The 53,973-nt window shown below is 66.3% G+C and carries 56 protein-coding genes and 1 riboswitch (1 of these 57 cut by a window edge); of the genes, 26 read left to right on the top strand and 30 right to left on the bottom strand.

What is annotated here, in order from left to right; genetic code table 11:
- From LCH97_RS12960 to LCH97_RS12990, 7 genes are all read right to left on the bottom strand, one after another.
- Positions 1–1,085 carry the 5' portion of a TonB family protein gene (locus LCH97_RS12960; protein ID WP_227302053.1) on the bottom strand. It extends 19 nt beyond the left edge of the window, so 1,085 of the gene's 1,104 nt are visible here — the first part of the coding sequence; its start codon is at positions 1,083–1,085; the stop codon falls past the left edge of the window.
- Complete coding sequence (locus LCH97_RS12965; RefSeq protein WP_227302054.1) at positions 1,076–1,669, bottom strand: biliverdin-producing heme oxygenase; 594 nt, start codon at positions 1,667–1,669, stop codon at positions 1,076–1,078. Before LCH97_RS12965 ends, LCH97_RS12960 begins: the two co-directional genes overlap by 10 nt.
- 67 nt (positions 1,670–1,736) lie before the next feature.
- Complete coding sequence (locus LCH97_RS12970; RefSeq protein WP_227302055.1) at positions 1,737–4,709, bottom strand: TonB-dependent receptor; 2,973 nt, start codon at positions 4,707–4,709, stop codon at positions 1,737–1,739.
- Positions 4,710–4,809: 100 nt separating this feature from the next.
- Complete coding sequence (locus tag LCH97_RS12975; RefSeq protein WP_227302056.1) at positions 4,810–5,853, bottom strand: FecR domain-containing protein; 1,044 nt, start codon at positions 5,851–5,853, stop codon at positions 4,810–4,812.
- Positions 5,850–6,329, bottom strand: coding sequence for a sigma-70 family RNA polymerase sigma factor (locus tag LCH97_RS12980; RefSeq protein ID WP_227302057.1), 480 nt, complete (start codon positions 6,327–6,329; stop codon positions 5,850–5,852). Before LCH97_RS12980 ends, LCH97_RS12975 begins: the two co-directional genes overlap by 4 nt.
- Positions 6,330–6,391: 62 nt before the next feature.
- Positions 6,392–7,945 carry a diguanylate cyclase gene (locus LCH97_RS12985; protein WP_227302058.1) on the bottom strand — a complete coding sequence of 518 codons (1,554 nt, stop codon included), beginning with the start codon at positions 7,943–7,945 and terminating at the stop codon, positions 6,392–6,394.
- Positions 7,946–8,148: 203 nt separating this feature from the next.
- The gene (locus LCH97_RS12990) at positions 8,149–9,156 is read right to left on the bottom strand and encodes a class I SAM-dependent rRNA methyltransferase (protein WP_227302059.1); all 1,008 of its coding nucleotides are present in this window, start codon (positions 9,154–9,156) and stop codon (positions 8,149–8,151) included.
- A 158-nt stretch (positions 9,157–9,314) separates the two neighbouring features.
- On the opposite strand from LCH97_RS12990, the gene LCH97_RS12995 reads away from it, so the two are divergent.
- Positions 9,315–10,193 (top strand): HD-GYP domain-containing protein, encoded by an 879-nt coding sequence (locus LCH97_RS12995; RefSeq protein ID WP_227302060.1) that lies wholly within the window; start codon positions 9,315–9,317, stop codon positions 10,191–10,193.
- Between the two features lie 10 nt (positions 10,194–10,203).
- On the opposite strand, the gene LCH97_RS13000 is transcribed toward LCH97_RS12995, so the two are convergent.
- From LCH97_RS13000 to LCH97_RS13010, 3 genes are all read right to left on the bottom strand, one after another.
- Complete coding sequence (locus tag LCH97_RS13000; RefSeq protein WP_227302061.1) at positions 10,204–10,944, bottom strand: sporulation protein; 741 nt, start codon at positions 10,942–10,944, stop codon at positions 10,204–10,206.
- 163 nt (positions 10,945–11,107) lie between these two features.
- Positions 11,108–13,171: a tetratricopeptide repeat protein gene (locus tag LCH97_RS13005; RefSeq protein WP_227302062.1), complete on the bottom strand. Its 2,064-nt coding sequence runs from the start codon at positions 13,169–13,171 to the stop codon at positions 11,108–11,110.
- A gap of 191 nt (positions 13,172–13,362) precedes the next feature.
- Positions 13,363–14,202 carry a tetratricopeptide repeat protein gene (locus LCH97_RS13010; protein WP_227302063.1) on the bottom strand — a complete coding sequence of 280 codons (840 nt, stop codon included), beginning with the start codon at positions 14,200–14,202 and terminating at the stop codon, positions 13,363–13,365.
- A gap of 216 nt (positions 14,203–14,418) precedes the next feature.
- Between LCH97_RS13010 and LCH97_RS13015 the strand changes: the two genes are divergently transcribed.
- The gene (locus LCH97_RS13015) at positions 14,419–15,693 is read left to right on the top strand and encodes a hypothetical protein (protein ID WP_227302064.1); all 1,275 of its coding nucleotides are present in this window, start codon (positions 14,419–14,421) and stop codon (positions 15,691–15,693) included.
- 81 nt (positions 15,694–15,774) lie between these two features.
- On the opposite strand, the gene thiC is transcribed toward LCH97_RS13015, so the two are convergent.
- Entirely contained in the window at positions 15,775–17,679 is a 1,905-nt protein-coding gene (gene thiC, locus LCH97_RS13020; protein WP_227302065.1) for a phosphomethylpyrimidine synthase ThiC, read from the bottom strand.
- 103 nt (positions 17,680–17,782) lie between these two features.
- Positions 17,783–17,917: riboswitch (TPP riboswitch) on the bottom strand.
- A 129-nt stretch (positions 17,918–18,046) separates the two neighbouring features.
- Between thiC and LCH97_RS13025 the strand changes: the two genes are divergently transcribed.
- From LCH97_RS13025 to ung, 3 genes are all read left to right on the top strand, one after another.
- A complete protein-coding gene (locus LCH97_RS13025; RefSeq protein ID WP_017507729.1) occupies positions 18,047–18,706 on the top strand; it encodes a protein-L-isoaspartate O-methyltransferase in 660 nt (219 codons plus the stop codon).
- The gene (locus LCH97_RS13030; RefSeq protein WP_227302066.1) at positions 18,706–19,032 is read left to right on the top strand and encodes a rhodanese-like domain-containing protein; all 327 of its coding nucleotides are present in this window, start codon (positions 18,706–18,708) and stop codon (positions 19,030–19,032) included. The genes LCH97_RS13025 and LCH97_RS13030 overlap by 1 nt, the downstream gene beginning before the upstream one ends.
- A 75-nt stretch (positions 19,033–19,107) precedes the next feature.
- Positions 19,108–19,821, top strand: coding sequence for a uracil-DNA glycosylase (gene ung / locus LCH97_RS13035; RefSeq protein ID WP_227302067.1), 714 nt, complete (start codon positions 19,108–19,110; stop codon positions 19,819–19,821).
- Between the two features lie 4 nt (positions 19,822–19,825).
- Here ung and LCH97_RS13040 read toward each other — a convergent pair whose 3' ends face one another.
- From LCH97_RS13040 to LCH97_RS13065, 6 genes are all read right to left on the bottom strand, one after another.
- Positions 19,826–20,368 carry a cysteine hydrolase family protein gene (locus LCH97_RS13040; protein WP_227302068.1) on the bottom strand — a complete coding sequence of 181 codons (543 nt, stop codon included), beginning with the start codon at positions 20,366–20,368 and terminating at the stop codon, positions 19,826–19,828.
- 286 nt (positions 20,369–20,654) lie between these two features.
- A complete protein-coding gene (speD, locus tag LCH97_RS13045; RefSeq protein ID WP_227302069.1) occupies positions 20,655–21,020 on the bottom strand; it encodes an adenosylmethionine decarboxylase in 366 nt (121 codons plus the stop codon).
- Complete coding sequence (locus tag LCH97_RS13050; RefSeq protein WP_227302070.1) at positions 21,017–21,172, bottom strand: hypothetical protein; 156 nt, start codon at positions 21,170–21,172, stop codon at positions 21,017–21,019. Before LCH97_RS13050 ends, speD begins: the two co-directional genes overlap by 4 nt.
- 1 nt (position 21,173) lies before the next feature.
- The gene (locus LCH97_RS13055; protein ID WP_227302071.1) at positions 21,174–22,640 is read right to left on the bottom strand and encodes a DUF4178 domain-containing protein; all 1,467 of its coding nucleotides are present in this window, start codon (positions 22,638–22,640) and stop codon (positions 21,174–21,176) included.
- 31 nt (positions 22,641–22,671) lie between these two features.
- Positions 22,672–23,691 carry an SPFH domain-containing protein gene (locus LCH97_RS13060; RefSeq protein WP_227305357.1) on the bottom strand — a complete coding sequence of 340 codons (1,020 nt, stop codon included), beginning with the start codon at positions 23,689–23,691 and terminating at the stop codon, positions 22,672–22,674.
- Positions 23,692–23,779: 88 nt separating this feature from the next.
- Complete coding sequence (locus tag LCH97_RS13065) at positions 23,780–24,181, bottom strand: DUF350 domain-containing protein (RefSeq protein WP_227302072.1); 402 nt, start codon at positions 24,179–24,181, stop codon at positions 23,780–23,782.
- A 67-nt stretch (positions 24,182–24,248) separates the two neighbouring features.
- Here LCH97_RS13065 and LCH97_RS13070 point away from each other — a divergent pair, with 67 nt between their 5' ends.
- The 3 genes from LCH97_RS13070 (at position 24,249) to LCH97_RS13080 (ending at position 29,497) form a co-directional block, all read left to right on the top strand.
- On the top strand, positions 24,249–25,760 hold the full coding sequence (locus tag LCH97_RS13070; protein ID WP_227302073.1) for a polyamine aminopropyltransferase: 1,512 nt from the start codon (positions 24,249–24,251) through the stop codon (positions 25,758–25,760).
- Positions 25,760–27,358: an NAD(P)/FAD-dependent oxidoreductase gene (locus LCH97_RS13075; RefSeq protein ID WP_227302074.1), complete on the top strand. Its 1,599-nt coding sequence runs from the start codon at positions 25,760–25,762 to the stop codon at positions 27,356–27,358. The genes LCH97_RS13070 and LCH97_RS13075 overlap by 1 nt, the downstream gene beginning before the upstream one ends.
- 105 nt (positions 27,359–27,463) lie before the next feature.
- Positions 27,464–29,497 (top strand): M3 family metallopeptidase, encoded by a 2,034-nt coding sequence (locus tag LCH97_RS13080; RefSeq protein ID WP_227302075.1) that lies wholly within the window; start codon positions 27,464–27,466, stop codon positions 29,495–29,497.
- 62 nt (positions 29,498–29,559) lie between these two features.
- Here LCH97_RS13080 and LCH97_RS13085 read toward each other — a convergent pair whose 3' ends face one another.
- Positions 29,560–30,324 carry a response regulator gene (locus LCH97_RS13085; RefSeq protein WP_227302076.1) on the bottom strand — a complete coding sequence of 255 codons (765 nt, stop codon included), beginning with the start codon at positions 30,322–30,324 and terminating at the stop codon, positions 29,560–29,562.
- A 241-nt stretch (positions 30,325–30,565) separates the two neighbouring features.
- On the opposite strand from LCH97_RS13085, the gene LCH97_RS13090 reads away from it, so the two are divergent.
- Positions 30,566–31,093: a hypothetical protein gene (locus LCH97_RS13090; RefSeq protein WP_017507743.1), complete on the top strand. Its 528-nt coding sequence runs from the start codon at positions 30,566–30,568 to the stop codon at positions 31,091–31,093.
- A gap of 6 nt (positions 31,094–31,099) precedes the next feature.
- On the opposite strand, the gene LCH97_RS13095 is transcribed toward LCH97_RS13090, so the two are convergent.
- The gene (locus LCH97_RS13095; protein ID WP_227302077.1) at positions 31,100–31,768 is read right to left on the bottom strand and encodes a flagellar basal body L-ring protein FlgH; all 669 of its coding nucleotides are present in this window, start codon (positions 31,766–31,768) and stop codon (positions 31,100–31,102) included.
- Positions 31,769–31,958: 190 nt separating this feature from the next.
- On the opposite strand from LCH97_RS13095, the gene purT reads away from it, so the two are divergent.
- Entirely contained in the window at positions 31,959–33,161 is a 1,203-nt protein-coding gene (gene purT, locus LCH97_RS13100) for a formate-dependent phosphoribosylglycinamide formyltransferase (RefSeq protein WP_227302078.1), read from the top strand.
- Positions 33,162–33,251: 90 nt separating this feature from the next.
- Here purT and LCH97_RS13105 read toward each other — a convergent pair whose 3' ends face one another.
- The 6 genes from LCH97_RS13105 to LCH97_RS13125 are packed head-to-tail and all read right to left on the bottom strand — an operon-like array spanning position 33,252 to position 37,629.
- Positions 33,252–34,001 carry a proteasome-type protease gene (locus tag LCH97_RS13105; RefSeq protein ID WP_227302079.1) on the bottom strand — a complete coding sequence of 250 codons (750 nt, stop codon included), beginning with the start codon at positions 33,999–34,001 and terminating at the stop codon, positions 33,252–33,254.
- Positions 33,998–34,792 carry a transglutaminase family protein gene (locus LCH97_RS13110; RefSeq protein WP_227302080.1) on the bottom strand — a complete coding sequence of 265 codons (795 nt, stop codon included), beginning with the start codon at positions 34,790–34,792 and terminating at the stop codon, positions 33,998–34,000. Before LCH97_RS13110 ends, LCH97_RS13105 begins: the two co-directional genes overlap by 4 nt.
- The gene (locus LCH97_RS18875; RefSeq protein WP_370630694.1) at positions 34,783–35,043 is read right to left on the bottom strand and encodes an N-acetyltransferase family protein; all 261 of its coding nucleotides are present in this window, start codon (positions 35,041–35,043) and stop codon (positions 34,783–34,785) included. The genes LCH97_RS13110 and LCH97_RS18875 overlap by 10 nt, the downstream gene beginning before the upstream one ends.
- Positions 35,025–35,279, bottom strand: a complete 255-nt coding sequence (locus tag LCH97_RS18880) for an N-acetyltransferase family protein (RefSeq protein ID WP_370630695.1) — start codon at positions 35,277–35,279, stop codon at positions 35,025–35,027. Before LCH97_RS18880 ends, LCH97_RS18875 begins: the two co-directional genes overlap by 19 nt.
- Positions 35,276–36,199 (bottom strand): alpha-E domain-containing protein, encoded by a 924-nt coding sequence (locus LCH97_RS13120; protein WP_227302081.1) that lies wholly within the window; start codon positions 36,197–36,199, stop codon positions 35,276–35,278. Before LCH97_RS13120 ends, LCH97_RS18880 begins: the two co-directional genes overlap by 4 nt.
- Positions 36,196–37,629, bottom strand: coding sequence for a circularly permuted type 2 ATP-grasp protein (locus tag LCH97_RS13125; RefSeq protein WP_227302082.1), 1,434 nt, complete (start codon positions 37,627–37,629; stop codon positions 36,196–36,198). Before LCH97_RS13125 ends, LCH97_RS13120 begins: the two co-directional genes overlap by 4 nt.
- A gap of 249 nt (positions 37,630–37,878) precedes the next feature.
- Between LCH97_RS13125 and LCH97_RS13130 the strand changes: the two genes are divergently transcribed.
- The 3 genes from LCH97_RS13130 (at position 37,879) to LCH97_RS13140 (ending at position 41,850) form a co-directional block, all read left to right on the top strand.
- A complete protein-coding gene (locus LCH97_RS13130; RefSeq protein WP_227302083.1) occupies positions 37,879–39,465 on the top strand; it encodes a GGDEF domain-containing protein in 1,587 nt (528 codons plus the stop codon).
- Between the two features lie 109 nt (positions 39,466–39,574).
- Positions 39,575–40,321 (top strand): SDR family NAD(P)-dependent oxidoreductase, encoded by a 747-nt coding sequence (locus LCH97_RS13135; protein ID WP_227302084.1) that lies wholly within the window; start codon positions 39,575–39,577, stop codon positions 40,319–40,321.
- Positions 40,318–41,850, top strand: coding sequence for an FAD-binding domain-containing protein (locus LCH97_RS13140; RefSeq protein WP_227302085.1), 1,533 nt, complete (start codon positions 40,318–40,320; stop codon positions 41,848–41,850). The genes LCH97_RS13135 and LCH97_RS13140 overlap by 4 nt, the downstream gene beginning before the upstream one ends.
- Positions 41,851–41,938: 88 nt before the next feature.
- Here the strand turns inward: LCH97_RS13140 and LCH97_RS13145 are convergent, their stop codons facing one another.
- The gene (locus tag LCH97_RS13145) at positions 41,939–42,541 is read right to left on the bottom strand and encodes an FMN-dependent NADH-azoreductase (RefSeq protein WP_227302086.1); all 603 of its coding nucleotides are present in this window, start codon (positions 42,539–42,541) and stop codon (positions 41,939–41,941) included.
- 121 nt (positions 42,542–42,662) lie between these two features.
- On the opposite strand from LCH97_RS13145, the gene LCH97_RS13150 reads away from it, so the two are divergent.
- The 4 genes from LCH97_RS13150 (at position 42,663) to LCH97_RS13165 (ending at position 45,975) form a co-directional block, all read left to right on the top strand.
- Positions 42,663–43,601, top strand: a complete 939-nt coding sequence (locus tag LCH97_RS13150) for a LysR substrate-binding domain-containing protein (protein ID WP_227302087.1) — start codon at positions 42,663–42,665, stop codon at positions 43,599–43,601.
- Between the two features lie 42 nt (positions 43,602–43,643).
- Positions 43,644–43,793 carry a DUF2256 domain-containing protein gene (locus LCH97_RS13155; protein WP_227302088.1) on the top strand — a complete coding sequence of 50 codons (150 nt, stop codon included), beginning with the start codon at positions 43,644–43,646 and terminating at the stop codon, positions 43,791–43,793.
- Positions 43,790–45,067 carry a DASH family cryptochrome gene (locus tag LCH97_RS13160; RefSeq protein WP_227302089.1) on the top strand — a complete coding sequence of 426 codons (1,278 nt, stop codon included), beginning with the start codon at positions 43,790–43,792 and terminating at the stop codon, positions 45,065–45,067. Before LCH97_RS13155 ends, LCH97_RS13160 begins: the two co-directional genes overlap by 4 nt.
- Positions 45,068–45,183: 116 nt before the next feature.
- Positions 45,184–45,975: a DinB family protein gene (locus tag LCH97_RS13165; RefSeq protein ID WP_227302090.1), complete on the top strand. Its 792-nt coding sequence runs from the start codon at positions 45,184–45,186 to the stop codon at positions 45,973–45,975.
- Positions 45,976–46,004: 29 nt separating this feature from the next.
- Here LCH97_RS13165 and LCH97_RS13170 read toward each other — a convergent pair whose 3' ends face one another.
- Genes LCH97_RS13170 through LCH97_RS13185 form a run of 4 tightly spaced genes read right to left on the bottom strand, consistent with a single transcriptional unit; the run spans position 46,005 to position 48,650 of the window.
- Positions 46,005–46,646, bottom strand: coding sequence for an HAD family phosphatase (locus LCH97_RS13170; protein ID WP_227302091.1), 642 nt, complete (start codon positions 46,644–46,646; stop codon positions 46,005–46,007).
- Positions 46,647–46,699: 53 nt separating this feature from the next.
- The gene (locus LCH97_RS13175; RefSeq protein ID WP_227302092.1) at positions 46,700–47,194 is read right to left on the bottom strand and encodes a GNAT family N-acetyltransferase; all 495 of its coding nucleotides are present in this window, start codon (positions 47,192–47,194) and stop codon (positions 46,700–46,702) included.
- Positions 47,191–47,799, bottom strand: a complete 609-nt coding sequence (thiE, locus tag LCH97_RS13180) for a thiamine phosphate synthase (protein ID WP_227302093.1) — start codon at positions 47,797–47,799, stop codon at positions 47,191–47,193. The genes LCH97_RS13175 and thiE overlap by 4 nt, the downstream gene beginning before the upstream one ends.
- Positions 47,796–48,650, bottom strand: coding sequence for a hydroxymethylpyrimidine/phosphomethylpyrimidine kinase (locus LCH97_RS13185; RefSeq protein ID WP_227302094.1), 855 nt, complete (start codon positions 48,648–48,650; stop codon positions 47,796–47,798). Before LCH97_RS13185 ends, thiE begins: the two co-directional genes overlap by 4 nt.
- A 112-nt stretch (positions 48,651–48,762) precedes the next feature.
- Here LCH97_RS13185 and LCH97_RS13190 point away from each other — a divergent pair, with 112 nt between their 5' ends.
- The 9 genes from LCH97_RS13190 (at position 48,763) to hemL (ending at position 53,834) form a co-directional block, all read left to right on the top strand.
- Positions 48,763–48,927: a rubredoxin gene (locus LCH97_RS13190; RefSeq protein WP_026107757.1), complete on the top strand. Its 165-nt coding sequence runs from the start codon at positions 48,763–48,765 to the stop codon at positions 48,925–48,927.
- A 29-nt stretch (positions 48,928–48,956) separates the two neighbouring features.
- Complete coding sequence (locus LCH97_RS13195; protein ID WP_227302095.1) at positions 48,957–49,766, top strand: M48 family metallopeptidase; 810 nt, start codon at positions 48,957–48,959, stop codon at positions 49,764–49,766.
- 13 nt (positions 49,767–49,779) lie between these two features.
- On the top strand, positions 49,780–50,130 hold the full coding sequence (locus LCH97_RS13200) for an MmcQ/YjbR family DNA-binding protein (protein ID WP_227302096.1): 351 nt from the start codon (positions 49,780–49,782) through the stop codon (positions 50,128–50,130).
- A gap of 2 nt (positions 50,131–50,132) precedes the next feature.
- Positions 50,133–50,549 carry a CopD family protein gene (locus LCH97_RS13205; protein WP_227302097.1) on the top strand — a complete coding sequence of 139 codons (417 nt, stop codon included), beginning with the start codon at positions 50,133–50,135 and terminating at the stop codon, positions 50,547–50,549.
- Positions 50,549–50,959 carry a DVU_2496 family lipoprotein gene (locus LCH97_RS13210; RefSeq protein WP_227302098.1) on the top strand — a complete coding sequence of 137 codons (411 nt, stop codon included), beginning with the start codon at positions 50,549–50,551 and terminating at the stop codon, positions 50,957–50,959. Before LCH97_RS13205 ends, LCH97_RS13210 begins: the two co-directional genes overlap by 1 nt.
- The gene (locus tag LCH97_RS13215) at positions 50,943–51,404 is read left to right on the top strand and encodes a CYTH domain-containing protein (RefSeq protein ID WP_227302099.1); all 462 of its coding nucleotides are present in this window, start codon (positions 50,943–50,945) and stop codon (positions 51,402–51,404) included. The genes LCH97_RS13210 and LCH97_RS13215 overlap by 17 nt, the downstream gene beginning before the upstream one ends.
- Positions 51,405–51,513: 109 nt before the next feature.
- On the top strand, positions 51,514–51,906 hold the full coding sequence (locus LCH97_RS13220) for a hypothetical protein (RefSeq protein ID WP_227302100.1): 393 nt from the start codon (positions 51,514–51,516) through the stop codon (positions 51,904–51,906).
- A 56-nt stretch (positions 51,907–51,962) separates the two neighbouring features.
- The gene (locus tag LCH97_RS13225) at positions 51,963–52,295 is read left to right on the top strand and encodes a thioredoxin family protein (RefSeq protein ID WP_227302101.1); all 333 of its coding nucleotides are present in this window, start codon (positions 51,963–51,965) and stop codon (positions 52,293–52,295) included.
- Positions 52,296–52,556: 261 nt separating this feature from the next.
- On the top strand, positions 52,557–53,834 hold the full coding sequence (gene hemL, locus LCH97_RS13230) for a glutamate-1-semialdehyde 2,1-aminomutase (protein ID WP_227302102.1): 1,278 nt from the start codon (positions 52,557–52,559) through the stop codon (positions 53,832–53,834).
- Positions 53,835–53,973: the final 139 nt, after the last annotated feature.

Consider the following 53,973-nt stretch of genomic DNA (forward strand, 5'->3'; position numbering starts at 1 on the left):
ACCGGCAGGGTGAGGCTCAGCTCGTCCGGGCGCTCAGGCGGGATGCGCGGTAGCGGCGAGGCACGCTGGACAGTGGCCAGGGCGGCGGCGTCCAGGCTGGCGTGGCCGCTGCTCTGGCTGAGCTGTACCGCCAGTACCCGGCCATCGCGGCCAACCTTCAGCAGCAGGTAGGCCACGCCTTCCGTGCCCTGCGCGCGCGCGCCTGCCGGGTACTGGCGGTAGCGTTCCAGCCGCGCCATGACCTGGGCTTCCCAGCTACGGCTGTTACCGCCACTGGCCTGACCTGCCGGAAGCGAGGGGCTGGGCGGCGCGGCGGCCACGCTGTTGGTGGCGGCCGCAGCCGGTTTGGCCGCAGGGGCTTCGGGTGCCGGCGGGCTCGTGTCGCTGGTGGTGGCGGCATGGCGCGGGGCAAGCGCGATCGGGGTGGCGGCCGGGTTGTGTGTGTGCAGCAGCGGTGTGGCCGCAGTGCTGGCACGGCGCCGTGGCGTGCTGGCCTGGCTGGCGGTCGTGACCCGGCTGGCGCTGCGCGTGGCCACCGGTGTGGGCAAGCTGGTGAGTGTCATCAGGCCGGGCTGCGCCAGGGCCAGCTGCTGTGGTGGAGGCGCAGCGTGGTGTAACAGCAGGCCAATGAGCATGGCGTGCAGGGCTAGCGTACACAGTGCTGCCCCCTGCCCTGCGCGTAGCGGCCAAGCCCCTGGTGTGTGCCCCGGGTAGCCGGGCTGGCGTAGCAGCCAGCCTGCCACCATCAGCTGTAGCAGGGCTGCCAGCCATAGTAGCCAGCCGGGTGGCTGGCTGGCGGTGAGCGCCACAAAGCCCAGTGCCATGCCGGCACAGGCGAGTGCCTTGGCGTAGGGGGGAACCACGCGGTGCTGCTGCCACTGGCGTAGTGGCGGGCCCAGGCGCGGGTGTGCCAGCAGGCGAGCCGCCCACCGCGGCGAGCTGCGGCCAAAGCAGGTTAGCGCCAGCAGCAGGAACACCGTGGTGGGCATCAGCGGCAGCATGGCACCAATGCCGGCCAGTAGCAGCATCAGGCAGCCGGCGGCGTGCCAGGCCCAGCGTGCCGGCAGCGTCTGGCTTACGCGCATCCGTACACCTGGTCCAGGTGCTGGTTCATCAGGGTGAAGGCGGCTTTGGCGCCGGCGGTCACGCGCGCTTCGGCACTGGCATCCAGCGCCAGGGCATCCAGTGTTTGCGTGAAATCACGCCAGTGGCGGGCGCGGCCGTCTGGGTGGCCGCCCAGGTGGCGGGCGCCTTTTTCGTCGGACAGGCCGAGTGCCTGCGCCATTTTCAGCAGGATGGCGGCGCCCAGCTTGCTGCCTTCTACCACGTATAGCCAGCCCATGGCGGTGGCTACGTCCAGCTGCTTGTCGATGGGGGCGGTTGCGCTGCGGCCGGGTAGCGGGCAGCCCAGGTCGTCCAGGTCGGTGGCGATCAGCGCGTGGCGGCGGCGGCTGGCCAGGTCGGCAAACAGTGCCGCCAGGCCGGGGTTGTCGTACAGCGCGTCGGCGTCGCGCAGGAACAGGTATTGCGCCTGCAGGAACTGGCGGTAGTGGCTGTGGCTGGCAAAAGGGCGATACGTCATGATGCGCTGGTCCAGCGCGTCGTGGGTGGCGTGGGTGGCGGCTTTCAGGCGCTGGGTACGGCTGAGGGTTTGTTCGGTGATGGTCATGCTGCTTGCTTTCTGGTTTGGTGAGGGTTGGCCGCACGCGGCGGCCGGCAGTGTGGGTGGGCTATCGCTAGAAACGGGCGCTGATGGCGGCGCGGTAGGTGCGGCCAGGCCCCGGCATCAGGCTGAGGGTGAGCGGGTCGAGATAGAAGCGGTTGGTCACGTTGTCTACCGCCAGCTCCAGCTTGGTGTTGCGCGCCAGCTGGTAGCTGGCAAACAGGTCTACCAGCGTGAACGGCCGGGTCAGCACCTGGTTGGCGGTGCCGTTGTAGCTTTCCCAGTCGCGGCCGCTTGAAGCCTGCTCGGCGGTGGGGCCGCTGGTGTACAGCACGCGGGTGCCGGCGCTGAGGGTGTCGTTCAGCCAGCGCCCGCCCAGCGTCAGGTTGGCGCTGAGGCGTGGCGGCACGTGGTTGCGCACGTAGGCGGTGGAAAAACCGGTGGGCGAGCAGTTGCCCAGCGTTGCGTACGGGTAGACGGTGTGGAAGGTGCCGCTGTCTTCGTCGTACACGTCGTAATGCTTGGCGCGGAAGTAGTCGGCGGTCTGGCGGTCGCAGATTTCCACCTGGCGGTGGTAGGTGGCCGACAGTTCGCCGAAGAAGCCGCCGTTGTCGTAACCGGTTTGCAGCTCCAGGCCCTTGATCTGGTAGCGGTCCATATTGGCGATGGTGAAGTTCTGCATGCCCGGCAGGCCCTTGAACGGGCGGCGTGTCAGGTAGCCGTCGCTGCGGTTGTCGAAATAGGCCAGGCGCGCGCGCAGCTTGTCGCCGGGTTTGAGCCAGTCGTCGCGCAGCAGGCTGATGCCCACTTCGCGGTTCTTGCTGCGTTCCGGTGCCAGCGGGTTGAGGTAGGGCGCGGACGAGCCGAGGGTGGATTCCATCAGGCTGGGCATGCGCAGCCCTTCGCTGTAGCGGGCGTAGGCGCTGACGCCGCCGCCCAGCTGCAAGGTAACGCCGGCCATGGGCGCAAAGCCGCTGTCCTGGCGGCGGAACGGCGGGGCGTACTCGTAGCGGGTGGACAGGATGTCGCTGTATTCGTTGTCTTCGTCTACCTCCAGCCGGCTGGCCTGGGCCGGGTCGAAGCTGGCTGGCGTGTCGGTCCATTGGTGTAACTGGGTGCCGGCCTGCAGGCGCGGGTCGGTGGCGGCGCTGTACTCGCCGTTGGCGTCCGGCAGCCATTTCAGGTAGCCGATACGTTCTTCCGCATCGCCCTCGCCCTGGTAGACGTCGATGGTGCGGTAGCGCTGTTCGGTGTGGTGCGCGGTGGCCTGCACGTTGTGATCCTGGCTGGCAAAGCGGCTGTAGCGCCCGCCCAGCTCCAGGCTCAGCCAGTCGTTGGCCGCCCAGTCCAGCTTGAAGAAGGCGCTGTGTTCGTCGCGCTGGCCGCTGCGGATAGTGCGGTTGTGGTTGATGTCGTCCAGGTCCACCAGCATGCCCTTGCCGGGGCCGGTGCGCTCGCGTTGCAGCGACACGCCGTAGTCCAGCTTGAAGGCGCCGGCGGCGGTGCGCAGCAGGCTGCTGTTGCTGATGTCGGCGCCGCTACGGGTGGCGGCGGTCTTGACGCGGTAGCGGGCATCCAGCCAGGCGGGGTCGTTTTCGTTCCAGCTTGGCTGGGGCTTGCCTTGCTGCGGGTTGCGGAACACGTCGCCGTTCATGGCGTCGCTTTGCATGTCGGTGTGCCACACATTGGCTTTCAGCCGGATCAGCGGCTGCGCCGCCGGTGCCCACTGGTAGCGCGCGCTGTAGCTGTCCAGCAGTACGTGGCTGCCCGGCCACTGCATGATGTAGCCGCTGTCGTTGCGCAGGATCTGCGACGGCATGATCTCGCCGTAGTGGCTGTCGTAACGGCGCCAGGCCAGCTCCAGCGCGCTGTCGTCGTCGGGTCGCAGCGTGCCTTTGAGCAGCAGCGAATCGCTGCGGTTGGCGGTATTGGTGACCTCTTCGCCTGGCCGGTACACGGTGGTGACGCCGGCTTCTACTTCCGGGTTGGTGCCGCCGAAGTTCATCCAGTTGTTGTACACGCGCAGCTTGTTGTAGCCGTGCTTGCCGGCAAAGTAGTTGCCCTGCTCGCGGTGGGCGTAGGCGGCCACCAGCTCGTAGCTATCCTGGCGCGTGGCCAGCGCCACGCTGCCGGCGCCGGCGCGGCCATCCAGCCCCGGCGCGTGCTGGCGCGGCGGGGTTTTGATGCTGGCCTGCGGCGTGGCGGTGTTGCTTTGCAGGCTGCCGCGCAGCCGCACGCCGACGCGCTCGCCCGGCAGCAGCACGTCGGCGGCTTTCAGGGTATCCATCTGCACCAGGCCGCCAACAGCACCGGCACCCTGGGCCGACAGGCTGGGGCCTTTTTCGATGGTGACGCTACTGATCAGGTCCGGGTCCAGGTAGCTGCGGTCGGCGGCACCGGCGTAGCCGCGGTACACGCTGATGGCCTGCTGGCTGCCATCGATCACCACCGGCACCCTGCCCTGCCCCTGCATGCCGCGCACGTTGACATCGACCGCGCCGCTATTGCGGCCATCGCCCACCTGTACGCCGGGGGTGCCCTTGAACATGTCGGCGACCGAGGTGCCGCGAAAGCGCTCGATCTGCTGCTGGTCGATCACCGCGCGCGAGCCGGCCTTGACGTAGGGGCGGTCTGCCAGCGCGATATCGTCGTCGTGCAGCAGGCTGGCCGCCTGACGTTGGCCGCGTACCTGCAGCGCAGACAGGGCGACGTCGCCCTGGGCGGTGGCCACTGGCTTTAGCGTGATGGTGTTATCGCGGATCTCGGCCCGCAGGCCGCTGCCGGCGAGCAGGCGATGCAAGGCGTCCCGCACGGTGAGCTGGCCTTGCAGTGCCGGGCTATGGCGGGTGCGGGTCAGCGCCGCGTCGACCAGTAGCACCATGCCGGCTTGGCGAGCCAGCTCGTTCAAGGCGCTGCCCAGGGGCTGAGCGGCAATATCGAAGGCCTGGGGCAGTGCCGGTGGCGGGGCACTGTAGGCGGGGCTGACAAACGCCAGGCTGAGTGCCAACAAGAGTGGGCGCAGGGATGGAGCTGGTGTGCGTGGCATGGTGGGGGCTTTTTGTTTGTATCAAAAATCATTCTCAATTGTGAAAACGATACAAACGTACAAACCCTGATGTTGCGGGCAAAAAAATCATGCAGACACGTCAGCGCTGCGGCGGCTCCGCAGCGCTTTGGGCATGAATCAGCCATTGCCCATGTTGCCGGGTGACAGCCAGTGGCAACACGCGTGGCAGCGCGTGGGCAAACTGTGCCGGCTGGTAGGCGTTGAAGGTACCGGTAAGGCGCAGCTGCCCGCTGGCAGGGTTTTGCAGCTGTAGCTGGCTGGGCCCGTAGCGGTTGAACTCGGCGATGACCTCGGCCAGTGGCGTGTTATCGAATAACAGGCGCCCGCTGCGCCAGGCGGCCACGGCGGCCGGCGGAACCGGCGTGATGTGGCTTAGCCGTGTGCTGTTGCTGGCCAGCTGCTGCCCCGCCTGCAAGGTGGCTTGCTGCAACGGCTGGCGGTCGGCGTCGGCGTCGTGGCGGTTGCTGTACTGGCGCACCCTTACCTTGCCTTCGGCCACGGCCACCTGATAGTTGCGGCCAACCTGGCGCACGCTGAAACGGGTACCCAGTACGGTGACGCGGCGGCTGTCGGCCAGCACGTGAAAGGGGCGCTGTTTGTCTGGTGCTACCTGGAAAAACGCTTGTCCGGCCAGCAGGCGGGTATCGCGTTGCTGGCGGTACAGGGTAACGTCCACCCGGGTGGCGCTATCCAGGCTAAGCCGGCTGCCATCGGGCAGGGTCACGTCGCGCTGCTCGCCCTGTGCGGTGACCAGGCTGGCCTGGTACAACGGTTGCTGCTGTTGCCATTGCTGCCAGCCCAGGCCGCCAGCGATGGCACAGCACAGGCAGGCGGCTGCGGCCAGGGGCAAGCGGTTGCGCCGTGGTGGCAGGGCTTGCAGCATAGGGGGCAGCTGTTGGCGCAGGGCATCGCGCTGTGCCGCGCTGGCGCTGCCCAGCAGGCTGTCCAGCGCGTGCAGCTGTTGCCAGGCTTGCGCGTGGGCCGGGTGGGCTGCCAGCCATTGCTGTAGCGCAGCGTGCTGCTGTGGCGATAGGCCCTGCTGCTGGCGCAGTAACCATTGTGCCGCCTGGTAGTCGATGCTGTCTGGCGCGGGCGTTGCGGGGGTGAGCGGCGTTGTGTTCATGGCGTATCCTGCCCGGCCATGCCCTTCTTGCACGCCAGCATGCCGTTGATGATGTGTTTTTCTACCATATTGACCGAAATGCCCATCTGTCTGGCAATGTCGGCGGTGCTCAGGCCATCAAACTTGTACAGCACGAAGGCTTGGCGGCAGCGTGGCGGTAGCCCGGCGACGATGTCCAGCAGCCTGGCCAGCGATTGCTGGGCCGCTACGGTACGTTCCGGCTCGCAGGCTGGCGCGGCGGGCAGCTCGGTGTCGTTCAGGGCGTGTTCCGGGTGGCGTTGCTGCTGGCGGTGCTGGTCGATGAGCAGATTGCGTGCGGTGGTGTACAGCAGTGCACGCGGCTGGGCGGGGGGGGTATTGCCATGGCTGGCCAGTACGCGGGCATAGCTTTCCTGCACCACGTCTTGCGCCTTTTCCCGGCAGCCGGTACTGCGTGCAATGAAGTTCAGAAGTTCGTGGTAATAGCGCTCGAGCACTGCAACAGCCTGTCCTGTAAAGCGCGGAGTCTAGCATGGTTGCAAATGGGAATCACTATTAATTATGGCAGGGCGAGCCAGCTACGGTTACGCCCGGCGGCCTTGGCCTGGTACATGGCGGCGTCGGCACGGGCGATAAGGTTGTCGGTGGTTTCCCCCGAGGCGTTGAGTGTAGCGACGCCGATACTGGCGGTAATGCGTAGTGTCTCGCCTTGCCACTGCAGCGGCAGGCTGGCCAGGGTATGGCACAGCCGCTGGGCCAGCTGCATGGCCTCTTGCTCCTGCTCTTGCGGCAGCATGATGCAGAATTCTTCCCCGCCCCAGCGCGCCAGGCTGTCGATTTCGCGTAGTGTGCGCCGTAGCTGGCGGCTGACTTCCTTGAGTACGTAGTCGCCAGCCGGGTGGCCCAGGCGGTCGTTCAGCGCCTTGAAGTGGTCCAGGTCCAGCATCAGCAGGCTGAAGCGCTGCTGGTAGCGGGTAAAGCGTTGCTGGTTTTGCAGGCAGCGTTCCAGAAAAGCCCGCCGGTTGAGCAAGCCGGTCAGCGGGTCCAGCGTGGCCTGGCGGGCCAGCTCGGCTTCGGCGGCCTGGCGCGCCATCTCCAGCCCGCGTACGTGCAGCAGGGTGCCGATACCGTCGGACAGCGTGGTGAGGTGCTCGACGATTTCCTGGTCAAAGCCCCCTGCCCGGTTCGCCAGCACCAGCACGCCCATCACCGACAGGTGAAAGAAGCACGGGATGACCAGCAGCGACTGGATGCCCTCTAGTGCGCCACTGTCGTCGTACAGCGCGGGCTGGTTGATGACCAGAGGCTCCCCCTCGGCAATGGCCTGCCCGTAGACATGGTCGAAGCCGTACAGGCGGTAGCCACGGCTATCGTGGCTAAGCTGTGGCATCAGCCATTGCAGTGCTCTTGCTTCCAGGTGGGCAATGCTGGGGATATCAAGGTAGCAGCTGTCGCGGTCGTCTACCTGGCAGCTGGCAATAAACGCCAGCGTAGTCTGGCTCATGGCCAGCAGCGAGTGCAGGATGGTGCTGCAGGCAGCGCCCAGGTCGCGGTCCAGCAGAAAGCTGCTTTGCGCCTGGTTGATGGTGAGCAGCAGCTTGCTCTGCCGTTCGGCCAGCTGTAGCAGCATGCGCTGGCGTATCAGCTCGCACAGGGTATCGGCCAGCTGTTGCAGGCGGGCCCGCTGGCGTGGGCCAAAGCGCCGCGGGCGGTGGTCCAGCAGGCAGAGGGTGCCGATGACGTTATGCGCGTCCAGCCGTAGGGGCGCCCCGGCATAAAAACGGATGGCCAGCTCGCCAGTGACCAGCGGGTTGTCGGCAAAGCGTTCATCCAACAGGGCATTACTGACGACCAGCATGTCGCCCTGCGACACGACGTGGTTACAAAACGAGATGGCACGCGGGGTTTCGCAGACATCCACACCGACCTTGGCCTTGAACCATTGCCGTTCGCTGTCGATCAGCGAGATCAGGGCCACGGGCACGCCAAACAGCCCGGAGGCCAGCTGTACCACGCGGTCGAAAGCTTCCTCGGCGGGGGTATCCAGCAAGGCGGTACGCGCCAGCAATGCCTGCCGGGCCTGCTCGTGCGGTGGTGGGTCGGGTGTGTGCATGCGCCTCTCCTGGGCCGGGCGGTCGGGCTGATGCTGGCGCGGCCAGCTTGCAGTATGCGGGCTGAACGCGCGGTATGGCAGTGCGGCTTAGGCGCCTGCCAGGCTGGATTGTTATATCGATACTGCATGCAACATAGCAAAAAAGCCCGGCTGCGGCCAACCTTGCGGGTGGCGGCAGCCGGGCTTTTGCACGGCGATGTGGCTTATACGTGCAGCAGCACCATTTTCAGCGGCGGGTTGCCGTCAAAGGTGGGGAAGTCGTCTTCCGGCGTGATCCACTCGGCGTCACGTACGGTGCGGCCGGCTTTCTCGGCGCTGCGCTTGAGCTGGGCCAGCCAGGCGTCGCGGTCTACCTGCGCCACGTTGTTGCAGCAGATCAGCATGCCGCCTTCGGCAGTGGCCAGCAGTGCCGGCTTGAACAGCGCCGGGTAGTCGTTGATCAGGTCTACCACGCCGAACGGGCTCTTGGCGTAGCGTGGCGGGTCCAGGAACACCAGGTCGAACTGGCGGGCTTCCAGCACCGGGAACGGGGGCATTTTCTTGCCGCGTACCATTTTGGGCTGGCCAATGCCGGACAGCTGGCGCAGCGCGGCAAAGCAGTCGCTTTCCACGCAGCGCGGGCGGGTGGCCAGGCTGTTGATCTTGGCGTTGGCGCGCGCTACCTGCAGGCTGGATTCGGCAAAGTCCACGTTCATCACAAAGCTGGCACCGGCTTTGGCGGCGGCCACACCCACACCACCGGTGTAGGCGAACAGGTTCAGCACGCTCTTGCCTTCGGCCAGCTGCATCACACGGCGGCGGCCGGCGCGCAGGTCGAGGAACAGCCACGGGTCCTGGCCCTGGTGGCGGGCCTGGAAGTGGTACTTCACGCCCAGCTCGCGGATGGTGCGCGGCGCCTGGGCGGCTTCCAGCTGGTCTTCCGGCAGGCGGTTGCCGATGCGCGAGTTGGCACCGCTGCGGTCGTTGTACACCGCAGTCAGGCCCAGCGGGGCGTAGTGCGCCAGGATGGCCTGGTGCTCTTCTTCGCTCAGCGGGGTGTGGAAGGTTTGCAGCAGCAGCACGTCGCCGTAGCGGTCGATGGTCAGGCCCGGGCGGCCTTCGGCGCTGCCGTGAAACAGGCGGTAAGTATCGGTTTCTTCGCTGGCCAGGCGGGTTAGCAGCGCGGCGCGGTGCGCGTCGGCGGCTACAAGCAGTTCGGTCAGGGTGGACATGGTGTTCTCGCAGACAAAAGAAGGCGGCCGGCAGCACAGGGCTCCGGCCGAATGGGCTAATTGTACGCGCTTGCCCGCAGCGGGCTGGTTTTTTTACGCCAGCTTGTAAGAAAACGCCGCCGTTTACGGCTAATTTCTATAGAAGCAAAGGGGGAAACATGGAGCAGGCGCAGGCATTACTCAAGTCTTTATACGTGATGGCCATGATGGTGGAGGCGCGTGATGCCTATACCGGCGGCCATTTGTGGCGGGTGTCGCAATTTGCCCGCCTGGTGGCCGAGCGCATGTCGCTGCCGCCGGACGAAGTAGCGCGCGTGGCGCTGGGCGGCTTTTTGCACGACCTGGGCAAGGTGGGCATTCCGGACGCGGTATTGAACAAGCGCGACCGGCTGACCGACGAAGAGTACGCCGTGATCAAGACCCACCCGCAGGTGGGTGCCGACCTGCTGGCCGGTCACCCGCTGGCGGCGCTGGCCATGGACGCGGTGTGGCTGCACCACGAAACGCCGGATGGCCGTGGCTACCCGCGCGGCCTGGCCGGGGCGGCTATCCCGCTGGTGGCGCGCATTGTCGGGGTGGTGGACGCGCTGGACGCCATGACCAGCTCGCGCCCCTACCGCGCCGGCATGCCGCTGGCCAAGGCGCTGCAGATCATCGAAGACAACCTGGGCGGGCAGTTTGACGCCGAGGTTGGCCGCATCGTGCTGGCACTGGGGCAGGAAGGCGCGCTGGATGCCGTCATCGGTCACAGCGCGCCGGGGCGGCCGTTGCAGCAGTGCGTGGCTTGCGGGCCTACGCTGGTGATGCATAGCGAGGTACAGGACGGCGACACCGTACATTGCCCGTCGTGTGCGATGGGCTACCACGTGCGCCACCAGGCGGGGCGCTGGCAGGTGGCGGCCACCGGTGCGGCCAACCCGGTGGCGGCGCGCCAGCCGCGGGCGGATACGCAGCTGATCGATAGCCTGGTGCAGCCGGCTTACCGCCTGCTGCCCAGGCCCAAACGCTGGCTGGGCTGGTTCGGCCCGTCGGCCTGAGCCGGCAGGCTTACAGCGGCAGCTGGCGGCGTAGCTCGTCAGCCCAGTTGCGGCTGGCAAAGTCGGCGCCCATCACCAGCGAGCGGTAGAAGTCGCCGCCAAAGCGGGAATCCACCTCGATCAGTACGTGGGTTTCGTTGCCCCACGGCAGGAAGGTGAGCTCGATTTCCTGGATGCGGAAGTTGCCGCCACGCGGTTTGAGCTCCATTTCCTGATAGCAGCCCAGGGTGCTGGCCACATTGCCGATACGCGCGGTGCCCACTTCCACGTCGGTGCTGTACAGGCCCCAGCCCAGCTGCTCGAATGCGGCCAACAGCGCGGCTACCTGCGCGGTGGGGTGCACTTCCAGCAGGTCGCGGTCGCTGGCGTCCACGGCCGAGGCAATGGCCAGGTCGGTGTGGATCCACACCGCCAGCGGGCGGCCGTAGTGTGCCAGCGCGTTGATGGGGGTTTCGGCCGGCAGCTGCAGCTGGAAAGGGAACTGGCGGGTTTCACCGGCTTTTACCGTAAAGCGCTGGCTCACCAGAATGCTGCCCAGCGGCAGCGCGCCGCGTACTTCGTGGTCGCCTGACTCCTGCTCTGCTTCCACCATCAAGACCAGCTCGATCTTTTCGATGTCCTGGTCGGCATTGCCGCCCTGTACCACCACGCGGCCGGTAAGCATGTCACCAGGGCGCAGGCGCGGGTTGTCCAGCTGGGTATCGACTTTGGCGCCACCGACGCCGATAGAGGCAAGCAGTTTCTTGAACATGATGTTTCCGTAGGTAAGTGCGGTAAGTGCGGGTGCCGTCTGCGGGCCCCAGCTGGCACAGACTCCGGGTAATGATGCGGGTTCCTGTACCTGCTGCGGTGTGGGCCGGCAAAGCAAAAAAAAACCGCAGCGCCAGGCTGCGGTGTGGGTGAGCGGTGCCGGTTTACTTTTTAACCGGTGCTGCTTCCGGTGCCACGGCAGCGTTCAGCTGTGCCGACAGTTCGGTGAATACCTGGCTGGCGGCGGCCTTCATCTTGCTGGCCTTGGCCGATGGTTTGGCGGTTTTCGCTGGGGTCGCGGCAGCTGGTGCTTCGGGGGCGGCGGCTTTGTCAGCCACTTTGGCCGATGGTTTGGCGGCTTTTACCGTGCGGCCAGCCAGTGCCGGGCGAACATAGACGACGTAGCGTTCGATCTCGGCCAGCAGCTTGCCCGGTACGTTCATGCGGCGGGACAGGTCCTGTGCACGCGCCAGCTGGGCGCGGCCCATGTCCTGTTCCAGCTGCGACAGGTTGTTGGCTGCCAGCGTGTCGCCCTGGGCGCGTGCCAGGTTATGCAACGCGTAGGACACGGTAGCGTCTTTCGGTACGCCCTGGCCGTAGTAGTACATCACGCCCAGGTTGTTCAGGCCGCCTACGTTGTACTGTGCGGCTGCCTTGCGGTACCAGGCCACAGCTTCGTCGTTGCTCTGTTTCACGCCCTGGCCGTTTTCGTACAGGCCACCCAGGCTGAACTGCGCATCGGCGTTACCGCTCTTGGCCGCTTTGCGGTACCAGTTGGCCGCTTGCTCGTAGTTCTGCTCGGTACCCTGGCCGTTGTAATACTGGGCGGCCAGCGCTACCTGTGCGGCGACGTTGTCCTGCGCGGCGGCTTGCTGGTTCAGGGCAAAGGCGCGTTTCGGGTCGAACGGTACGCCGTTGCCTTTCATGTGCAGTGCAGCCAGGCTGGCTTGCGCCTGCGCGTCGCCCTGTGCGGCTGCCTTGGCGTACCAGCTGGCGGCCTGCGCGTAATCCTGTGGCAGCTCGTTGCCCTTCTCGTACAGCTGCGCCAGGCTGGTTTGCGCGCCGGCGTGGCCCTGGTTGGCGGCCTTGTTGTACCACATGGCCGCATCGGCCAGGTCTTGTGCGGTGCCCTGGCCTTTTTCCAGCATCTGGCCCAGGCTGTACTGCGCGTTGGCATCGCCCTGCTCGGCGGCTTTCACGAACCAGCTGGCGGCCAGCTGTTCGGTAGCGCGACGGTGCCATACCGCGGCTTGTGCCGGGTCTTTCGGTACGCCCAGCCCGCTCTGGTACAGGTTACCCAGCACGGCCTGTGCATTCGGGTGGCCCTGAACGGCGGCTTTGCGGAACCAGTTGGCCGCATTCACGTAATCCTGCTCTACGCCACGGCCCTGCTGGTACATCTGCGCCAGGCTGAACTGGGCATCGGCGTCGCCTTGCTCGGCGGCCTTGGCAAACCATTCGGCGGCGGCGGTGTAGTCTTGCGGTACGCCTACGCCGTTATGGAACATGGTGGCCAGGCTGGATTGCGCTTCGACATAACCCTGCTCGGCGGCTTTGCGGAACCACTTGGCGGCTTCTACCGGGCTTTTTTCTACGCCACGGCCTTGTTGGTACTGCACACCCAGGTTGTACTGCGCCTGGGCGATGCCTTGTTCGGCGGCTTTACGGTACAGGGTGGCGGCCTGGGCGGCGTTGGACGGGATGCCGGTGCCGTTTTGTACCATGTCTGCCAGGTTGGTTTGTGCCTGGGCGTTACCGCTCTTGGCGGCTTTGCGGTACCAGTAGGCGGCACCGGTAACATCCAGCTGCTGCACGCGGCCGCTCTGGTACAGGGCGGCCAGGTTGGTTTGCGCAACGGTATTGCCCTGCTCGGCGGCCTTGCGGTACCAGCTGGCGGCGGTGGCCAGGTCTTGTGTTACGCCATTGCCTTTTTCGTACAGCTGGCCCAGGTTCAGCTGTGCATCGGCGTAGCCTTGCTCGGCGGCTTTGCGGTACCAGTTGGCCGCCTGTTCCAGGTTTACCGGTGTACCCAGGCCTTTGCGATACAGCTCGCCCAGCTGGTATTGCAGGCTGGCGTTGCCCTGCTCGGCTGCCGGCGTCCACTCGCGCAGTGCCGCGGCAAAGTCACCCTTGTTGAAGGCGGTACGGCCTTCCTTGATACCGGCAAAGGCCGGTGCGGCAAGCATCAGGCTGGTAACAATGACAGTCGTTGCGAGGCGTTTTTTCATATGCGTTTCTTTGTGAGTTGGGCGCCATGCCGGGCTGGCGTATCAAGTCTGGCCTGTCGCAGTGAGTGGTGCGGCGGCCTGCACGTTGCGGAATTCTTTAAACGTTAATCATATCGTGTTGAAGCCGCAAAGACATGACCGTTTGACGAAAAATGTCTTCCGGCTGGCTGCTTGCGCGTTTTTTGCAACCCTTATTTGCGTTGCGTGGGCGGCTTGTCGGCTTGTTGCAGCAGCTGGCGGGCGTTTTCCAGCAGCGCGCGGCCCTGGCTTTCGCGCTGGCTGCTGATGTACAGCCAGCCCAGCGCCTGCTGGGTGATGGCGTAGGCGTGGTGCTGGTTGCCCAGGTTCAGCGCCAGCAGAGTGAGGGCTTGCTGGTATAGCGCCTCGGCGCTGGGGTAGTCCTGCAGGTAGTGGTAGCAGTAAGCCAGCTCGCGCGTAATGATGGCCGCGTGCAGGCCGTCGGCGTTGCCGCGCCGCGTTTCGCCGTCCAGCGCGCTTTGCAGCAAGCCTATGGCGCGCTCGTATTGCTTTTGCTGCTGCAGTGCCGCGCCCAGGCGGGCCTGGGTGTAAAGCGTGTCGGGGTGGTCGGCGGGTAGTAGTGCCTGGCGTATGGCCAGTGCCTGCGTCAGGTAGTTGGCCGCTTTCTCCGGCTGTTGCTGCTGCTGGTAAAACAGGCCCAGCGTATGGCGCGAGTCTGCTGCCGGCAGGCTGGTTTTGCCTGCCAGGCTTTCCCGTACCTGCAAAGCCGTCTGTAGCTGCGTTTCGGCCGCTGCCGGCTGGCCTGCCTGCGCCAGCAGTCGGGCGTAGGCTTGCTGCGATTCGGCTACCAGCAGGTGGTTCGGCCCAAAAGCCTGCTGGCGCAGCGCCAGCGCCTGGCTGGCAGCTACGAGGGCGGCGGCGGTTTGCTGGCGGCTGCGCAGCACAAATTGCAGCCGGTGCAATATATCCGCCTGCAGCGCCGGCTGGCTGGCCGGTGCGCGTGCCAGCAAGGCGCGCAGCTGCTGCTCGGACTCCTCCAGCTTGCCCTGCATGGCCGGGCGGGCGCTGTTTTCCAGCAGGGCCGGTCAGTCGTCCCCGCTGCTGTCAGGCATGGCAGCTACCTGGCCCAGGGCCAGGACGGGTAGCAGTAACAGCAGGGGTAAGGTGACGCGGGGCTGGGTCATGGCGGGTGTCTGGGTGCAATGCGCCCATTTGACCCTGCCCCCCGCCGCGATGCAAGCGCCGGCGCAGGCGGCTGCGCACGGTTGATGCTGATAGAATACGGCATTGCCCGCCGGAAACCCGCCATGCCCAGCCCAGCCCGCCTCGTTCGCCCCGCCCTGCTCGCCGCCGCGCTGTGTGCGGCCAACCTTGCTGTTGCCGCCCAGCCCGCCAGCGCACCGTTTACCCCGGCGCAGCAGCAGGCCATCCGCCAGATCAGCGCCAGTGCCGCCCAGGCGCAAGTGCCGCTGGTGGCCAGTGCGGCTGCTGCCAGCGTGGCCAAAACTATCGAAGGCGAAAAGCAGGCCATCGATGTGGCCAAGGACGCGCTGGAAGTTGGCCGCAAGTCGGTGGATTGGTGGCTAACGGCTCTAGGCTTGGTTATGGCTTTGGCAGGTATCGGTCTGTCCGTCTGGTTGAGCCGTAAGCATGATGAAGTAGAGGTCAAACTGAAGGAGGCTGATGCTGCTAAGCAGAAAGCTGAGATTGCTTTGCGCCACGCAGAGCAGTTGATTGAAAATTTCAGCAAGCAAGCCAGTCTCATTCCGAATGCTGATGCAATCTCTGACAAGCTATCGGCCGATGTTCTTGAAAAACTCAAAATGGTAAAGCCACCACAGGTAGTCAAACTGATTGAGCAGGCATGGGCCGCGCACCATCAAAAAAACTGGGTTATAGCTAAACCACTATGGGAGCTACTCAGCTTGATCGAGAGTCAGGATGCCAACGTCTGGTTCAACCTGGCGTATGCCGAACAGCATGCAGGTAAAGACTTCCAGCTCATTTGTGATGGATACCAGCGTTCACATCTTTTGGAGCCGTCCGCGGAAGCCAGCAACAACTGGGGCAATGCCTTGTCGGATTGGGCTAATACCCTGACGGGCGAGGCACAGCAGCAGCGTTTTGCCGAGGCCGATCAGCGCTATGCCGAGGCAAACCGCCTGAAACCGTACTTTGCTGAGGCCTACTCTAACTGGGGCAATGCCTTGTTGGATTGGGCGCTTACCTTGCAAGGTGACGAGCGGCAAACCAAGCTTGCCAGAGCTGAAGAAGTACTACTACTAGCGAAGAATAAGGGTGCGAAGAGCAGCCACTACAACCTCGCCTGCCTGCGCGCCGTACAACAGCGCCCCGACGAAGCCTGCACATTGTTGAAAGAAACGTATGCCTTGTTGGATGAAATCCGCACCGCCGGTTTGGTGCCCGACTTTGCCCACCTGAGCACCGACCCCCATCTGGAGAATCTGCGCGGGCTGGACTGGTTCCAGGCGCTGCTGGAGCAGGTAAAGCAGCAAGAGGCGGGTAAGCAAGGTTCTACGTAAACATTGGTACTGTTTTCATCGCAAAAAGGTTGGCCGCATCGCTGCGGCCAACCTTTTTGTTTCACGTGAAGCAATCGCCGTTTAGGCCTTGTCGTACAGCTTGGCGCCGCCTTTCACGAACTCGATGGCTTTTACTTCCATGCCCTTTTGCAGCGCGTCCTGCTCGCTGATGCCTTGCTTGGCGGCGAATTCGCGCACGTCCTGGGTGATCTTCATGCTGCAGAAGTGCGGGCCGCACATGCTGCAGAAGTGCGCCACCTTGGCGCTGTCCTTGGGCAGGGTTTCGTCGTGGAATTCGCGCGCCTTGTCCGGGTCCAGGCCCAGGTTGAACTGGTCTTCCCAGCGGAACTCGAAGCGTGCCTTGGACAGCGCGTTGTCGCGGATCTGCGCGCCGGGGTGGCCTTTGGCCAGGTCGGCGGCGTGGGCGGCCAGCTTGTAGGTGATGATGCCTTCTTTCACGTCGTGCTTGTTGGGCAGGCCCAGGTGTTCTTTCTGGGTGACGTAGCACAGCATGGCGGTGCCGTACCAGCCGATCTGCGCGGCGCCGATGGCGCTGGTGATGTGGTCGTAGCCGGGGGCGATGTCGGTGGTGAGCGGGCCCAGGGTGTAGAACGGCGCTTCGTGGCACCATTCCAGCTCTTTATCCATATTCTCTTTGATGAGCTGCATCGGCACGTGGCCGGGGCCTTCGATCATCACTTGTACGTCGTGCTGCCAGGCGATTTGCGTGAGCTCGCCCAGGGTTTTGAGCTCGCCCAGCTGCGCGGCGTCGTTGGCGTCCCAGGCACTGCCGGGGCGCAGGCCGTCGCCCAGGCTGAAGGCCACGTCGTAGGCCTTCATGATGTCGCAGATCTCGGCAAAGTGCGTGTACAGGAAGTTTTCCTGGTGATGCGCCAGACACCATTTGGCCATGATGGAGCCGCCGCGCGACACGATGCCGGTCATGCGGCCGGCGGTCATCGGTACGTAGCGCAGCAGCACGCCGGCGTGGATGGTGAAGTAGTCCACGCCCTGCTCGGCTTGCTCGATCAGCGTGTCCTTGAAAATTTCCCAGGTCAGGTCTTCGGCCTTGCCGTTGACCTTTTCCAGCGCCTGGTAGATGGGTACGGTGCCGATGGGTACCGGGCTGTTGCGCAGGATCCACTCGCGGGTTTCGTGGATGTTCTTGCCGGTGGACAGGTCCATGATGGTGTCGGCGCCCCAGCGGATGCCCCAGGTCATTTTGTCCACTTCTTCGCTGATCGACGACGTTACCGCGCTATTGCCGATATTGCCGTTGATTTTTACCAGGAAGTTGCGGCCGATGATCATCGGCTCGCTTTCGGGGTGGTTGATGTTGTTGGGGATGATGGCGCGGCCGGCGGCGATTTCCTGGCGCACGAACTCGGCGGTGATGGTGTCCGGCAGCTGGGCGCCAAAGCTGTGGCCGGCGTGCTGGCGCGTCATCAGCTCTAGCAGGCGGGTGTTGCCTGTGGCCTGGAGCGACTCGATATAGGCCTGGCGGTTCAGGTTTTCGCGGATGGCGACGTATTCCATCTCGGGGGTGATGATGCCGCGGCGGGCGTAGTGCATCTGGGTCACGTTCAGGCCGGGCTTGGCGCGGCGCGGCTGGCGCGTCAGGTTAAAGCGCAGGTCGGCCAGCTTGGGGTCGGCTTCGCGGGCGCGGCCGTAGTCGCTGGACAGGCCGGGCAGCAGCTGGGTGTCGTCGCGTTCGGTAATCCAGGCGGCACGCAGCGCCGGCAGGCCGGAGCGGATGTCGATCTGCGCGTGCGGGTCGGTGTAGGGGCCGCTGGTGTCGTATACATAGATGGGCGGGTTGGCTTCGCCACCAAACTGTGTGGGCGTGTCGGCCTGGCTGATTTCGCGCATCGGCACGCGGATATCGGGGCGGCTGCCGCCAACGTAGATCTTGCGGGAATTAGGCAGTGGCTGGATGGCGGCGGAATCCACTACCATCTGGGTGTTCAGTGTTGCAGGCGCGTTCATCGGTGCGGGTTCTCCAAGGCGATGAAACGGCGCAAGGAGCGGCCCGGGCTGGCCCGGCTGCAAGGTTGGCCGCAAGCCGGGCGGAACAAGGCGCGGCGGGCGGTGTCTGCAGATTACGCTTCCCTACGCCGGTATTATCCGGGTCAGGTTCGAAGGGTAACTCTCACCCGCCGCACTTATGCCATCTGCACATTGGTGCGAATGGTACACAAGCGCCGCAGGACCCCTAGCGATGCTGTGAAGGTAAGGTAAATGTGGGATAATCGCAAGTTGCCATCTAGTGGACGATTGTGGAAGCGGGGTTGCCACAGCCCGGCTTTCAGAATCGCCCTTAGTCTATTTGTCTTGGATCCCCCGGAGTTTCCGAATGAATTTCGAACAAGCCCGTTTCAACATGGTTGAGCAGCAAATCCGTCCGTGGGATGTGCTCGACACCTCCATTCTCGACCTGCTGTTTCACGTGAAGCGCGAAGACTTCGTGCCGGTAGAAAAGCGCCAGCTGGCGTTTGTGGACATGCAGCTGCCACTGGAAAACGGCACCGCCATGCTGGAGCCGAAAGTCGAAGCCCGTCTGCTGCAAGACCTGCAAGTAAAAGCCAGCGACAAGGTACTGGAAGTGGGTACCGGTAGCGGCTACCTCACCGCCCTGCTGGCCGCTGTGAGCCAGCACGTGTACAGCGTGGACCTGGACGCCGAGCAAAGCGAACGTGCTGCGGCCAACCTGAAAACCGCCGGCATCCGCAACGTGACCCTCAGCGTGGGTAACGGTATCGAAGGCCTGCCAGGCCAGGCCCCGTTCGACGTGATCTGCGTTGGCGGCTCCACCCCGGTAGTGCCCGAAGCGCTGAAAGCCCAGCTGGCCGTAGGTGGCCGCCTGGCCGTGATCGTGGGCGATGCCCCGGTGATGATTGCCAAGGTCATTACCCGTGTGGGCGAAAACGCCTACCAGGAAGCGGTAAGCTTCGACACCAACCTGCCGCGCCTGCAGCAGCTGGACGCCATCGAGCCGTCGCGCTTCAGCTTCTGATGATCCGCGAAATCAACGCCGTAGAGCTGGCGGCCTGGCTGGCAGACAGCAGCCGCCCCCAGCCCTACCTGCTGGACGTGCGCGAAGACTGGGAAGTGGCGCTGTGCCGCATCCCCGGCTCGCAGCAGATCGTCATGCACCTGATTCCGTTGCGCCACAACGAGCTGCCGGACGACGCGCCCATTGTTACCATCTGCCACCACGGCGTGCGTAGCTTCCAGGTAGGCCTGTTCCTGCAGAACGCCGGTTTCGAGCAGGTGCTGAGCCTGCGCGGCGGCGTGGAAGCCTGGGCCAACGATGTGGACCCGAGCATGGCGCACTACTGAGCGCCCGTTGCTGTACCGCCAAGCCGCCCCTGTCGGGCGGCTTTGTTTTTGCCTTTTTTCTACTGGAAACTTGCCATGCACTACCTCGCCCCCGCCCTGGCCACCCTGCCCGCCGCCTGGCAAGCCGTGCTGCAGCAGCCGGCTATTGCAGCCAATTTGCAGCAAATTGAGGCCAAGCTCGCCGAACGTGCCGCTGGCGGTGCCGTCATCTACCCGCCGGCCGGGCAGATATTCCACGCGCTGCAGCACGTAGACCCGGCCGCCGTGCGCGTGGTGATCCTGGGGCAAGATCCCTACCACGGCGCCGGCGAGGCGATGGGGCTGAGCTTTTCGGTACCGGCCGGGGTGAAGATCCCGCCCAGCCTGCGCAATATGTACAAGGAGCTGGCCAGCGACCTTGGCATCGCGCCTGCCAGCCACGGCGACCTGACCCACTGGGCGCAACAGGGGGTGCTGCTGCTGAACACCTCGCTGACGGTGGAAGCCGACTGCGCCGGCAGCCACGGCAAGTTCGGCTGGCAGGCGGTGACCGACGCGCTGATCGACGCGGTGAACGCGCACAACCCCGGCTGCGTGTTTTTGCTGTGGGGTAACTGGGCGCAGGGCAAGGCCGAGCGCATCGACGCCAGCCGCCACGGCGTGTTCAAGGCCGTGCACCCGTCGCCACTGTCGGCCAGCCGCGGCTTTTTCGGCTCGCGCCCGTTCTCGCAGGCCAACGCCTGGTTACAGGCGCACGGCCGCGAGGCAATCGACTGGGCGCTACCGGCGCCGCAGGGCGGCTTGTTCTAACGCGCTAGGCCTGAAATACGATCTGGCCGCTGGGCACCACCTGCGCAAACGCCCCGTGCAGCGTGGCGTTGTGGTGGGCGATGATCTGGCTGGCGGCCAACTGTGGCGTATCCATGCAGCTATGGGCATCGGCCGCCAGTACGCATTGCAGCCCGTGTACGTTGGCCGCACGGCAGGTGGTATCCACGCAGTACTGGGTTTTCATGCCGGCCAGTACCAGCTGGCCGATATTGCGCGCCTGCAGCCAGCTTTGCAGCCCGGTGCCGATGAAGCAGTCTGGTCGGGTCTTGTCAAAAATATAGTCATGCACCGGGTCTAGCCCCAGCTCAGGCAGCAGCTGCCACGCGGCGCTGCCTGCTGCAATCGGCGAACCGGCCGGCCCGGTGTGGCGGGCAGCCAGCACAGGCGCGCCGGCGGTGCGTGCCTGGCTTATCAGCAGCTGGATATTGGCCAGCAAGGCTTCGCGCTGCCAGGGCGCGTCGGGCGCATGGTACAAGCCATGCTGCATATCGATGAGTAGCAGTGCGTTACGGATGGGTTGGGACATGATGGCTCCTGACGGATAAAGCCCGCGGACAGGAGCAAGTCACCCCGGCCCGGATGGGCGGGGTGGATGAGGTTCAGCGCGACAGCCGCCAACCTCCCCGACCCCGCATGGCGGTCGTGGTGGTGGTTGTGGTGGTGAACAGGCGGGCTGGTTTCATGGCTTTATCGTTTCATGCCAAAGCAATAGTGTCAACCGGTATGTCTACCTAGCCGCGCACCACACAGCGCGGTAGCCCTGGCGCTTTTCCTTTCCGTGTTTTCAGTGTGTTCCGTGGCAAAAATGAGGTTCAGACAGGCATAGCCACAGGCAGTTGGCCACGCGCCAAGCAGCGCTGTTCGATGCGGCCAACCTGCAGCGCCTGCTGCAGCACCGCCAGCGCGGCGGCGTGGGCGGCGCTGCCGCACAGAAACAGGTCTACCGCCGCGTAGCCGTGTTCCGGCCAGGTGTGGATGCTGATGTGCGATTCGGCCAGCAGCAGCACGCCGGTGACGCCCAGGCCGGCGCCGAAATGGTGGAAATGGCCGGCCAGTACGTGCGCCCCGGCGGCGCGGGCGGCGGCGTACAGCGCCTGCTCCACGCCGGCGGCGTCGGCGAGTAGGGAGGCCGGGCACTGGTACAGCTCGGCCAGCAGGTGTTCGCCCAGGTGGCTCATTTGTGGCCGCCGGAAAAACCGCCGCCGCTGCCGCCGTAGTAGCCGCTGCTGCTGCGGTAGCTGCCGCCGTCGTCGCTATTGCTGGCGTAGTTGATGGCGGTGCTCACCGCGACAATCGCCAGGCAGTACAGGATGTAAGTGAGGCGGCTCATGTCAGTCCCCCAGCGGTAGCCACAGGATGACGGTGGCAATGAAACACAGGGTAAGCGCGCCGCCGCTGTCGCCGCCCAGGATCAGCGGCGCGTTCACCAGCCACAGCAGCACGCTGGCGGCCATCGCCACGGGGCGTAGCGCCGCCTTGCTGCTGGCGGCAGCTTGTGGTTTGAATGCGGTGGCCACGGGGGCGGCTTTGCCAAACCAGCGCGCCAGCTCGGCCGGGCTTACGCTGCGGCTGCTGCTCCAGGTCAGCTCCTGCGGGCTTTGTTCGCTGGCCAGCAGGGTGTTGCCGTCGCTGCTGATGTATTCGCGGATGCTGACGCGCTCGCCCACGCGGGCGCGCCACGGAAAGGCGCCCGCGGCGTAGGCAATGTGGGCGTCGTAGGCCGGGTAGCGCGCGGCAAAGCGCTGCTTGCCCCAGCTGGCTTGCTGCGCGCCGGCCTGGTCTACCCAGATGTCCATCAGCGTGCCCAGCCACCAGCCGTTACCGGTTTCGGTGAGCCAGCGCAGGCCCAGTATCGGTTCGTATAGCAGGTACTCGTTCCAGCTGCTGTTGCGGTCTTCGCTTTCCTGCCAGCCCAGCAGGCCGATGATGGTCCACACTTTGCCGTCTATGGTGGCCTGGCTGCCGTTGGCCAGCGTAAAGCGCAGCGTGCTGGTTTGCTGCGCCTTGTGCTGGCCCAGCACGGTGGCGCGTTCGCCCTGGATGTCCACTTCGCTGCCGCACGACGGGCAGTTCAGGTGGGTGGCGCTGCCGGCGCGGTAGTCCAGGCTGGCGCCGCATTGCGGACAAGCCAGCTGCTGCACGCTGCCTTTGAGCTTGCCGGTGGCAGCGCTGATCATGCGCTCGTCGCGCAGGCGCTGCATGTTCAGCTGCTTCAGCGTCACCGCTTCGCCCAGGTACAGCTGTGGCGGGCTGCCGTCGCTGTAGTCCAGCGTGAGGAAGCGGCCACCGCAGCGGGCGTCGGCTACCGGCGCGTCGTAGCCGGGCTGCAGCTGGCGCGGCAGCTCGCCCTCGCCCGCCACGCAGCGCGCGCGGCGGATGTCGCAGAATACGAAGCTGTCTTTGCCCTGTGGCCAGAGCTGGCCGGCTTGCAGGCTGTCAAACGCGGGGGCATTGTCGCTGCGGCCTTGTGCCTGGGTCAGCACGTACTGGCCCACGCTATCGGCCAGCCAGGCGCTTTCGCCGTCGTCGAACAGGATGTGCCACTCGTTCCACACCCCGGCGTCGTACTGCAGCTGGATGCGGCCAACCACGGTGAACTGGCGGCCGCACCAGATGCCGCTGGCGGCGATTTGTAGCGGCGAGTAGTCGTCCAGCAGCGCGGCCATTTTGCCGATGTCGCGCACGCTGTCGGCGTCGCGCAGCAGTGTGCTCTGGCAATAGCTACACACCGCCAGCACCGAGCTGGTGGCGTGAAAGCGCACGTCGGCGCCGCAGGCGGGGCAGGCGACGTGGTACATCAGGCAGGGTTGGCCGCAGTGTGGATCATGCTTAGCCCACCAGCTTTTTCAGCACGTCGGCCTTGGCCGTGTCGTAGTCGGCCTGGGTGATCAGGCCGGCGTCCAGCAGCCCCTTCAGCTGCGCCAGTTTGGCCTGCGGGCTGTCGGCTGCGGGTGCTGCGGCCGGTGTCGCAGCCGGGGCGGCTGCCGGTGTAGCCAGGCTTTGCTGCAGCGCCTGGCCCATCACCTGCCCCACGCCCATGCCGGCAGACAGCGCGGCGCCCAGGCCGGCCAGGCCGCCTTCGTTCTGCGCCGCCAGCGGGATGGCTTCGGCGGCCTGGTAGCGGGTGTACTGGTTCAGGTCGCCGGCCATGCCGATGGCGATGCGCTTGTCGATGGCTTTTTGCAGCTCTTCCGGCAGCGAGATGTTTTCTACCGCAAAGCTGTCCAGCGCCAGGCCGTAGCGGGCGAAGGCGGGGGCCAATGCCTGCTGCAGCGTGCTGGCCATCAGGCCCTGGTTGGCCGCCATGTCGAGGAAGGGCACGCCGCTGCTGCCCAGCGCGCCGGCCATGCCGGCCACCACCTGGTTACGCAGCTGCTGTTCCATGTCGTCCACGGTGTAGCGTTCGCGGGTGCCGCTGACTTCGGTGTAGAACAGCTTGGGGTCGGTAATGCGGTAGCTGTAGATGCCGAAGGCGCGCAGCCGCACCATGCCAAAATCCTGGTCGCGCAGCGTTACCGGCTGCGGCGTGCCCCATTTGCGCCCCAGCTGCAGCCGGGTGCTGAAGAACACCAGGTCGGACTTGAAAGGCGATTCGAACAGCTTGTCCCAGTTTTTCAGGTAGGTCAGCACCGGCAGCGTCTGCGTGGTGAGCTTGTGCATGCCGGGGCCGAATACGTCGGCGATCTTGCCTTCGTTGATGAACACCGCCATTTGCGATTCGCGCACCGTCAGGCTGGCACCGTACTGGATTTCGTTGTCCTGCATCGGGTAGCGCCAGGCCAGGACGCCGTCGCCCTCCTCCTGCCATTCCAGGATGTCGATGAACTGCTTGGAAATGAAGGAAAACAGACTCATGGCGAAGACTCCATCAAGGTTGGCCGCAGCCGGGTCGTAAACAATTGATCGCGCCGGCTGCCCGGCGCAGCGCGCAGCCGTTTCAGGACAGGCTGCCGGCGTTCAGCACGCCTGCGGCCAGCTGCACACTGCCGGCCAGCAGGCCCATGGCGGTGTTGTTGTCCAGCAGCGCCTGTTGCAGGTCGCGCACCCAGCGCGATAGCAACATGTGGACGGCGATCTGCACCAGCAGCGCCAGTGCGCCCCACAGCAGGAATTTTTCTACCGTATTCAGGTGCCAGGCGCTGGACGCCAGTGTCAGCGAAAAGCCGATCAAGGCGCCGCCAAACGACAGTGCCGCCGCCTGGTTGTGCTGGCGGATCAGCTGCATTTCGTCCAGCGGCGTCACGCGGCAGTACAGCACGGTAAACAGCGCCAGCAGCAGCGCGCCGCTGCCCAGGTAGGACAGGTAGGCCAACAGGGCCGGCAGGAAGGCAGTCGACATATGCAGCGTCCTTGGCAAGCTTGGGCAATAATGCTGGCCATTCTACCCACGTTTCATGAAAGCCTGCATGCGCGATCGTCTGCTTATCCTGTCGGTGTTTGTGGTGGCGTCCTGCGGCCTGGCCTACGAGCTGATCGCCGGGGCGCTGGCCAGCTACCTGCTGGGCGATTCGGTGCTGCAGTTCTCGTCCATCATCGGCTGCTACCTGTTCGCCATGGGCGTGGGCTCGCACCTGTCGCAGTACGTGAAAGACGAGCGCGTGCTGGACACCTTCATCGAGATCGAGCTGTTGGTGGCGCTGCTGGGCGGCCTGTCGGCCAGCGCGCTGTTTGCGGTGTTTGCCTGGAGCGGCGAGTCGTTCCGCCTCACGCTGTACGCGCTGGTGTTCCTCACCGGTGCCATGGTGGGCATGGAGATTCCGCTGGTGATGCGTGCGCTGAACCAGCGCCAGCAACGCTTTGCCGAGCTGGTGAGCCGCGTGCTCACCTTCGACTACCTGGGGGCGCTGGCGGTATCGCTGCTGTTCCCTATCGTGCTGGCGCCGCGCTTGGGGTTGGCGCGCTCGGCGCTGCTGTTCGGCCTCAGTAACGTGGCGGTGGCGCTGTGGACCTGCCGCGTGTTCCGCGCCGAGCTGCTGCGGCCAACCGTGCAGTACCTGCGCAGCCTGCTGGTGCTGCTGGTGCTGGGTGGCAGCTTCATCGCCGCCGACGAGCTGACGCGCTGGAACGAAAAAGCCATCTACGGCGACGACGTCATCCACGCCGAAACCACGCCCTACCAGCGCCTGGTGCTGACGCGCTGGAAAGGCGACCTGCGCCTGTACATCAACGGCAACCTGCAGTTTTCCAGCCGCGACGAGCACCGCTACCACGAGGCGCTGGTGCACCCGGTGCTGGGCGCGCTGCCGTGGGCGCGGCAGGTGCTGATCCTGGGCGGCGGCGACGGCCTGGCCGCGCGCGAGGTGCTGAAGTACCCCCATGTGCAGCAGGTGACGCTGGTGGACCTGGACCCGGCGATGACCGGCCTGTTCAGCCGCAGCGCGCCGCTGCTGGCGCTGAACGGCGGCTCGCTGCGCAACCCGCGCTTGCGCGTGGTCAACGACGACGCCGCGCGCTGGCTGGAGCAGCACCCCGACGTGTTCGACGCCATCATCGTCGACTTTCCCGACCCGTCCAGCTTTGCGCTGGGCAAGCTGTACTCGGTGCCGCTGTACCGGCTGCTGTCGCGCCACCTGGCCGACAACGGCCTGGCCGTGGTGCAATCCACCTCGCCCTACCACGCGCCGCGTTCGTACTGGAGCATCAACGCCACGCTGCGCGCCGCCGGGCTGGCTACCACGCCCTACCACGCCTACGTGCCGTCGTTTGGCGAGTGGGGTTTCATCATTGCCGCCCATCGCCCCGGCTACATGCCGCCGCAGGCCTACCGCGTGCCGCTGAAATTCCTCGACCGCGAGGCCACGCGGCAGATGTTCTTCTTCCCGCCCGACATGCGGCCGTGGCGCGTCGAGCCCAACCAGCTGAACGACCAGCGCCTGGTGCATTACTTCGAGCAGGACTGGTCGCAGGTGATCCGCTGATGCAGCGCCGCGACTTTCTGCGTACCGCCGCCGCGCTGGCCGGCTTGCCGCTGCTCACCGGCTGCCAGCAGCTGCTGGGCTGGGGCTTGCCGGTGGACGTGCTGCGCCCTGGCATGGCCACCGGCCACCGCCTGCGCGACGCCGCCACGCTGCCGCCGCCACGCAGCGAGCGGCGCGTGGACACCGTGATCGTCGGCAGCGGCGTGGCCGGCCTGTTTGCCGGCTGGCGGCTGGCGCGCGAAGGTTACCGCGACTTTGTGCTGCTGAACGGGCCGGAGCCGGACGGCAACGCCGCCGCCGGTGCCTTCGACGGCTGGCGCTACCCCACCGGCGCGCATTACCTGCCGCTGCCCTCGCCCGAGTCGGCGCACGTGCGCACGCTGCTGGCCGAGATGGGCGTGATTGAAGCCGGCAGCGACAGCCTGCGGCCAACGTTTGACGAACGCGTACTGGTGCACGCGCCGGACGAGCGGCTGTGGCGCGACGGCCAGTGGCAGGATGGCCTGCTGCCGCGCGGCCTGGGCGCCGATGACGACGCGCAGCAGCAGCGCTTTTTGCTTCACGTGAAACAATTGCAGCAACAGCACGGTGCCGATGGCCGCCGCGTGTTTACCGTGCCTACCGCGCTGGCGTCGCAAGACCCGGCCTGGCGCGCGCTGGACAGGCAAAGCTTTGCCAGCTGGCTGGCGGCGCACGGTTACACCGCGCCCGGCCTGCTGTGGTACCTGGACTACTGCTGCCGCGACGATTACGGCAGCACGCTGGCGCACACCTCGGCGTGGGCCGGCCTGCACTACTTTGCCGCCCGTGGCGGCCATGCGGCCAACGCCGAGGACGGCGCGGTGCTCACCTGGCCGGACGGGCTGAACCCGCTGCTGCGCCACATGCGCGGCCGCATCGGCCACGACAGGCAGCTGGATGGCGCCGCCTGGCGCATCCGTCAGCAGGGCAAGCAGGTGCTGGTGGATTACATCGACGCTACCGGTGCGCAGCGGCTGCTTGCACGGCGCGTCATCGTGGCCACGCCGCTGCACGTGGCCTGGCACCTGCTGCCGCAGCTGCCGGCGCTGGGCTTCCAGCACGCCCACCTGCCGCCGCGGGCGCCGTGGCTGGTGGGCAATGTGCTGCTGGAGCGCTTCCCCGCCGAGCCGGTCAGCCAGCCGCTGGCGTGGGACAACGTGGTGTACGGCAGCCGCAGCCTGGGCTACGTGGTGGCCACCCATCAGCTGATCCGCGCCGCGCTGCCGGAGCGCACGGTGTTTACCACTTACCACGCCTTTGCCGATGCGCCGCCCGCCGCCACGCGGCCATGGTTGGCCGCCGCCAGCGCCGACGCGCTGTTTGAGCAGGCCACCGCCGACCTGTACGCCGTGTACGGGCCGCGCCTGCACCGCCATATGTTGGCCGCACGCCTCACCGTGCGCGCCCACGCCATGGCCAGCCCGCAGCCGGGCTTTCTGGCCAACCCTGGGCTGGCCGCACTGCGCGCTGCCGACGGCCCCATCCTGTTTGCCCACGCCGATTTGTCCGGCCTGTCGCTGTTTGAAGAAGCCGCCTGGTGGGGCGACGTGGCGGCGCAGCGGGTGCTGGCGGCCTGATGGCCGGCACCAAAGGACAGTTTGTGCCACGCCAAGGCCGCCATGGCTTTGTGATACAGTGAAATCCCGGCTTACCCGGCCATCTTCCATGACAGAAAGGCTGCCATGAGCACCAATCCGCTGCTAGCCAACTGGGATACGCCCCACCAGTTTCCCCCGTTCGACCAGATCGACGCCGCGCACTTTGTACCGGCGTTCGAGGCGCTGTTCGCCGCCCATCAGGCCGAGCTGGACACCATTGCGGCCAACCCGGCTGCCCCTGATTTTGCCAATACCGTTGCCGCACTGGCCCGGAGTGGCCTGCTGCTGGAACGCGCCAGCCTGTTGCTGGATAACCTGTCTGCCTCGGTAGGCAGCGACGCGCTGCAGGCGGTGGAGCGCGACATGGCGCCACGCCTGGCCGCCCACCACAGCAGCGTGTACCTGAACGCCGCGCTGTTTGCCCGCCTGGACGCGGTGTACCGCGAGCGCGCCGCGCTGGGGCTGGACGAAGAACAACAGCGCCTGCTGGCACGCCTGCACCGCAACTTCGTGCGTGCTGGCGCCCGGCTGGATGGCGAGGCGCGCAGCCGCTTTGCCGCCATCGTGTCGCGCCTGGCCGAGCTGCAAACCGCGTTCAGCCAGAACGTGCTGGCCGACGAGGGCGAGTACGTGCTGCCGCTGGGCGAGCAGGATATCGACGGCCTGCCCGGCTACGTGCTGGACGCCGCGCGCAACGCCGCCACCGAACGCGGGCTGGATGGCTACGCGCTGACGCTGTCGCGTTCGGCGGTCATCGGTTTTCTGACCTACTCCACCCGCCGCGACCTGCGCGAACAGCTGTGGCGCGCCTGGACCAGCCGTGGCGAAAACCCGGCGCGCGCCAACGCGCCGCTGGCGCGCGAGATTCTGGCGCTGCGTACCGAGAAAGCCGCGCTGCTGGGCTACGCCAGCTACGCCGACTACGCGCTGGAAGACCGCATGGCCGGCAAGCCGCAGGCGGTGTACGACCTGCTGGCGCAAGTGTGGGAGCCGGCCAAGCAACGCTTTGCTGCCGAAAAAGTCATGCTGCAGCAGGAAGCAGCGCGCCAGGGCCTGCCGCAAGACATCCAGCCGTGGGATTGGTGGCTGCTGGCCGAAAAAGTACGCGTGGCACGCTACGCGCTGGACGACGCCCAGATCAAGCCCTACTTCAGCCTGCCGCGCATGCAGGCCGCCATGTTCGATGTGGCCGGCCGCCTGTTTGGCCTGCAGTTCGCCCCGCGTGACGACCTGCCGCGCTACCACCCCGACGTGCGGGTATGGGAAGTGCGCCGCGACGACACCGTGATCGGCCTGTTCATCGGTGACAACTACGCGCGCCAGGGCAAACGCGGCGGGGCGTGGATGCACTTGTTCCAGCAGCAAAGCGGCAAGGGCACAGACCGCGTGCTGCCTATCGTCATCAACAACAACAACTTTGCCAAGGCTGGCAGCGGCCCTACCCTGCTGAGCTTTGACGACGTGCGCACGCTGTTCCACGAGTTCGGCCACGCGCTGCACGGCCTGCTGTCCGACGTGCAGTACCGCCTGCTGTCCGGCCCCAATACGCCGCAGGACTACGTGGAGCTGCCGTCGCAGCTGCTGGAAAACTGGGCGCTGGTGCCGGAAGTGCTGGCCGAGCACGCGCGCCATGTGGACAGCGGCGAGCCGATTCCGCCGGCGCTGGTGGCGGCCATCAAGGCGGCCAGCACCTTCAACCAGGGCTTCGAGACCGTGCGCTACAGCGCGTCCACGCTGATCGACCTGGCGCTGCACCAGCGCAACGACGCCGACGGCGTGGATATTCTGGCCTTTGAAGCCGCCGAGCGTACGCGCCTGGGCGTGCCGCTGGAAGCGGGCATGAACCACCGCCTGCCGCACTTTGGCCACGTGTTTTCCGACGACTACTACGCCGCCGGTTACTACGTGTACATGTGGGCCGAGGTGCTGGAGGCCGAAGCGTTTGCGGCGTTTGAAGAAGCCGGCAACCCGTTTGACGCCGCGCTGGCCGCCAAGCTGCAGCGTTACATCTACAGCGCCGGCGACGCGCGCGAGCAGCGGGCGGCGTTCCGCGCCTTCCGCGGCCATGACCCGCAGGCGGCGCCGATGCTGGAAAAACGTGGCCTGCTAGCGGTGTAAGGTTGGCCGCAGGCTAAACGCACAAGGCCGCCCCGCCGGGGCGGCCTTGCTACGTGTGGCGGCTAGGCGGCGCTGATGTGCGCGTCCAGCATATAGCCTTCGCCGCGCACGGTACGGATCAGCGCCGGGTTGCGCGGGTCGTCGCGCAGCTTGCCGCGCAGGCGCGAGATCAGGATGTCGATGCTGCGGTCGAATACGTCCACCGTGCCGCCGCGGGTCAGGTCCAGCAGCAGCTCGCGGTCCAGCACCGTGTGCGGGCGCTGTACCAGCACCGATAGCAGGCGGAATTCGGCGCTGGATAGCGGGATCACGGTTCCCTGCGGGTCGTGCAGCTGGCGCAGGGTGCTGTTGAGCAGCCAGTTGCCAAAGCGGATGCGCTGGTGGCCGCTGTCGGGCAGCGCCGGGCTGGCCTGGCTGCGGTTGCGGCGCAGTACCGAGTGCAGGCGGGCTACCAGCTCGCGGGTATCAAACGGTTTGGACAGAAAGTCGTCAGCACCGATTTCCAGGCTGATGATGCGTTCGGTCAGGTCGTTGCGCGCGCTCATCATCAGGATGGGGATATCGGACTGGCTGCGCAGCCGTTTGCACAGGCTCAGGCCGTTTTCGCCGGGCAGCATCAGGTCCAGCACGATGGCGTCAAAATGCTGGCGCGCCAGCCAGGCTTCCATTTCGCGGCCGTCTGCCGCGCCCTCGGCCAGCATGGCAAAACCGCCCAGGTATTGGCAGACCAGCTCGCGTATTGCCTGGTCGTCGTCTACCACCAGAACGCGCAGGCTATCGCCTGAAAAAGGGCCGGGTGTCGCGGTGGCGTCTGTCGTGTGCTGCATGCTGTGTCCGTGGTCATGCCTGGTTGGCCGCAGGGGCGGTGCCAGGTAGCGGCGCGGCCAGGCACGGGTGGTGCCTGGCGTGCCGTGTGTGGGTAAGGTGGCGTCTGGTACAGCTTAATGGGGCAATGCCCCGCTGATTTGTGCGCTTAGTATGGGTTTTGATACAAAGTGGCCAAACGGTGGCAATAATGGCACCCGTAGACTGCAGCAAATCACTGCTGCCGCCTTGCGGCTTGTTGCCATGCCCATTCGCCCGTTTTTCCGCCTGGCGCTGTCCGGCTGCCTGGGTTTGCTGTCCGGTTGCATTACCGTACAGAACCTGCCCAGCCCGGCGCGTGACGTGTTTACCTTTTCGTTTTCTACCGCCAGCGAAATGCAGGCCATGGCCGAGAAGGCAGAGCAGAGCGCGTCACGCCGCCCTGCCCCTTTCCAGAAAATCTGTATCGAGTGGAACGAGGCGGTGACCGTACCGGACATGCTGACGGTGATCGAGGCGGCCTTGCGCCGCCGCCGCATAGAAACCCAGGTATACGCACCGGGCGCGGTGCCGGGCGGCTGCGTGACGCTGGTATACGCCGCTACCCGTGCGTGGGAACAGGATTTTTCCTACCTGAACTACGCCAGCATGGCGCTGAAACAGGGCAGCACCACGCTGGGCAAGGTGGTGTACGAGCCGCGCATGCTGGGTTTCGACCGCTGGGCCAGCACCGAGGCCAAGCTGATTTTCCTGCTGGACGAGCTGGTATCCAGCCCGCCGCGCTTGCCTTAGCGCCGCTTAGTAAAGCGTGACCGCCGCGCCAAACAGAAACTGCACCCAGGCCAGCACGCTGGCGTCCAGCGGCATGTTCTGGTTGATCTGGTCCAGGCGGGCGTTAATCACGTAGCGCGACGAGATGCTGTTGTTCGGCTGTAGCTGTGCGCTGTTGATGATGCCGGAAAAGCGCAGCGTGCTTTGCTTGCCGTTGAGCAGCACCACCTTGTCGCCGCCTACTACCAGGTAGCCGTTGGGCAGAACGTCCAGCACCGATACCATCATGTTGCCGCTGATCTTGGTGCGGTTGTTCATTTTGCTGTCGTCTTTGTCGGCCAGCGAATAGCTGGAGTTGACGTCCACGTCGAAGACTTCTTTCACCAGGCCAGGCAGGGTATGCAGTGCACCCGGGCCTTTCACCGTATTGGCGCCGGTGGCTTTATCGTCCAGCGCGCGGCTGGTGCTGCTGCTCATGTCTTCTTCTATGCTCACCGTTACCGCGTCGCCTACGTGGCGGGCGATTTGTGTCTCGAAGAACAGCCTGGCGGTGGCCGGGTTGAAAATGCCGCCGTCGCCAGGTGAGGCCAGCATGGGCTTGAGCTGGGGGTAGCTGCTGGTGGGCAGCTGCACCACGGAATGGGTAGTGCAGGCGGCAAGCAGGAGCACGGGGCAGAGCAAGGCGAGGCGGCGCATGGTGCGGGTCCGGTTTGTGGTGTCCGGTATCATTCAAGCAGCGCCGTGTATCGGGCGTATCCTGGCATGGTCACCATTTTGTCCCGCCCTGCAACAGGCCGTTTACAAAGCCGATACGCTGCATGCACGCCACGGCGGTGGTGGTTTGGCATACCATACCGGCTGTCATTTTGGCCTTCGGGAGCTTGTCATGCGTATTGGTACCCCTCTTTCCGCGTCGGCACGACGCGTCATGCTGCTGGGCAGCGGCGAACTGGGCAAGGAAGTGGTGATCGCCCTGCAACGGTTGGGCGTGGAAACCATCGCCGTTGACCGTTACCCGGACGCGCCGGCCATGCAGGTGGCGCACCGCAGCCACGTTATCAATATGGCCGACCCCGCCGCGCTGCGTGCGCTGGTCGAGGCCGAGCGCCCGCACCTGGTGGTGCCGGAAATCGAAGCCATCGCTACCGAAGAGCTGCTGCGCATCGAGGCAGACGGCCTGGCCGAGGTGATCCCCACCGCGCGTGCGGCCAACCTCACCATGAACCGCGAAGGCATCCGCCGCCTGGCGGCCGAGGAGCTGGGCCTGCCCACCTCGCCGTACGCCTTTGCCAGCAGCCTGGCCGAACTGCAGGCCGCCATCGACGCCGGCATCGGCTACCCCTGCCTGGTGAAGCCGGTGATGTCGTCCAGTGGCAAAGGGCAATCGCTGCTGAAAGGCCCGGCCGACGTGGCTGCGGCCTGGGATTACGCCGTCAGCGCCGGCCGTGTGGACAAGGGCCGAGTCATCGTGGAAGGCTTCATCGATTTCGAGTACGAGATCACCCTGCTGACCGTGCGCGCCAATGACGGCCACGGTGCTGTGGCCACCCACTTCTGCGCGCCGGTAGGTCATTTGCAGCAGCGCGGCGACTACGTGGAAAGCTGGCAGCCGCAGGCGATGAGCCCGCTGGCGCAGCAGCGTGCACAAGAGATGGCCGCCAAGGTCACCGCCGCGCTGGGTGGCCGTGGCCTGTTTGGCGTGGAGCTGTTTGTGCAGGGCGACACGGTGTGGTTCTCCGAAGTGAGCCCGCGCCCGCACGACACCGGGCTGGTGACGCTGGCCAGCCAGCGTTTCAGCGAGTTCGAGCTGCACGCGCGCGCCATTCTGGGCTTGCCGGTGGACGTGAGCCTGCGCACGGCGGCAGCGTCGGCGGTGATCTATGGCCGCCTGGAAGCGGCGGGTATCGCGTTTGACGGTGTGGCCGAGGCGCTGGCGGTACCCGGCGCGGATATCCGCCTGTTCGGCAAACCGGAAAGCTTCGAGCGCCGCCGCATGGGCGTGGCGGTGGCCTACGCCGACGACGTGGACAGCGCCCGCGAGCGCGCCCGCGAGGCGGCGGGTAAAGTGGTGCCGGTGAGCGGCGACTAAGCCTGGCGGCCAAGGTTGGCCGCAGCCGCTAGAAACGCACAAGGGCAAGCCATTCGGCTTGCCCTTGTTGTTTTGGCGTACGACGACTGCTCAGTCTGCGCCGTCGCCGTCCTTGAACCACAGCGCGTCCGGCAGCTGGCCGAACACCTGGCGCAGCCCCTCGCCCCAGCCCTGGCGCAGCTGCAGGAAGTAGGGGTCGTCTTCGGTCACGCGGTGGCGCGGTGCGAAATCGAAGTTGTCACGCTGCTGCCACAGCAGGTCGATGGGCAGGCCCACCGACAGGTTGGAGCGGATGGTGGAGTCGAACGAGATCAGCGTGCATTTGATGGCCTGCGCCAGCGGGGTGCGGTGGCTGATCACGCGGTCCAGAATGGGTTTGCCGTACTTGGCCTCGCCGATTTGCAGATACGGGGTATCCGGCGTGGCTTCGATGAAGTTGCCCTGCGGGTAGATCTGGAACAACCGTGGCGGCTCGCCGCGGATCTGGCCGCCCACCAGGAAGCTGCAGCTGAAATCCACGCCCTGCCCTTGCGTACTGCCGTTGCCGTCGCGGGCCAGTACTTCGCGGATGGTCTTGCCCACCAGCTCGGCGGCTTCGTACAGGCTCTTCACCGTGTGCAGGTTGGCCGCATCGTGCGCCAGCCGGCTTTTCAGCAGGCTGACCACGCTCTGCGTGGTGGCCAGGTTGCCGGCGTTCAGCAGCACGATCTGGCGCTCGCCCGGCACGGCGATGACGTTCATTTTGCGGAAAGTGGCCACGTGGTCCACCCCCGCATTGGTGCGCGAGTCCGATGCAAAGATCAGCCCCTCGTCCAGTACCATGCCTACGCAATACGTCATTGCTGGTCTGCCTCCGAAACCCGTGCATGCGCCTGCAGCGCTTCGCTGCCGCCACCGCGGCGCACGCCGCGTACCGGGCTGGCGTCGCTGTAGTCCAGCCCCACGGCCAGCTTCAGGTGGTGGCGGTCGGGGCGCTTGCGGTTGCTGATGTCGAAACCCAGCCACTGTTCGCCGGCATACACTTCTGCCCAGGCGTGGCTGGCCACGTGCGTATCGCGGTCGCTCAGCAGGTAGCCGCTGACGTAACGCGCCGGCAGGCCCAGGCTGCGGCAGGCCGCGATAAACACATGGCTGTGATCCTGACAGACGCCCGCACCCAGCGCCAGCGCCTGCGCGGCGGTGGTGGCGGCGTGGGTGATGTCCTGGGTGTAGGGCATGGCGTCGGCAATGGCCTGCATCAGCGCGGCGAGGCCCGCTTCAGGGTTGGCCGCGATGGCGTCGGCGTGGGTGGCGGCCAGCGCCCGGATGGCGTCGTCCGGCTCGGTGAGCGTGGTTTCGCGCAGGAAGACCGGCGCCGGCAGCACTTCAGGTTGGTCCAGCCAGTCGTCGCAGGTTTCCACCACGCCGCGCGCTTTCAGGCGGATTTCGCTATGCGGGGTGTCCAGCGTCAGCACGTGCAGGATATTGCCGTAGGCGTCGGTGCTCTCGCTGGCGGCTACCGGCAGTTCCAATTGCCAGCTCACCACGCGCTGGTGGCCGCTGCTGGCCGGGGTCAGGCGCAGGTACTGCGTGCTGTGGCTGACGGTGTCGTCGTAACGGTAGACGGTTTCGTGGTCGATGGTCAGTTGCATGATGCCTCCGCAAGGTCTCGGGTAAGGGGGAGCTGCCAGTAGGCCACGTCCAGCCAGCGGCCGAACTTGCGGCCAACCTGCTCGAACAGTGCAACCTGCTTGAAGCCCAGGGTACGGTGCAGGCCGTCGCTGGCCGGGTTGGGCTGCGCCACACCGCCAATCACGGTATGCAGGCCCAGCACGGCCAGGCGGCGGATCAGCTCGCGGTACAGCAGCTTGCCCACGCCCTGGCCTACCGTGGCCTGGCGCATGTAGATGCTGCTTTCCACTGCGTGGCGTAGGCGTAGCCCAGCATGTCGCCGCCGGCTTCGGCCACCAGCCACGGCAAGCCCTGGGCCTGCGTGTTGGCGATGCGTTCGGCCATTTCGCTGACGGCCACCGGTTTTTCCTCGAACGAGATGGTGGTGTACTCGATGTAGGGGTTGTAGATGGCGCAGATGGCGGCCGCATCGTCCGGTGTGGCCTCGCGGATCAGTAACTCACTCATGCTGCCTCCAGATACGCCCCGTGAATGGCGTCGCCCAGCTCGTGTATCTGGCTGAGAAACTGCGTGAGATAGGTATGCAGGCCGTCGTCCAGGATGATGTCGATCTGGCCGTAGCTCATCTCGGCGTGCAAGGTGGCGGCCAGGCGTTTGGCACGGTGGCCGGTGTCGCCCTTGATGCGCGGCAGCAGCTCGGCGATTTCATCCATGCAGGCACGCAGCGAGCGCGGCACGTCCGGGCGCAGGATCAGCAGCTCGGCCACGCGGCGCGAGCTGAGCGTGTCGCGGTACAGCTCGTGGTAGGCCTCGAAGGCGCCCAGCGAGCGCAGCAGCGCGCCCCACAGGTAGAAGTCGGCGGCACTGTCTTCGGCGGCGTGGCCCACCAGGTGCGATTTCACGTTGATCAGGCGTGCGGTGTTGTCGGCACGCTCCATGAAGGTACCCAGGCGGATGAAAGAAAAGGCGTCGTTACGCTGGATGGTGCCGTAGGTGGTGCCGCGGAACAGGTGCGAGCGTTCTTTCACCCAGTCGAAAAAGCCGGCCAGCGGGCGGCCGTCCAGCGCCATGTGGCGCGCTTCCAGCCAGCTGGCGTTGATGCTTTCCCACATCTCGCCGGTGATCTTGCCGCGTACGGCGTGGGCGTTTTCGCGGGCGTATTTCAGGCAGTTCACGATGCTGGCCGGGTTGGCCGCATCAAAGGTCATGAAGTGCATCACGTCGCCGGCGGCCAGCTGCGGGTGGCGCGCGCGGCAGGCTTCCAGCGCGCCGGTGGTGGCCAGCGCGGCGCTGATGTCGGCGCCACCACGCGATTGCGGCAGCAGCGACAGGCTGTGGGTTACGTCCAAGAGGCGCGCCAGGTTTTCGGCGCGTTCCATATAGCGGCTCATCCAGTACAGCTGGGATGCGGTGCGCGAGAGCATCATGATTGGTCCTCCAGAATCCAGGTGTCCTTGGTGCCGCCGCCTTGCGACGAATTCACCACCAGCGAGCCTTCTTTCAGCGCCACACGGGTCAGGCCGCCGGCCACCATGCTGATGTCGCGGCCGGACAGCACAAAGGGGCGCAAGTCGATGTGGCGCGGGGCGATGCCCGATTCCACAAAGGTGGGGCAGGACGACAGGCACAGCGTGGGCTGGGCGATGTAGTTGCCGGGGTCGGCGATGATGCGCTGGCGGAAGTCTTCGATCTCGGCCTTGCTGGCCGCCGGGCCGATCAGCATGCCGTAGCCGCCGGCGCCGTGGACTTCTTTCACCACCAGCTCGTGCAGGTTGTTCAGCACGTGGTCCAGCTCGGCCGGGCGGCGGCACATCCAGGTGGGCACGTTTTGCAGAAGCGGCTCTTCGGACAGGTAAAAGCGGATCATGTCCGGCACGTAGGGGTAGATCGATTTGTCGTCCGCCACGCCGGTGCCGATGGCGTTGGCCAGGATCACGCCGCCGGCGCGGTACACCGACAGCAGGCCGGGCACGCCCAGCATGCTGTCGCCACGGAAGGCCAGCGGGTCGAGGAAGGCGTCGTCGATGCGGCGGTAGATCACGTCCACCTGCTTGTGGCCGGCGGTGGTGCGCATGTACACCCGGTTGTGTTTCACGAACAGGTCCTGCCCTTCCACCAGCTCCACCCCCATCTGCTGCGCGAGGAAAGCGTGCTCGAAGTAGGCACTGTTGTGGTGGCCGGGGGTCAGCACCACCACGGTGGGGTTATCCACCGCGCTGGCGTGGCGCAGCGTATTGAGCAGCAGCGTGGGGTAATGCTGCACCGGGGCCACGGCGTGGCTGGCAAACAGCTCGGGGAACAGCCGCATCATCATCTTGCGGTTTTCCAGCATGTAGGACACGCCGGACGGCACGCGCAGGTTGTCTTCCAGCACGTAGAAGTTGCCGTCGCTGTGGCGGATCACGTCCACGCCGGTGATGTGCGCGTAGATGCGGTGCGGCAGGTCCAGCCCCTGCATGGCCGGCTGGTACTGGCTGTTGGAAAACACCTGCTCGGCCGGAATCAGCCCGGCTTTCACGATGTGCTGTTCGTGGTAGATGTCGTGCAGGAAAGCGTTCAGCGCGGTAACGCGCTGGCGCATGCCGGCTTCCAGTGTCTGCCAGTCGCTGGCGGGGATGATGCGCGGCACGGTATCGAACGGAATCAGCCGCTCGGCGCCGGAATCGTCGCCGTACACGGCAAAGGTAATGCCCACGCGGTGGAACATCAGGTCGGCCTCGGCACGTTTGCGCGCCAGGGTTTCTGGCGGCTGCGAGTGCAGCCAGCGGGCAAAGTCGCGGTAGTGCGGGCGGATGCCGCCGCTGTCGAGCAGCATCTCGTCGTAGTGGCCGGACTCGGGTAGGGTCAGGGCATGCATGGCACTCTCCAGCTATCGTGATCACGGTGTATTCAGCAAGCGCTGTGCCAGTCGGTGTGGCCTTGCCAATGGCTTGCTGGCGTGCGGTTTGCACAGTAATGAGGCATGCACGAAGACGGGTTGCATGCACGTGTCGTACTGGTGCGCCATGCCCCGTAATGGCTCATTTGCGCGGCAGGTAGAGTGTGGCTTGCCGCCAGCACGGTCCTGCTCGTATATTGCGGGCAACCATTTATCGAAAACGCCACCATGGCCCCCACCCCCTCATCTGATGCTGTCGCCGACGACGCGCCGGCTACCGCAGGCTTCTACCATGCGCTTTCGCCACGGGTATTACTGGCCGGCGGCGCTGCCCGTTGGCCGCTGATCCTGGGCTGGCTACTGTCGCTGGGCGCCAGCCTGTGGTTGGGGGTATTGCAGCTGTACGGTGGCTGGTACGGCTTTGAGGTGAAAGCCGGCGAGCTGACTTTCCTGCTGAGCATTTACCCGCCGCTGACCATCAGTACGCTCTGGGTGCTGTGTTTCGGTTACGCCTGGGGGGCCTCGTTGGCTTACCTCACTACCTTCATGGTGGGCTTGCTGTCCGGCCTGAGCCTGGGCTGGGCCATGGTTTTCGGGCTGGCCAACCCGCTGGGGCTGCTGGTGATGGCGCTGGTGTACCAACAGGTACGCGTGAGCTTTCTCCCGCGCAGTGTGGCCGCCCTGATGTTTTTCGTGTCCATCAGCTTTGTTTCCGGCATTGCCAGCGCTACCGGCTCGTTTATCTGGAGCTACTACAACAAGCTGTCGGCGCTGGGAGCTTTCCAGGCGTGGCAAGGCTGGTGGGCAGGCAATTTCCTGCAGACGGTGACGACCTGTGCCCCGCTGCTCTACCTGTTTGCCCCCGCGGTATTGCGCTGGCGCGAGCGCCACTGGCCTAGCCGGATGAGCGAGGCCCGCTACCGCTGGGTATGGTTGGCCGCATTGTCGTCACTGGCCGGCGTCATCGCCTTTTTGTGGCTGTCGTTTGTGCTGGCCGACCGCAGCGTGATGGCCATGCCCGGCGCCGCCGAGCAGCAATGGCAGCAGCGTGCCCTGCTCTACCGCGACTCGGCCCGCTCGGTGTACTGGGTCATGTCGGTGCTGCTGTTTGCCATGGTGTTTCTGGGCTACCGCTTCCTGACCCAGCGTACCCGGCAGCTGCACCAGTCTGCCGCCCGGCTGGCGCAGCAGCGCGACCTGGCCCTGCGCCGCCAGCAAGAGGCAGAAACAGCGCGCAACGCACTGCACCAGCTGAATGTGGAGCTGGCCGCCCGTATTCACGAGGTAGAAGGCTTGCAGGTACAGCTGCGCGAGCAAGCCAGCCGCGACCCGCTGACCGGCCTGCATAACCGCCGCTATCTGCATCAGCAGCTGCCGGTATTGTTGCAGGCGGCGCAGCAACAGCAGCGCCGCCTGTGCGTGCTGTTGCTGGATCTTGACCATTTCAAGCAGGTAAACGACCGCCACGGTCACGCGGTGGGCGACGCCGTGCTGCGCCTGTTTGCCGCCGAGCTGGCCGCCATCGTGGCGCCTGGCGACCTGCTGGTACGCTACGGCGGCGAGGAGTTCCTGCTGGTGATGCCGGCGGCGGACGAAGCCCGCGTCGCACAATTATTGCCGCAGCTGCAGGCCGCGCTGGATAGCAGCCAGCTGCGTGTCGATAGCGGCGCGCTGGTGCCGCTGGCTTTCTCGGCCGGTGTAACCTTCGGTAGCGGCCGGCAAGACAGCGAAGACGACTTGCTGCTGCAGGCGGACGCCGCGCTCTACCAGGCCAAGGCGGCTGGGCGGCGCACCTGGCGCGTGTACCAGCCCTAGCCTGTCGCCGCGAGCGACTACTGGCGGCCAAGCTTTGTGCAGGTGGCCATATCGATTCAAGCCATTTCTGTATATGATTTGTATTGTACAAATTAAACAGAGCATGGCCATGCAAACCATCTGGATTACCGGCGCCAGCGGCGCCATCGGTAGCGCGCTGGCGCGGCGCTTGTCGCCCGGCCACCGCCTGGTGCTGAGTGCCCGCCGCGAAGACGGGTTGGCCGCACTGGCCGCCAGCCTGCCCGGCGAGGTACTGGTGCGCCCGCTGGATACACTGGACGCCGCCGCGGTGCGCGACACGGTGGCCGGCCTGGCCGCCGATGGTGTGGCGCTCAGCGGCCTGGCGCACTGCGTGGGCAGTACGCTGATCCGCCCGCTGCACCTCACCGCCGAAGACGACGCCTGGCAGCTGATGCAGCACAACTGGCTCAGCGCCGTGCACGTGCTCAAGGCTTTTGTGGCTGCGGCGCTCAAGCACAAGCAGCCGGCCAGCGCGGTGCTGGTGGGCTCGCTGGTGGCGCAGGCCGGCTTCCCCAATCACGAAGCCATCGCCAGCGCCAAGGCGGCGGTGGCAGCGCTGGCGCAAAGCACCGCCGCCAGCTACGCCGAGCGCGGTATTCGTGTGAACTGCGTGCACCCGGGGCTGACGGTGTCGGCACTGTCGGCGCGGCTCACCGGCACGCCGGAAGCCATCGCCCGCAACGCGCAAGCCAACCCGATGCAGCGCGTAGGCCAGGGTGACGACAGCGCCGCGCTGATCGCCTTCCTGCTGTCGCCCGAGGCCGGCTGGATTACCGGCCAGAACATCGGCGTCGATGGCGGCCACGGTGTGATTCACCCACTGCCCAAGGCATGAGCTATAGCGTTGTCTGGTTCAAGCGCGACTTGCGCCTGGCCGACCACGCCCCGCTGTGCGCCGCCGCCGCGCGCGGCCCGCTGCTGTGCCTGTACGTGGTGGAGCCGGGGCTGTGGCAGCAGCCGGACGCCTCGGCGCGGCAATACCATTTTCTGCGCGAAAGCCTGCACGACCTGGCGGGCCAGCTGCGCGCGCGCGGCCTGCGGCTGTACGTGGCGGTGGGCGAGATCGCCGAGGTGCTGACGCAGCTGTACGTCCAAGCGCCGTTTGACGCGCTGTTTGCCCACGAGGAAACCGGCAACGACTGGACCTACCGCCGCGACATCGCCGTGGCGCGCTGGTGTGCGGCCAACCGCGTGCAGTGGCGCGAATGGCCGCAGTTTGGCGTGGTGCGTGGCGGCCTGAACCGCGACCATTGGCAGCCGCAGTGGGAAGCCTTGATGGCCGCCCCACTGCTGCCGGTGCCGGCGCTGCAACAGGTGGCGCTTAGCTGGCCGCCGGTGCACCTACCGGGTGCAGCGGCACTGGGTTTGGGCGACGGCGACGCGCCGGGCCGCCAGCCCAGTGGCAGAACGGCAGCGCTGGCGGTGCTGGACGATTTCCTGCTGGATCGCGCCGCGCAGTACCGTGGCGGCATCTCGTCGCCGCTGTCGGCGCCCAGCGCCTGTTCGCGTTTGTCGCCGTATCTGGCGCTGGGGTGCATCTCGATGCGCGAGGTGGTGCAGGCCAGCCGCGCCATGCTGGCGCAGCTGCACGGCGAGGGTGCCGCCAGCCGGCGCACGGCGGGCATCCGTGCCTTCATCAGCCGCCTGTACTGGCACTGCCATTTCATCCAGAAGCTGGAAAGCGAGCCGGCACTGGAATGGCGCAACCTGCATCGCGGCTACGACGGCCTGCGCGAAAACGACTGGGACGAGGCGCGCTTTGCCGCCTGGCGCGACGGCCGCACCGGCTGGCCGCTGGTAGACGCCTGCATCGCCATGCTGCGCCACACCGGCTGGCTGAACTTCCGCATGCGCGCCATGCTGGTGTCGGTGGCGGCTTACCCGCTGTGGCTGCACTGGCGGCCGGTGGGGCTGTGGCTGGCGCAGCAGTTTGTCGATTACGAGCCGGGCATCCACTGGAGCCAGCTGCAAATGCAGTCCGGCACCACCGGCATCAATGTGCCGCGCATCTACAACCCGCTGAAGCAGGCGCGTGAGCACGACCCGCACGGCCGCTTTGTGCGGCAGTGGCTGCCGCCGCTGCGCCGCGTACCCGACGTGTGGCTGTTCGAGCCGTGGCGCATGCCGCCCGACATCCAGGCGCGCTGCGGTGTAGAGGTTGGCCGCGACATTCCGCAGCCGTTGGTGGACGTGGAGGCTGCCACCCGCGAGGCCAAGGCGCGGCTGTTTGCGCTGCGCGGCCACCCCGAGGTACGCGCCGGCAAGGCCGCCATCGTGGCGCGGCACGGCTCGCGCAAGCGCGGCGAGACGCGTGGCAGCCGTCGCCCGCCCGCTACCCCCGGCCAACTGAGCCTGGATTGGTAAGGTGCGCGCCGCCCCGTTGGCCGCCCGCATAAAACAACACGGCCGCGCCCTGTTGCCAGGGGCGGCCGTGTTAGTCGGTACGGAATGCTTAAGCAGCGGCGATGGCGGCTTCGGCAGCGGCCAGGGCGGCTGCTTTGGCATCCGGGCCCATCGCCACGCCTTCAGCGCGCACGAAGGACACGTCGGTGATGCCCAGGAAGCCCAGCACGGTCTTCAGGTAGTCTTCCTGGAAGTCCATTTGCTGGCCTTGCTCGTTGCTGTACACGCCGCCACGGGCCGACACCACGTACACCTTCTTGCCACCGGCCAGGCCAACCGGGCCGGTTTCGGTGTACTTGAAGGTGCGGCCGGCTACGGCCACGCGGTCGATCCACGCTTTCAGCTGCGACGGTACGCCAAAGTTGTACATCGGGGCGCCGATCACCAGCACGTCGGCGGCCAGGAATTCGGCGATCAGCGCGTCGCTGCGGGCGGCTTCGGCTTGTTGCAGCGCGCTCCAGTCGGCCTTGTCGGTAAAGGCGGCACCCAGGATTTCGCCGGACAGATGCGGAATCTCGTTGGCGGCCAGGTCGTGGTAGGTCACCTGTGCGCCGGCGTGGCGGGCGGTCAGGCTGCTAACCAGCGCCTGGGTCAGGCCGCGGGATACCGAGTTGGTGGCGAGAATGCTGGAATCGAGGTGCAGGATGTTCATGGTGCGGCTCCGTTGGGGGTGTGTGCCGCACGCTGCGGCGATGGGTGTACTGTAAATCTGCAACCAATCTCGCACTAGACGGCTAGAATCGGATTCATTGTTCCACTGGCGAGACAATGTGATGCAAGACCTCAACGATCTGCTGTTTTTTGCCAAGGTGGTCGAGCACGGCGGCTTCAATGCCGCCAGCCGCCAGCTGGGCGTGCCCAAGTCGCGGCTGTCGCGCCGCGTGGCCGAGCTGGAAGCGCGCATCGGCGTGCGCCTGCTACAGCGCACCACGCGCCGGCTGGCGCTCACCGACGTGGGCGCGCAGTACTACCGCCACTGCCAGGCCATGCTGGCCGAGGCCGAGGCGGCCGAAGAAACCATCGCCCGCCACACCGCCGAGCCGCGTGGCCTGGTGCGCGTCAGCTGCCCGGAGCTGCTGGCCAAGACGCTGCTGGCGCCGCTGCTGCCGGCCTTCATGGCGCGCTACCCGCAGGTGCGCATCGTGCTGGAAGTGACCGGCCGCCGCGTTGACCTGATCAACGACGGCATCGACGTGGCGCTGCGCGTACGGCAGCGGCTGGACGACAGCGCCAGCATCGTGGCGCGGCCACTGGCGCAAAGCGAAAGCGCGCTGGTGGCCAGCCCTGCGCTGATTGCGGCCCAGGGTTGGCCGCAGCACCCTGCCGCCCTCACCGCCTGGCCGGCGCTGGTGATGAGCCGCCCCGACGGCCGTGGCGAGTGGCCGCTGCTGGACGAAGTGGGCCAGCTCACCCGGCTGGATATCGCCGAACCGCGGCTGATGACCGACGACCTGCTGGTGCTGCGCGAAGCCGCCATCGCCGGCAGCGGCCTGGCGCTGCTGCCGCTGATGGTGTGCCACGACGCGCTGGCCGATGGCCGCCTGCTGCGCGTGCTGCCCGGCTACCGCACGCCGGACGGCATTTTGCACGCCGCGTTTACCGGGCGCCGCCACCTGATACCGGCGGTGCGTTGTTTTATCGATTTTCTGGTGGAGGCGCTGCCGCCGCAGCTGGCGCGCTGCGAAGGGCACGGCCTGCCCTTGCCCGGCTGAACAAGCACCGCAGGCGCCGCCACCGTTGCAAGGAGAGCAAGCATGAAAATGCGCAAGAAAGCCGATCTGCCCAGCAAGGTGTGCGCCGCCTGCGGCCGCCCGTTCAGCTGGCGCAAAAAATGGCAGGCGGTGTGGGACGAGGTGAAGTACTGCTCCGACCGCTGCCGCCATACGCGCAGGGGCGCAGCATGAGCGCGGTAGCGTACTGGTTCCGCCACGACCTGCGCCTGGGCGACAACCCGGCCTTGTGCCAGGCGCTGGCGCACGCTGACACCCTGCTGCCGGTGGTGTGCCTCGACGATAGCTGGCAGCCGCACTCGCCGTGGCCGTTTGCCCGCCTGTCACCGGCGCGGCAGCGGGTGCGCGCCGACGCCATCGCCGCGCTGGACGCCGCCTTGCAAGCGCGCGGCAGCCGCCTGCTGCTGCTGCACGGCGCACCGCAGCAGGTGTTGCCGCCGCTATTGGCGCGCCATGGCGTGCAGCGCATCGTGGCCGAAGACATCGCCGCTCCCGAGGAGCAGGCGCAGGTAGCTGCCTTGCGCCTGGCCGGCTTCGCTGTAGACACCGTATGGCAGAGCACGCTGCTAGACCCGGCCAGCCTGCCGTTTGCCCCTGCCGCGCTGCCGGCCAGCTTTACCGCCTTCCGCCAGCGGGTGGAAGCCGCCGCGGTACGCCCGCCCGCGCCGTTGGCCGCACCGGCCCGGCTGCCGCCGCCCCCCGCCGGGGTGGACTGGCCGCCCTTGCCGTTGATCGACACCCAGCCCGACCCGCGCAGCAGCCTGCCGTGGCACCTGCCGGCGGCGCACGCTGGCGAGGCGGCCGGCCTCGCGCATCTGCAGCAGTACCTGGCGCGCGACCTGCCCCGCACGTACAAGGCCACCCGCAATAGTCTGATCGGGCAGGACTACTCCAGCAAGTGGTCGCTGTGGCTGGCACTGGGCAGCGTGTCGGCACGCACGCTGTACGCCGCGCTGCAGGGCTACGAGGCACAGCACGGCGCCAGCGACGGCAGCTACTGGCTGTGGTTCGAGCTGCTGTGGCGCGATTACTTCCGCCTGCTGCACCTGCAGTACGGCGCCAGGCTGTACCGGGGCCGTGGCCTGCACGGCCAGCCGCCGGCACCGATGGCGGACGAGGCGTTTGCGCGCTGGTGCCAAGGCCGTACCGGCCACGCTTTTATCGATGCCGGCATGCGCGAGTTGGTCGCAACCGGCTATCTGTCCAACCGCCTGCGCCAGAACGTGGCCAGTTATCTGATTCACGATCTGGGCGGCGACTGGCGCGCCGGCGCGGCGTGGTTCGAAGCGCAGCTGGTGGATTACGACGTGTACAGCAACCAGGGCAACTGGCTGTACCTGGCCGGGCGCGGCACCGACCCGCGCGGCAGCCGCCGTTTCAACCCCGACAAGCAGGCCGCCGATTACGACGCCGACGGCGCCTATCGCCGGCTGTGGGGCACGCGCTAGGCACTGCGGCCAACCTTGGCGCTGCCAATAAAACCACAGCCCGCGAGCTGGCCGCTTGCCGTGATGGCGTTACTGAAAGTAATGTATCAATGTGATACGTTACTTAAGGAGCTGTTATGCACAACCGCTTTGACCAGTTTCGCCAGACCGCGCTGGGCCGCCAGCTGGAAGCGCTGATCGACCACCCGCAGCGCTACACCGAATACGCCGCGCTGTCGCGTGCCGGCCTGCCGGCCGTTACCGCCATCGTGCACACGCTGCAGCGCTGCTTTCCCGAGCTGGACGCCGACCAGAGCGCGCGCCAGTTCTGCGGCGCCATGGTGGGCGAGGTGATGCGCCGTCACGGCCACGCGTTGCTGCGGCCGCGCGGGCGGGTGCCGGGCGGCTACTTCAGTTACGGCGCGGTGTGGTCGCCGCTGCCGGTAGCGCGCGACTTTGCCACCCTGCTGGCCGAGCTGGCGGCGATGCCGCAGCGCGTGGCCGACAAGCTGGCAGCCATCCCGGCGGCGCGGCGCAGCGAACGCCCGGCTGGCACCGCCTTCAGCGCGCTGGAGCACGCCTGCCACCTGCGCGACCTGGACCGCGACGCCTTCCTGCCGCGCATCGAGGCCATGCTGGCCAGCCCGCTGGCCGAGCTGCACGGCGTCAACGGTAGCGAGTGGGCGCAGCAGCGCGGCTATCAGCAGCAGGACTTTGCCGCCGCGCTGGCCGGCTTTGCTACCGCACGCGCGGCCTTGCTGGCGCGCTTGCAAAGCTGTGGCGAGGCCGAGCAGGCGCGGGTAGCGGTGTGGGAAGGCCAGCGCCGGCTGACGCTGGCCGAGCTGGTAGCCGACATGGCCGACCACGACGCGACGCACTTGCTGGAAATCGACGAGCTGCTGCTGGCGCTGGACGGCGTGGCGGTGTGAGGCGGTGCGGCCAGGGTTGGCCGCACGGCTTACGCCAGCAGCGGCAGCGCGTCAGCCAGCGTGTGCAGCGTGGCGTCGGCGGCGCAGAAGTCGTGGCCGTGGTTGAAGTCGTGGCGCAGCACCAGGCAGCGGCAGCCGGCGGCACGGGCGGCGGCCAGGCCAGCGGCGGAATCTTCCAGCACGCACACGGCGCTGGCAGGCAGCTGCAGTTTGTCCAGCGCCAGCAGGTAGGCCGCCGGGTCGGGTTTGTGACGGTCCACGTCTTCCTTGCTGATGACCAGCTCGAAGCGCTCGGCCACGCCGCAGCGCTCCAGGACGGAATCCACCATCCAGCGCGCCGCGCTGCTGACCACGGCCAGACGCACACCGGCAGCCTGTGCGGCGGCCAGCAGCGCGTCGGCGCCGGGGCTCAGGCAGGCTTCGTCGGCCAGCAGCTGCTGGTAGCGCGGGCGGAAGTGTTCGTTAAAGGTGGCCAGATCGATCTCAAGGTTGGCCAGCCGGAAAAAGTGGCTGGTGACGGTGGGCCAGTCGCCGCCCATTACGTCGGCGTAACGGCGGTAATCGACCGGGTGGCCGAAGGCGGCGCAGGTATCGGCCAGCGCGCGGCCTTTCAGGCTTTCGCTGGCGGCCAGCGTACCGTCCAGATCAAATAGCAGGGCTTGGGTTTGCATCGAATTAATGCCATGGGAATGATGCCGGTAGTGTAACACGCCCCCGTTGTGGCTCAGCCCAGCGCCAGCAGCAGGTTGTGGTGGGCGCTGCCGTCCAGCTCGAATACGGTGTCGCCGACGTGTTGCAGGCCTTGTGCCTGGTAGAAGGCGATGGCGCGGGTATTGTGCTGCCACACGCTCAGCCACAGCGCGCCGGCACGGCGGTGGGCGTGTTGCAGCAGCTGGCGGCCCAGCCCCTGGCCGGCAAACAGCGGGTGAACGTACAGCGTGGCCAGCTCGCAGTTGGCCGCGTGCTGGCCGGGGCAGGCCTGGCCGTGCTGCAGTGTGGCGTAGGCCAGTAGCTGGCCGTCCCGTTCGGCCAGCCACACCTCGTATTGCGGGTTGGCCAGCAGCGCCTGTTTGGCGTGGACGGTGAAACGGCCCTGCACGTAGCCGGCCAGGCTGGCGTTGATGCCGTCGGTGCTGTAGGTATGCAGCCAGACCAGCGCGCCCAGGGCGGCAAGGTTGGCCGCATCGGCGGCGCCGGCGCGGCGCAGGGTGGCGCTCACGCGTACAGCGCGGCCAGGGTAGCGGCGCGTTCGGCGATGCCGTCGCCGTCGAACAGGCTGCCGATCACGGCGATGGCGTCGGCACCGGCGGCTACCACCTGGGCGGCGTTGTCCGGGGTGATGCCGCCGATGGCCACGCGCGGTACGCCCAGGCCGGCGGCGTCGGCAAACAGCGATAGCGGTGCGTGCACGGCGCCGGGCTTGGTGCCGGAGGCAAATACCGCGCCGAAGGCCACGTAGCTGGCGCCGGCGGCTACCGCGCTGCGCGCCAGGTCCAGGCTGTTGTAGCAGCTGGCGCCGATGATGGCACCATCGCCCAGCCGCGCGCGGGCGGCGGCAATGGCGTCGTCGTCACGCCCCAGATGCACGCCGTCGGCGCGGATGGCTTCGGCCAGCGCCACGTCGTCGTTCACGATAAACAGCGCGCCACGGCTTTGCGCCAGGCTTTTCAGGATATTGGCCTGCCACAGGCGGCGCACGGCGTCGTGGCTCTTGTTGCGGTATTGCAGGATGCGCGCGCCACCGTCGAGGGCGGCACTGACTTGCTCGATCAGCTGTTCGCTGTTGTCGGTGTCGGGGGTAATGGCGTACAGGCCGCGGATCATGGCGTGTCGGTGTCCTTGTCGTCGTCTTCGCTGGCGTCGTCGTTGGCCCAGAACAGGCGGTCGGGGATGTACTGGCCCATACCGGGGCGGAAGCCGTAGCGCAGCGCCTGCCAGGTGAAATCTTGTGCTTCTTTTACTGCTTCGGGTACCGCCAGGCCGCGTGCCACCAGGCCGGCAATGGCCGAGGCCAGCGTGCAGCCGGAGCCGTGGAAGCTGCCATTGAGCCGCGGCCAGGTGTCGGCACGAATCTCGCCGGCCAGGTCGTACAGGCGGTTTTCCACGTCGCGGGTGGCTTCGTGGGTGCCGGTAATAAATACGTAGTCGCAGCCCAGGTGGGTCAGGCGCTTGGCGCAGTCGGCCAGGCTGAGGCTTTCTTCGTCTTCGTCATCGTTGGCCGCCAGGCGGCGCGCTTCCACGCTATTGGGTGTGAGTACGGTAACTTGCGGCAGCAGCACGTCGCGCAGCACGTGGATGAGCTCTTCGCGCGATAGCTCGTCGCCACGGCCGCTGGCCAGTACCGGGTCGTAGATCAGCGGGATGTCGGGGTAGTCGCTGGCCAGCTCGGCAATGGCCACGGCATTGTCGATGCTGCCTATCATCCCCACCTTGAACGCGGCCACCGGCATGTCTTCCAGCACCGCGCGCGCCTGGTCCAGCACCCATTCGTCGTCGATGACCATAAAGTCCTGCACGCCGCGCGTATCCTGCACGGTAATGGCGGTAATCACCGATAAAGGGTGGCAGCCCATGCTGGCCAGGGTAAGGATATCGGCCTGGATGCCGGCGCCACCGGTGGGGTCGGAGCCGGCCAGTGTCAGCACAATGGGGGGGAGCGGGTTGTCAGTGCTCAAGGCTTGACCTCTTTTCTCGCGGCTGGATTTACAATAGGGGCAATGCGGTGTGCCGCGCGGCGATTGTAACGCGCCCCCATGACTTCATATTACTCTTTCAAAGGCTAACGCTATGCAAACCTGGATGTGTCTGATCTGCGGCTTTATCTACGACGAAGCGGCAGGCCGCCCCGAAGACGGTATCGCGCCGGGTACCAAGTGGGAAGACGTGCCCATGAACTGGACCTGCCCCGATTGTGACGCCCGCAAGGACGACTTTGAAATGATGGCGTTCTAAGCCATCTGCAAGCAGAAAGGCAAACTACGATGAACAAGCTGGCTACCCGCACCGCTACCGCCCTGCTTCTGGCCGCTGCGCTGGCAGGCTGTGTCAATACCACTTCCAGCGGCGAGGTGGGCGTCAAGCGCAAGCAGTTCGTGCTGCTGTCGTCGCAAGAGGTAGACCAGCAGTCTGCCATGGCCTACAGCCAGGAGCTGGCCAAGGCCAAGCAGGCCGGCGCGCTGAATGCCGACCCGGCCACCACCCGCCGCGTGCGCGCCATTTCCGACCGCCTGATCCGCCAGGTAGGCGCTTTCCGCCTGGACGCCATGAAATGGCAGTGGGAAGTGAACGTGGCCAGCGTGGACGAGCTGAACGCCTACTGCATGGCCGGCGGCAAGATCATGGTGTACACCGGCCTGATCAACAAGCTCAAAGCCACCGACGACGAGCTGGCCACGGTGATCGGCCACGAAATCGCCCACGCGCTGCGTGAGCATAGCCGCGAGGGCATGAGCGAGGAGTACGCCAAGCAGGCCGGCCTGAATATCGTGGGCCAGCTGGCCGGGCTGTCGCAGACGTCCATGCAGTTGGCCGCACTGGCCACCGACGTGGCGCTGTCCAAGCCGCACAGCCGCGTAATGGAAACCGAAGCCGACACCATCGGCCTGGAGCTGATGGCGCGCGCGGGCTACAACCCGCAGGCCTCGGTATCGCTGTGGCAGAAGATGATGAAAGCCGGCGGCGGCAGCGGGCCGGGCTTTTTGTCTACCCACCCGTCGGGTGAGGCGCGTATTGGCGAGCTGCAACGCTTGATTCCCAAGGTGATGCCGCTGTACCAGTCGGCCAAGCGCTAAGGCCGCGTTTCACGTGAAACTTACCCCCGCCCAGCTGGACCAACTGCACGCTGCCGCGCTGGCGCTACCCGGCGCCGGCAGCGAGCTGCTGTGGGACGGCGTAACGGTGCTGAAGGTGGAAGGCAAGATGTTTGCCACCTTTGTGGCCGACGCGCTGGCCTACAAGGTGGCCGATGGCGATTTTCTGGCGCTGTCCGGCCTGCCCGGCGTGCGCCCGGCCCCCTATCTGGCGCGCGCGCATTGGATCAGCATCGCCAGTACCGAGGCGCTGCCGCTGGCCGAGCTGGCGGCAGGGTTGGCCGCATCGCACCGGCTGGTGCTGAGTAAACTCCCCAAAAAAGTACGCGCCGCGTACGGACTGTGACCATGGCCTATTTGTATATCAAGGCGTTTCACCTGTTTTTTGTCATCTCGTGGTTTGCCGGCCTGTTCTACCTGCCGCGCCTGTTCGTCAACCTGGCCATGGCCACGCCCGGCGCCGAGTACGACCGCTTGCTGCTGATGTCGCACAAGCTGCTGCGTTTCATGACGCCCTTGGGCGTGCTGGCCATGGCGCTGGGCCTGGTACTGTGGCTGGGTTACGGTGTAAGCGGCGGCTGGCTGCACGCCAAGCTCACGCTGGTAGCCGGCCTGATTGCCTACCACGGCTACTGTTTCAAGCTGCAGCGCGATTTCGTGGCGCGGCAGAACGCGCGCAGCCACGTGTGGTTCCGCTTCTTCAACGAGCTGCCGGTGCTGGTGTTGCTGGCCGTGCTCATTCTTGTGATCGTGAAACCGTTCTGATGAAACTGCTGCTTCCCGCCCTGCTGGTGGCCTTGCTGGCCGGCTGCCAGCGCGACGACTGTACCGACGGCGTGTTCGTGCTGTCCGGCACCGACTGGGGCGATGCCCCGGCGGCCACTACCGCCGCCCTGCCCGGCAAGCTGCTGCCCGGCCAGGTCCCCGCCGGCCTGCAGCGCGCCAGCGACGGCCACTACCCCGGCACCAAGGCCTATTGCAGCGTGCTGGCGGCGCGTAGCGACTATACCGATGCGCTCAAAGGCGGCCGTCTGCAGCCCGGCCAACCCTGGCACGTGTACCGGCTGGACGCGCGTTGGCCGCAAGACGTCTACCCCTACCGCGAGGCCGACTGGCGCCTGAAAGCCCCGGCCCGCCCCATCAAGAAAGAGGAATCCCATGGCAGTGGAAATTGAACGCCGTTACCGCGTGAACGGTGAGGCCTGGCGTGGCCTGGCCGAAGGCGTGCGCTACCGGCAGGGTTACCTGTCGGTAGAAAAAGAGCGCACCGTACGCGTGCGCGTGGTGGGCGACCAAGCCTGGCTGACGCTGAAAGGCCAGATCAGCGAGATCAGCCGCCACGAGTTCGAATACACCATTCCGGTAGCCGAGGCGCAAACCATCATGGACGCCATGTGCCCGATGGTGGTGGACAAGCTGCGTTACCACATCGAAATGGGCGGCTTTGTGTGGGAAGTGGACGAATTCTTCGGCGAAAACGCCGGCTTGGTGCTGGCCGAGATCGAGCTGCCGTCGGAAGACACGCCGTTCGACAAGCCGGCCTGGCTGGGCGAAGAGGTCACCTTCGATGGCCGCTTTACCAACGCCTACCTGTCGAAAACCCCGTTCAGCCGCTGGTAAGCAGCACGGCAAGTTGGCCGCCACCCCATGGGTTGGCGGCCTTTTTCATGTAAGCCCGCCCGGGCACTATGGCATGATGCTTTTTTCATTTGGCATTACGGGGCGCACCATGCCAGGTCTGTTCGCTTTGCTGTTATTACTGGCATTTGCCGCCATACCGTTGCTGATCGTGTGGCTGGTGGTACGGCTGACTGGCAGCGAGCAGGCCAAGGTGCCGGTGTCTGCAGGCAAGGCATCGCCCGATGCGTCCGAGGCTGGCGTCGTGTTTTTTGTTGCCGTGCTGGCGACGCTCATGATTGTGCCAAGCCTGATGGCTGAGGTGGCCAGTGGCCGCATCGCCTGGACGGTACGTGCGATCGGGCGCAGTGTCGAGGTAAGCGCTGCGGACCAACCCGCGGCTTTTGCCCTTGGTGCCGCACTGCATCTGGCGATGAGCTGCGTGTGTATCGGCCTGTGCTTCAAGTTGTTCCGCGACTGGCGGCGCAAGGCCGGGCGCCGCTAGCCGCCAGGCGCCGGCTGCGCTACCTTGTCGGCCGTCCCCTTTGCCGGAGCCCTGCCATGCCCTATCTCGCCACCTATTCCCCCGACGCCCCCGAGCGCGCCGCGCTGGACGCCCTGCCCGGCCCTGTTTTGCTGGAGTTTGGCGCTGGCTGGTGCCCGCATTGCCAGGCAGCGCAGCCGGCTATCGAACAGCTGCTGCAACAGGCGCCGCAGTGGCAGCACGTAAAGATAAAAGACGGCGCCGGGCGGCGGCTGGGGCGTACTTTTCGCGTGAAGCTGTGGCCCACGCTGATCCTGCTACACGGTGGCGTGGAGCTGGGCCGTGTGGTGCGGCCAACTTCGCCTGCCGAGCTGGCGCCACTGCTGGCCTTGCTGCCTGCAGCGGTGTAGGCCGCCCGCAGCGCCGAACGCTGCGTTTCTGCCCGGTGGTGGCCTTGCGCGCCGATTTGCCGGACAATCCTGCCCTTGATGACAGACGCCCGCTGCAGGGTGCGCCGCCGCCATGGCCAAGACATGACGGTGGCTGGATACAGGTCAACGCTTGCCTGCGCAGCTTGCCGTATCCTGACCGACAGGATTTTGCCGGGTAGCGTGCGCTGCCCGATGCCCCATTAGCCCGTGCGGCGTGTGATGCCGCCAGAAAGGAATACGATGTCCCGCAATCTCGAGCTGTTTGAACGTGGCAAGCAGGTGATCCCCGGTGGCGTGAACTCGCCGGTGCGTGCCTTTGGTCAGGTAGGCGGTACCCCGCGCTTTGTGAAGCGCGCCGAGGGTGCCTATTTCTGGGACGCCGACGACAAGCAGTACCTGGACTACGTAGGCAGCTGGGGCCCGGCCATCCTGGGCCACGCCCACCCCGAGGTGGTGAAGGCGGTACAGGATGCCGCGGTGGGCGGCCTGTCTTTCGGCGCCCCGACCGAAGGCGAGATCGAGATCGCCGAAGAAATCTGCAAGCTGCTGCCGTCGGTAGAACAGGTGCGTTTGGTGAGCTCGGGTACCGAAGCCACCATGAGCGCCATCCGCCTGGCGCGTGGCTTTACCGGCCGTGACCTGATCGTGAAGTTCGAAGGCTGCTACCACGGCCACTCCGATAGCCTGCTGGTAAAAGCCGGCTCCGGCCTGCTGACCTTCGGCAACCCGTCGTCCGGCGGCGTGCCGGCCGACTTCACCAAGCACACGCTGGTGCTGCAGTACAACGACGTGCAGCAGCTGGCCGACACCTTCCAGGAGCTGGGCGACAAGATTGCCTGCGTGATCCTGGAGCCGATCGCCGGCAATATGAACCTGATCAAGCCGTCGGCCGAATTTGTGCAGGCGCTGCGCAGCCTCACCGAGCAACACGGCGCGGTGCTGATCTACGACGAAGTGATGACCGGCTTCCGCGTCGGCCTGCAGTGCGCGCAAGGCCTGCACGGCATTACCCCCGACCTCACCACCATGGGCAAGGTGATTGGCGGCGGCATGCCGCTGGCGGCCTTTGGCGGCCGCGCCGACATCATGGCCAAGATCGCGCCGCTGGGTAATGTGTACCAGGCCGGTACGCTTTCCGGTAACCCGCTGTCGGTGGCGGCCGGCCTGACCACGCTGCGCCTGATCCAGCAGCCGGGCTTCTACGACACCCTGGGTCGCCGTAGCGCCAGGTTGGCCGCAGGCCTGGCCGACGCCGCCCGCGCCGCAGGCGTGCCGATGACCACCGATAGCGTGGGCGGCATGTTCGGCTTTTACTTTAGCGACCGCGTGCCCACCAGCTACGCCGAAGCCACGCAGTGCGATATCCCGCGCTTCAAGGCCTTCTTCCACGCCATGCTGGACGAAGGCGTGTACCTGGCGCCGTCCGCATACGAAGCAGGCTTTACCTCGATTGCGCATACCGACGCGCTGATCGAAGACACCATCGCCGCCGCCGGCCGCGCCCTGGCACGCATCTGAGCTGCTGGTGCAGCACCCCGACACCCCGCCCTGTCTCAGCGCGGGGTGTTTGTTTTGTTGCGCTGCGCATTGGCCGTGGCGGGGTGCCCGCGCTTGCCGTAGTATTACGGGTTTGTCTAACTCGCAGGCGTGGCTGCAC

This window comes from Vogesella sp. XCS3 (genome assembly GCF_020616155.1).
In the GTDB taxonomy this organism is placed as follows: domain Bacteria; phylum Pseudomonadota; class Gammaproteobacteria; order Burkholderiales; family Chromobacteriaceae; genus Vogesella.

Excerpts from the sequence above, each read along its gene's own strand:
- LCH97_RS12965 (WP_227302054.1), bottom strand. The coding sequence starts at position 1,669 with ATGACCATCACCGAACAAACCCTCAGCCGTACCCAGCGCCTGAAAGCC.
- LCH97_RS12970 (WP_227302055.1), bottom strand. The coding sequence starts at position 4,709 with ATGCCACGCACACCAGCTCCATCCCTGCGCCCACTCTTGTTGGCACTC.
- LCH97_RS12975 (WP_227302056.1), bottom strand. The coding sequence starts at position 5,853 with ATGAACACAACGCCGCTCACCCCCGCAACGCCCGCGCCAGACAGCATC.
- LCH97_RS12985 (WP_227302058.1), bottom strand. The coding sequence starts at position 7,945 with ATGCACACACCCGACCCACCACCGCACGAGCAGGCCCGGCAGGCATTG.
- LCH97_RS12990 (WP_227302059.1), bottom strand. The coding sequence starts at position 9,156 with ATGTCCACCCTGACCGAACTGCTTGTAGCCGCCGACGCGCACCGCGCC.
- LCH97_RS12995 (WP_227302060.1), top strand. The coding sequence starts at position 9,315 with ATGGAGCAGGCGCAGGCATTACTCAAGTCTTTATACGTGATGGCCATG.
- LCH97_RS13000 (WP_227302061.1), bottom strand. The coding sequence starts at position 10,944 with ATGTTCAAGAAACTGCTTGCCTCTATCGGCGTCGGTGGCGCCAAAGTC.
- LCH97_RS13005 (WP_227302062.1), bottom strand. The coding sequence starts at position 13,171 with ATGAAAAAACGCCTCGCAACGACTGTCATTGTTACCAGCCTGATGCTT.
- LCH97_RS13010 (WP_227302063.1), bottom strand. The coding sequence starts at position 14,202 with ATGCAGGGCAAGCTGGAGGAGTCCGAGCAGCAGCTGCGCGCCTTGCTG.
- LCH97_RS13015 (WP_227302064.1), top strand. The coding sequence starts at position 14,419 with ATGCTGATAGAATACGGCATTGCCCGCCGGAAACCCGCCATGCCCAGC.
- thiC (WP_227302065.1), bottom strand. The coding sequence starts at position 17,679 with ATGAACGCGCCTGCAACACTGAACACCCAGATGGTAGTGGATTCCGCC.
- LCH97_RS13025 (WP_017507729.1), top strand. The coding sequence starts at position 18,047 with ATGAATTTCGAACAAGCCCGTTTCAACATGGTTGAGCAGCAAATCCGT.
- LCH97_RS13030 (WP_227302066.1), top strand. The coding sequence starts at position 18,706 with ATGATCCGCGAAATCAACGCCGTAGAGCTGGCGGCCTGGCTGGCAGAC.
- ung (WP_227302067.1), top strand. The coding sequence starts at position 19,108 with ATGCACTACCTCGCCCCCGCCCTGGCCACCCTGCCCGCCGCCTGGCAA.
- LCH97_RS13040 (WP_227302068.1), bottom strand. The coding sequence starts at position 20,368 with ATGTCCCAACCCATCCGTAACGCACTGCTACTCATCGATATGCAGCAT.
- speD (WP_227302069.1), bottom strand. The coding sequence starts at position 21,020 with ATGAGCCACCTGGGCGAACACCTGCTGGCCGAGCTGTACCAGTGCCCG.
- LCH97_RS13050 (WP_227302070.1), bottom strand. The coding sequence starts at position 21,172 with ATGAGCCGCCTCACTTACATCCTGTACTGCCTGGCGATTGTCGCGGTG.
- LCH97_RS13055 (WP_227302071.1), bottom strand. The coding sequence starts at position 22,640 with ATGTACCACGTCGCCTGCCCCGCCTGCGGCGCCGACGTGCGCTTTCAC.
- LCH97_RS13065 (WP_227302072.1), bottom strand. The coding sequence starts at position 24,181 with ATGTCGACTGCCTTCCTGCCGGCCCTGTTGGCCTACCTGTCCTACCTG.
- LCH97_RS13070 (WP_227302073.1), top strand. The coding sequence starts at position 24,249 with ATGCGCGATCGTCTGCTTATCCTGTCGGTGTTTGTGGTGGCGTCCTGC.
- LCH97_RS13075 (WP_227302074.1), top strand. The coding sequence starts at position 25,760 with ATGCAGCGCCGCGACTTTCTGCGTACCGCCGCCGCGCTGGCCGGCTTG.
- LCH97_RS13080 (WP_227302075.1), top strand. The coding sequence starts at position 27,464 with ATGAGCACCAATCCGCTGCTAGCCAACTGGGATACGCCCCACCAGTTT.
- LCH97_RS13085 (WP_227302076.1), bottom strand. The coding sequence starts at position 30,324 with ATGCAGCACACGACAGACGCCACCGCGACACCCGGCCCTTTTTCAGGC.
- LCH97_RS13090 (WP_017507743.1), top strand. The coding sequence starts at position 30,566 with ATGCCCATTCGCCCGTTTTTCCGCCTGGCGCTGTCCGGCTGCCTGGGT.
- LCH97_RS13095 (WP_227302077.1), bottom strand. The coding sequence starts at position 31,768 with ATGCGCCGCCTCGCCTTGCTCTGCCCCGTGCTCCTGCTTGCCGCCTGC.
- purT (WP_227302078.1), top strand. The coding sequence starts at position 31,959 with ATGCGTATTGGTACCCCTCTTTCCGCGTCGGCACGACGCGTCATGCTG.
- LCH97_RS13105 (WP_227302079.1), bottom strand. The coding sequence starts at position 34,001 with ATGACGTATTGCGTAGGCATGGTACTGGACGAGGGGCTGATCTTTGCA.
- LCH97_RS13110 (WP_227302080.1), bottom strand. The coding sequence starts at position 34,792 with ATGCAACTGACCATCGACCACGAAACCGTCTACCGTTACGACGACACC.
- LCH97_RS18875 (WP_370630694.1), bottom strand. The coding sequence starts at position 35,043 with ATGCGCCAGGCCACGGTAGGCCAGGGCGTGGGCAAGCTGCTGTACCGC.
- LCH97_RS18880 (WP_370630695.1), bottom strand. The coding sequence starts at position 35,279 with ATGAGTGAGTTACTGATCCGCGAGGCCACACCGGACGATGCGGCCGCC.
- LCH97_RS13120 (WP_227302081.1), bottom strand. The coding sequence starts at position 36,199 with ATGATGCTCTCGCGCACCGCATCCCAGCTGTACTGGATGAGCCGCTAT.
- LCH97_RS13125 (WP_227302082.1), bottom strand. The coding sequence starts at position 37,629 with ATGCATGCCCTGACCCTACCCGAGTCCGGCCACTACGACGAGATGCTG.
- LCH97_RS13130 (WP_227302083.1), top strand. The coding sequence starts at position 37,879 with ATGGCCCCCACCCCCTCATCTGATGCTGTCGCCGACGACGCGCCGGCT.
- LCH97_RS13135 (WP_227302084.1), top strand. The coding sequence starts at position 39,575 with ATGCAAACCATCTGGATTACCGGCGCCAGCGGCGCCATCGGTAGCGCG.
- LCH97_RS13140 (WP_227302085.1), top strand. The coding sequence starts at position 40,318 with ATGAGCTATAGCGTTGTCTGGTTCAAGCGCGACTTGCGCCTGGCCGAC.
- LCH97_RS13145 (WP_227302086.1), bottom strand. The coding sequence starts at position 42,541 with ATGAACATCCTGCACCTCGATTCCAGCATTCTCGCCACCAACTCGGTA.
- LCH97_RS13150 (WP_227302087.1), top strand. The coding sequence starts at position 42,663 with ATGCAAGACCTCAACGATCTGCTGTTTTTTGCCAAGGTGGTCGAGCAC.
- LCH97_RS13155 (WP_227302088.1), top strand. The coding sequence starts at position 43,644 with ATGAAAATGCGCAAGAAAGCCGATCTGCCCAGCAAGGTGTGCGCCGCC.
- LCH97_RS13160 (WP_227302089.1), top strand. The coding sequence starts at position 43,790 with ATGAGCGCGGTAGCGTACTGGTTCCGCCACGACCTGCGCCTGGGCGAC.
- LCH97_RS13165 (WP_227302090.1), top strand. The coding sequence starts at position 45,184 with ATGCACAACCGCTTTGACCAGTTTCGCCAGACCGCGCTGGGCCGCCAG.
- LCH97_RS13170 (WP_227302091.1), bottom strand. The coding sequence starts at position 46,646 with ATGCAAACCCAAGCCCTGCTATTTGATCTGGACGGTACGCTGGCCGCC.
- thiE (WP_227302093.1), bottom strand. The coding sequence starts at position 47,799 with ATGATCCGCGGCCTGTACGCCATTACCCCCGACACCGACAACAGCGAA.
- LCH97_RS13190 (WP_026107757.1), top strand. The coding sequence starts at position 48,763 with ATGCAAACCTGGATGTGTCTGATCTGCGGCTTTATCTACGACGAAGCG.
- LCH97_RS13195 (WP_227302095.1), top strand. The coding sequence starts at position 48,957 with ATGAACAAGCTGGCTACCCGCACCGCTACCGCCCTGCTTCTGGCCGCT.
- LCH97_RS13205 (WP_227302097.1), top strand. The coding sequence starts at position 50,133 with ATGGCCTATTTGTATATCAAGGCGTTTCACCTGTTTTTTGTCATCTCG.
- LCH97_RS13210 (WP_227302098.1), top strand. The coding sequence starts at position 50,549 with ATGAAACTGCTGCTTCCCGCCCTGCTGGTGGCCTTGCTGGCCGGCTGC.
- LCH97_RS13215 (WP_227302099.1), top strand. The coding sequence starts at position 50,943 with ATGGCAGTGGAAATTGAACGCCGTTACCGCGTGAACGGTGAGGCCTGG.
- LCH97_RS13220 (WP_227302100.1), top strand. The coding sequence starts at position 51,514 with ATGCCAGGTCTGTTCGCTTTGCTGTTATTACTGGCATTTGCCGCCATA.
- LCH97_RS13225 (WP_227302101.1), top strand. The coding sequence starts at position 51,963 with ATGCCCTATCTCGCCACCTATTCCCCCGACGCCCCCGAGCGCGCCGCG.
- hemL (WP_227302102.1), top strand. The coding sequence starts at position 52,557 with ATGTCCCGCAATCTCGAGCTGTTTGAACGTGGCAAGCAGGTGATCCCC.